Origin of the sequence: Shewanella sp. SR1 (assembly GCF_020447145.1) — a bacterium.
Lineage (GTDB): Bacteria > Pseudomonadota > Gammaproteobacteria > Enterobacterales > Shewanellaceae > Shewanella > Shewanella baltica.
Genome location: NZ_JAJAEF010000007.1, coordinates 115343 through 173013 on the forward strand (window position 1 = coordinate 115343; position 57671 = coordinate 173013).

The window sequence follows — 57671 nt, forward strand, 5'->3', positions numbered from 1 at the left end:
ATCGGCGAACCAGTCGGTTTCAGGTTGTGATGAGCTGCAAGCAACAGCTGGGCAACTTGATCAGTTGATGGTGGGATTAAAAATCTAGTCGAGCATTATTTGATGGAATTTAAATTCACTTAACACCCAAAATGCACCAGGGAGCGATAATCGCTCCCTTGTTGTTTTTTCATTCTGACGGTCACAGTCGAATCAACCACTGTTTTTTCAATCAAGCAGTTGTTTCAGTCAACCAGTAACATTTCAATCATTAACTCACTTTTCAATCGACAACGCGACGGTAAAAATTAATCCACGTCTGTTAATCCACATCTTTGAGTGGCCATAGCACGATATGATCTTCAATATCCTTCACGCGTCTTTCATCGACTACTTTACCTTGGATCGACATGCCCGCTAAATGCATCGCTTCTTTAGAGCCAGTCAGCAGCGGATGCCAGCTCGGTAGCTCACGTCCTGCCGCTAAGCGGCGATATGCGCAGCTGTCGGGAAGCCAAGTTAACTCATGGATATTATCAATCGTGATCACAGTACATTGCGGGACATGGGTGAAACGGTCACTGTAATGCTGACAGCCCGCCGTTTGATGATCGAGCAAAAGGCAGGCCGCATTGGTGTAATACAAGTCTTCAGTTTCATCATCTATCAACTTGTTTAAACAACATTTACCACAACCGTCACACAGGGATTCCCACTCGGTTGCGCTCATCTGCGCTAATGTTTTGCTCTGCCAAAATGCCATGATTAACTGTATCTTCTCAATAAAAAGCCCGCTTAATGCGAGCTATTTTACACTAGTTTATCGGCGGATACTTTATTCTCTCGGACAGATGCGCGACAGAAATCCCGAAATAATCGGTATTCTGCCAGTGCGTTAACGCGCGGTAATTGCCATAAACGAGGTATTTTCGACCGGTAACACCATCGGGCATGATTAGCGAGGCCTTGATGTCTTCGCGGGACGGCAAATCGGTATGATCAAACTTGCGAATACCGAGAGTTTGCCACTGGGCTAAGGACTGGGGTTTATCTAATCCAGCGACTGCCAAATCAAGCGTTGCAGGCACTTGTACTTGTCGCCCCCAAGTATCATCGCCGTTCCAACCGAGTTGCTGTAGCAAATACGCCGCGGAGGCAAACGCATCTTGTGTGTTGTGCCAAATGTCTTTCTTACCGTCACCATCACCGTCCTGCCCATAGGCAAGATAATCCGTTGGCATCAGCTGCGTTTGTCCCATGGCGCCATTCCAACGACTTTTAAGATCTTGAAAACCGATATGATCTTTATCCATTATGCTGAGCGCTGCCATAAACTCTTTTTTGAAGAAAGCTTCGCGCTCGCCGCCAAAGGCCAGTGACGCCGTCACAGATAGCACAGGATAATCGCCAGAAGCTTCACCAAAGTCGGAGACAAGCCCCCAGAGCGCGACTAAGAAGCGTGGCTGAACAGCGTATTGGCTGGCGATGGCGTTGAGTTGTTGTTCATGCTCTTTAAATAGTACACGTGCGGTGTCAACTTTCCACTCGGGCACAGTGTCGGCGAGATAAGTATCGAGGTTGTGAGTTTTTTCTGTCTGGAGGCTGTCTGTTACTCGGGCTTTTTTGAAGAGTTTGATCTGGGGAAAGGCTAAATCTAAGGCCGTTTGGCTGATGCCCTGAAGACGGGCTTCTTGCTTTAACTGAATTAAATAATCACTAAAGCTGATTTTCTCATCCGACTGCTGCGCCATGGCTGGCAAACTGCACGCACTCAGCCAAATGATGAAACAGACAAATACCCTGATGGGAGCGAAGATATATGCTGCGAGTCGATAAAGCTTATTCTGATAAACCCCAAATTGACAAACCTTAACTGGGAAAGCATTGGTTTGATAAGCTTGGGTTCGATAAGCACGGTATCGATGCATATACCTTCCTGTTATTTTTATGCTATTGGCTTAATCTTTGATCCCAAGACTGAGTTTATGCTCTGCCAATAAATTCACCTGAGGTGGTGGAATTTGTAAATAAAAGCCGTTTTCCTCCATCGCAGCTCTTACCTTTTGAATATCTGCCATGCCTAACGCATCACGTTTCGCAATAGGAAACACCATCACCAGCTTTGGCACGCCGAACATTTCCATCAAAGGCGCTGGAACATCATCAAAACAATCTCTTTTCTTCACAAATAAATAAGTATCAGCCTTTCGGCTACTTTTATAAACGGCACATAGCATAAGAGTACAAATATCCAATAGTTCAAACTTGCCAGTCAATGGGGCACACTATAACATGGTCGCCTAGTAATTTAATTGTAAAATCAGCGAACCGACTGATGATTTCTGGAGAATAGTGCCGGGATGTCAAAACCTAGCTTAGAGTTAAAAGGCGCTTCTTTTACTCTTTCAGTGCTTCATATTAATAGCAGCGATTTACAAGCTGTCATGACTGAATTAGACAGTAAGTTGGCACAAGCTCCTCAGTTTTTTCTGGGTGCTCCTTTAGTCGTCAATCTGAGTGCGATCCAACACGACAGCTTGAATTTAAGTGCGTTAAAGGATCTGCTGATCTCACGTCAATTAGTGATTGTTGGTATAACGGGCGCGACAACCGTACTCAGTAAACAGGCTAAAGACTTAGGCCTTGCCATAGTCAAAGCCGGAAAACAGAGCAGTACGCCACCGCCTGCACCGCGCCAAACTAAGATAGTGAAGCAAAATATTCGTTCAGGCCAACAAGTCTACGCAAAAAATGGTGATTTAATCATATTTGGTGCGGTAGGCAATGGCGCAGAAGTCATCGCAGATGGTAGCATTCATATCTATGGCGCATTACGAGGGAAAGCCATGGCAGGCGCGGCGGGCGATACCAGTGCCGTCATCATAGCCCACTCTCTGGAGGCCGAACTCGTTTCAATAGCAGGGCAATATTGGCTCGCTGAAAATCTACAACAACATAGCTCAGATAAAAGCGGCTGCATTCGCTTAGACGGTGAGTCGCTTATGGTTGAATCATTGCCCCTCTAAATGGCAGAACAAAGGATAGAGAGAAACATGGCACAAATTATTGTTGTCACTTCAGGTAAAGGCGGCGTAGGTAAAACCACATCGAGTGCTGCGATTGCGACCGGTCTTGCTATGCAAGGACACAAGACAGTCGTTATCGATTTCGATATTGGTTTACGGAATTTAGACTTGATCATGGGTTGCGAGCGTCGTGTGGTTTATGACTTCGTCAATGTGATCAATGGTGAAGCCAATTTAAATCAAGCGCTGATCAAAGATAAACGCTGTGACAAGTTATTCGTGTTACCCGCTTCACAGACTCGCGATAAAGATGCGCTGACTAAAGAAGGCGTCGGACGTGTGCTGGACGATTTAGCCAAAGACTTTGAGTTTATTCTGTGTGATTCACCTGCGGGTATTGAGCAAGGCGCTATGATGGCACTGTATTTTGCCGACATTGCCATTGTGACCACTAACCCAGAAGTCAGTTCAGTGCGCGATTCAGACCGTATTTTAGGGATGCTGCAGAGCAAATCCCGTCGTGCCGAGCTAAACCTTGAGCCTATCAAAGAATACTTACTGCTGACGCGTTATTCACCGAGCCGTGTAAAATCGGGCGAAATGTTGAGTGTCGACGACGTGAAAGAGATTCTGGCCATTGAATTACTCGGCGTGATCCCTGAATCACAATCGGTACTGAAAGCCTCTAACTCAGGCGTGCCTGTGATTATCGATCAAGAAAGTGATGCAGGTTTAGCCTACAGTGACACAGTTGCACGTTTACTGGGCGAAGATGTACCAGTACGCTTTATTACGGAAGAAAAGAAAGGTTTCTTACAACGGATATTTGGTAGCTAATTATGTCTTTACTCGACTATTTCAAAAGCAAGAAAAAGCCTAGCACTGCGGTAATGGCTAAAGAGCGCCTACAGATCATTGTGGCTCATCAACGTGGACAAAGGGACACTCCCGATTACTTCCCGCAGATGAAACAAGAGATCATCGCCGTTATTCGCAAATATGTGCAGATTTCTGATGATCAAGTTTCTGTGCAGTTAGATCAAAACGACGCGAACCTGTCGGTACTCGAACTTAACGTCACATTGCCTGACAGATAAGTCGATTACGCAAAAAGCGTCATCTTCTGTGGAAGATGACGCTTTTTGTTGGCTGTTTTTCGGTTATCGGTAAGTTTCAAATACTGCGCATAAAGTACAAGACTTCACGCGCTAGTTTTAAATGCTAGATTGAAAGCCTTAGACCTCAAGCTTAGCTAGGGACTCAGCGGCAATCTCGCCCCGCCATCCGCATAACACTGCAGGCAAATCCCCTTGTTGCTTATCCCAACGCCATTGCAAAAACTCATGGATATGACGTTTAGAACCGAGCATTTCCTGCGGCACATCATGCTGTTCGCACAACTCGACTAAGCAGCTTTTAATCGCCTTAAAGGCCGATTTGTAACCTGATTTTAACGCTAACACATCCACTAACTCGGGTAAATTGACCAAATCAGCGGTTTGCAGCACACGTAATAAGTCTTTGCCGTGAATACGTTTTTCTTGTTCAGTCAAATCATTGAGCTTAAACAAGTCGGCCGAGGATTTAGGTTGCTTCTTCGCTAATGCGATAAGACCATGATCTTTGACCACAAAACCTAGAGCTAAATCACGCACTAAAGCTTTTTCAAGACGCCACTTAGCAAGCACTTTAAGGTAAGCCAATTGGATTTCAGTCAGTTGGAAAGCATTTTTCACTTTCAAATAGGCAGTGTCGAGATCAGGATCGGCAAGCCTACCCTGAGTCATCCTCTCCCCTTCCTCGTATAACCAAGCTAAACGCCCTTGGCCGCTGAGTTTCGCTTCCAGTTGAGGATAGAGCTGATACAAGTACAAGACGTCATTAGCGGCGTAGCTTAACTGTGCTTCCGTTAAAGGACGGCGGATCCAATCGGTACGCGACTCGCCTTTATCGATCACTTCACCAAGGCAAGTTTCAACTAACTTGGCATAACCCACACCGTGGCCCATACCGCACAAAGAGGCGGCAATTTGGCTATCAAACAAAGGCGTAGGCTGACATTTACCGTAGTGGGCAAACACTTCTAAGTCTTCACTGCATGAATGCACTAACTTAATGATATTAGGGTCCGATAACAGCGCCCAAAACTGGGCTAAATCAGGTAAAGCCACCGGATCAATCAAAGCTAAGGTTTTACCATCATAGGCTTGGATCAAACCTAACTTGGCATAATAAGTACGAGTACGAACAAACTCGGTATCTAAAACGAGTATCTTACTCTGTTTATATTGAGCAACGAGGGCATTAAGGCTTGCTTCATCACTCACATATTGAAACGCTGACAAATTCTTCTCCAGATCCTGTGGGTCAATCACAGTCCATAAAAACAAAAGCCGGCAAATGCCGGCTTCAATCTTACGCGCGCTTAGCTTCGTCTCTAAGCTCTCGTCGCAAGATTTTACCCACGTTGGTTTTAGGTAACTCGTTCCTAAATTCTACCAGCTTCGGTACTTTATATCCCGTTAAATGAATACGGCAGTGCTTAATGATGTCTTCAGCGGTTAAAGATTTATCTTTTGCCACCACAAATACCTTCACTAACTCACCACTGGCGTCGTTTGGCACACCGACAGCGGCCACTTCAATCACTTTAGGATGCAGTGCGACCACTTCTTCGACTTCATTGGGGAATACGTTAAAGCCTGAAACTAAGATCATGTCTTTCTTACGATCGACAATATAGAAGAAACCTTTCTCATCCATGTAACCAATATCGCCCGTGGCTAACCAGCCGTCGGTATCAATCACTTTGGCAGTTTCTTCAGGACGTTGCCAATAGCCTTTCATCACTTGCGGGCCCTTACCAAACAGCTCACCGGTTTCGCCTTGAGCTAATACCTTGCCGTCATCGTCACGGATTTGAATGAGTGTAGAAGGTGCAGGGAAACCAATTGAACCGTTGTAACCATCTAAATTATATGGGCAACAGGTTAATAAAGGTGAGGCTTCAGTCAGACCATAACCTTCGAGTAAACGGGTCTTAGTGATAGCTTGCCATTTATCCGCCACGGCTTTTTGTACCGCCATGCCGCCACCGATAGAGAGTTTTAAGCGTGAAAAATCCAACTGGGAAAATTCATCACTGTTCACTAACGCGTTAAACAAGGTGTTTACCCCAGTCAATGCAGTGAAAGGATACTTTTTCAACTCGGCCACAAATCCTGGGATATCACGAGGATTAGTGATAAGTAAGTTCTGGCTGCCTTTGTGCAAAAACAGCAGGCAATTCACGGTCAAGGCGAAGATGTGATACAGCGGCAAGGCCGTTACCACAAACTCGCTGCCATCGTTTAAGGCGGGCGAATAAGCGCCATCGGCCTGCAATACGTTGGCGACAATATTACCATGGGTCAACATCGCGCCTTTAGACACCCCAGTTGTGCCGCCTGTATATTGCAAAAACGCTAAATCGTCGTTAGTCACTTCAGGCTTGATGTATTGCATGCGACGACCAGTTGATAAGGTATCGCGCATCGATAAGGCGTGGGGTAAATCGTATTTAGGGACGAGCTTCTTAATGTACTTCACCACAAAGTTCACTAAGGTGCGTTTTGGCGCACTTAATTGGTCACCTAAACTGGTGATAATGACGCTTTCAACAGGCGTTTGTTCGACAACTTCTTCCAAGGTGCGGGCGAAGTTTGACACTACAACTATGGCTTTGGCGCCCGAGTCAATCAACTGATGTTTAAGTTCGCGCGGGGTATATAGCGGGTTAACGTTAACGACCACCATACCGGCACGTAAAACACCAAACAGTGCAATCGGGTATTGCAACAGATTTGGCATCATTAAGGCGACACGATCGCCCTTTTCAAGCTTTAATTCATTTTGTAGATACGCGGCGAATGCACGGCTGCGTTCTTCCAATTTACGATAGGTTAGCGTGGCACCCATGTTAATAAATGCAGGTTGATCTTCATACTTAGCCACCGCTGTTTCGAACATATCAACAAGCGATGAGTACTGCTCCACATTAATTTCAGCAGGCACATCTTTTGGCAAATGATTAATCCAAGGCTGATCCACTACTCTCTCCTAAATCCCCACAACTGCGGAAACAATATCCATACAAGCGTCAAGACTCGATAAATACCGAGTTAAAATACCGGCTTACATTTTATAGTTATTGATTGACTCGTCATAAATCATACGAGCGTTTTAATTTTGATCATCATCACATAAAAAAAACAAAAAACCTAGCGTCTTTTTTAGGGCGGCAAAAGCAGCCTATTTAACGAATTCGCGGATCAAGCGTGCAACGCCTTCAGCATTGTCCATATGCACATGGTGATCGCCCTCGATTATATGTTCAGACAAATGTTTGAACCAAGTTCGCGCCTTAGGTATGGCGGTCTGCAACTGGCTAAATCCTTGTTTGCCACAGACTAATAAGGTTTCAATATTGATGTCCTGCATCAAGGCATCAACTTGGGCGAAGGTTAGCCGTTGGGGTGAATCTAATCTCAATCGAGGATCACTGCGCCAACCTATGCCCTCACCTTCGGGTTGCATATTACGCTCGAGCAACAGACGACACCAAGGTTCGGCAAGTCCTGTTAAATGTGCCCTCGCCCGTACAGCGGTATCTATGCTGTCGTAAATTTTTGCCTGCCCATGCTTCTGGGTTAAATACTTCTCGTGTTGATAGAAGCTTTTCCTTAGTCGTGCTTTCGCCTGCGTTGGCGACTCTGACAAAGGGCTTAACGCTTCAATCAATACCAGCTTGTTGACCTTTTCAGGGAAGGTTGCTGTATACGCCGAGGCAATAATGCCACCGAGCGAATGCCCCACCATAGCCACAGGCTTTTGCGGTAATGCCGTTAACAGTGCATCCAAATCATACAAGTAATCAATCCAATGCAGCGGATAATGCCCCGGCCTGTGCGCCGAAAAACCATGTCCAGGCCAATCAATCGCGAGCACTTGATAATCGAGTAAATGTGCCGCTAAGGGCTCAAAACTGTTGGCGTTATCTAACCAGCCATGTAAGGCCAGTAATAAAGGTTTATCCTTCGCCCCCCATAATCGGCCCGCGACCTTAATATGAGGTAATACAAATTCGATTTGATTTTGGGGGGCGAGAGATTGCCACATAATGCCTCTGATGTCAGGTAATTAAGATGATTTTTTGACAAATTTGAGTGTCATACGATCACTTTCACCGATCGCTTGGAATTTTTCTTTATCCGTGTCACCCAAAGCAAAGGATGGCGGTAGCGTCCAAACACCTTTGGCGTAATCCTTAGTATCTTTGGGGTTCGCATTGATTTCGGCGCTTTCAACTAAGGTGAAACCGGCTTTTTTGGCTAGAGCAACCATGGCCGCTTGATCCATATAGCCAGTGCTAAAATTCATCCCTTCGTTGGCTCTATGCTCCACCACACCAAAGACACCGCCGTCTTTCAATACTCTATATGACGCGGCAAACACATTCTCTAACTGATCACTTGATGCCCAGTTATGAAGATTACGGAAGGTTAATACCAGATCGGCACTGCCATCGGCGCCTAAATCCATCTTATTTGGGGGATCGAAAGTGACCATTTTTGCATTGCCCATGACGTCTTTATTAGCCGTCATCCACGCTTCGTACTTAGTGCCGGCATTGGCGCGATAGCGATTTCCAGGCGTGTCCGTCGCGGGAGCGGTTTCAAAACTGGCGGCGATATATTGGCCTTCTTTGGCTAAATAAGGCCCTAATATTTCGCTATACCAACCATTACCGGGCCAGAGTTCAATCACAGTTTGTGTTGGGGTTATGCCAAAAAAACTTAAGGTTTCAGCGGGATGACGATAAACGTCACGACTGGCATTTTTAGCCTGACGAAAATCGCTTTTTAAGACTTTATCTAAACTTTCATCGGCGTAGGTAACACTCGAACATAAACCAGCAAGCAATAGACTGGCAACTAAGGTGACTTTTTTCATTGTAATTCTCCATGGATACCGAAGGCTTAAGCTAGCAGCCAATGGCCAAAAATCCAAGGAATAGAAGTCGTAAAACCTAGGTTTGAGTGACATAAGTGGTTATGGCTCAAAGTGATGAGTCAATTCACCTTTAGCTAAACCAATAAAGCGCAAAGCGGAAAAAAGCCAGAGGAAACACAATACGCCTGAGGTATTAAATGACCTTAAGGATTAGCGACTCGCAGCGTTATCGACACGGCGCCACGCAAAATACAAGGCGCAGGCACTGGTTAATAACCAGAGTCCCACCCAGATCCACGCGGGGATCCAAGAACGTTCGGCCAACATCACCGCATCACCTTGGCCATCAAGCCCGAGCAACACAGTTGGACTTGCCAGCGCATTGAGCATAATCATCAAGCCAATAATACGTAAAAACTGGGTCAACATTTTGTTTTGACTGAGTTTAAGCGGTAACAACAAAATAATAGTGAGTACGGCTAAAATCGCCAGCGTGAGGATATCCCTTCCCCAAAGCAAGCCGCTTAGCACCACTAAAGCGCCCAGCAAGGCAAAGCTCACGCGGATCCCCTTTGGCCAAGTCGCGAGCAAGTAGATTAAATATCCCCAACAGGCCGCGCCAAAATACCCAGCAAAACCAATCAACATCGGCGAACCGCCTTGGCTAAAACAAAAGCCTGCGCCGTTAGGAAACAACTGAATATGGCTGACCACGCCCGAGCTTAATATCGTCGCAATGCCGTGGGATAATTCATGGAAATAGCTTTCAAGCCATTTAAACGGCACGCTTAAATAGGGAATGCGAGTGATGAGTAACGCCACCACCAGCTCGATGATAAACAAGCCACGGCTTGGTACACCGCTGGCGGCTAAACCCGTTAATTTAGAAGAGGAAAATCGCGAGGTAGAACGGGGAGGCTTTTGTTGATGTTCAAGCATACAAGTCCACGCCAACCATTTGCTGAATTTCATCGCGTTTGGCGGCATGTTGAGTTTGTAAATATTGGGCTATCGCCCCCTGATGGCCACGCGTATCTTGCTCATACTCTAGGTGGGCGCCGAGTCTTGACTGTAAATTTCCTGCTGCGCTTTTACTTTTAGGCTGGGTTTCTAAACTAAGGGCTTCGACGGCATCTTGCTCAATCACTGGGCGTGACGATTCAGGCGCGGTTAGCCCCTGAGCGATAGCGGGTCTATTACTCGCTACAGCATTCGTCAAACTCATTTGATTCACATTAACTTGCATCAAGAAGCCTTAAGTTTGCACTATCCATCGTTAAGCCATTCATCGTAAAGAATGCTTAGTATTAATTGCCTGAGATTCTATCGCAGATACTCAGGCAAAGAACAGCTTATTCACGACCGGGTAACTTTTTCCATGTGACTGTATCACGTAAATACACAGGTTCAAGCTCATCGACCGAGGTTGTTAGCCCTGCTTTGATACCTGTCTCAGCCAATATCAGCATAGCCCTTGCATCGGGATATTTCACGGCGTCGAGAGCTAAAATCCCCTTGCCGAGTGTCAGTAAATCCGGATACGCATCAAAACCTGTGCCGCAAGCCACAATGGGCGCTTCAGTATCAAGCTGAAGTTGTACGTTTGCAGGCGCACTGACCACTTCTTTACCGACTAATGTAGCAATACCATCGACGGCCACAAACTGCCCCCAATACACTTCACCCATGCGCGCATCAATGGCACACAGCACTTGCTCGGCTTGATGCTCGCTAATGGCCATTTGTGCCATTGCCGCTAAAGTTGAAATACCAATCACAGGCAAATCTAACCCCAGTGCCAGACCTTGGGTCATGCTAGTGCAAATACGGATCCCCGTAAAACTGCCAGGACCTCGACCATAGGCAATCGCCGCCACTTTATCTAAGCTAATGCCCGCTTGCTTGAGCACTGAATCGACCATAGGCAACAGACGCTGGCTGTGTTCACGCGGCGCATCGGCAAGTTCAGCATAAATCTGACCTTGATATTGCAGCGCAGCTGAGCAGGATTCGGTACAAGTGTCTAAGGCAAGAATACAAGCAGAGTGTTCGTGTGTTATTGTCATTTCAAAACCGGATTAGCGGGCAAGATTTCGCATCAAGTTGACCATTTCGGTATTGTGCGAATATGCCATGAGTAAACTGGCGCAAATAATAACATCAAATGCCCGAAAACAAAGGGCTAAGCAAGCAAGTCCGCTAAAATAGCGCCCGCATCATATCCAGTAGCAAATCAGGACTTGATGGATTTATGTGATCTAAGTCAATGATCGATAAACTCATTAAGGAATACCGCCAGCTTGGGGAAACTTTTTCAACTTTGCTTGTCAGAGCAGACAAGTCTGGATTGAATTCATTCCTTGCCATTCCTTTACTATTGTACGATTGCACTAACCCGCCTTCGATAAGGATATTTCATGTTAAACACGCCTCCATTGCGTCGCCTAAGACGCTTACGTAGTTCAGAAGCGATGCGCGATCTGTTGCGCGAAACCCATATTTCGTTAAGCGATCTCATCCATCCCCTGTTCATAGAAGAACACATCACCCACGCAGTGCCTATCTCCACGCTACCAGGTATCAGCCGTTTACCAGAGAGTGCACTGGCGGATGAAGTGCGCGAACTTTACGCCCTCGGGATCCGTTATGTTATGCCCTTTGGGATTTCGCACACTAAGGATGATAAAGGCAGCGACACGTGGGATGACAATGGCTTGCTCGCCCGCATGGTGCGCACCATTAAAGCCGCCGTGCCAGAAATGATGGTGATCCCCGACATTTGTTTTTGTGAATACACAGATCACGGCCATTGCGGCGTGGTACACAATAATGAAGTCTGCAACGATCTCACCGTCGAAAATTTAGTTAAGCAATCGGTGACTGCCGCCAAAGCGGGCGCCGACATGTTAGCGCCATCGGCCATGATGGACGGTCAAGTGAAAGCCATTCGCCAAGGGCTCGATGCCGCAGGTTTTGAGCATGTGGCGATTCTGGCCCACTCGGCAAAATTCGCCTCTTCCTTCTACGGTCCTTTTAGAGCGGCGGTCGATTGTGAACTCAGTGGTAACCGCAAGGGATATCAACTTGATTATGCCAACGGTCGCCAAGCCCTGTTAGAAGCCTCATTAGATGAAGCCGAAGGCGCCGATATCCTGATGGTTAAACCCGGTACGCCCTACTTAGATGTGTTAAGCCGTTTAAGACAAGAAACCCACTTACCACTCGCAGCCTATCAAGTCGGCGGCGAATATGCGGGCATCAAGTTTGCAGCACTTGCAGGTGCGTTGGATGAGCGTGCAGTGGTGACAGAAACGTTTGTCGGCTTAAAGCGAGCTGGAGCGGATTTGATTGTCAGCTATTACACCAAACAGTACGCCCAGTGGTTAGCCGAGAGTAGATAGTTACCTCGTTAACTACCGTTGCGGACATTAAAAAATCTATAAAAAACGCCACCTTTATCGGTGGCGTTTTTGTATTTAACATCCTGCACTTAATTAATTAGGCTTTTTGCAATCGTGCAAACAAGGCTTTCACTTTTTCGACTTTAGGGCGCACGACCATCTGACAGTAAGGTTGCTCACCGTGTAAAGCAAAGTAATCATTGTGATAATTTTCAGCGGGATAAAACGTCTCAAATGCTGACACTTGGGTCACAATAGGCGCATCAAAAACCTTAGCCGCCGCTAACTGAGTCAACATCGCGGTGGTTTGCTCAATCTGCTCGGCATTATGGGCAAACACCACAGAGCGATATTGTGGCCCCTTATCATTGCCTTGACGATTGAGCGTGGTCGGATCATGACTCTCAAAAAAGACCTGCAACAGCGTCGTAAAATCAATTTCCTCTGGGTTGAACTCGACATGCACAACCTCTGCATGGCCAGTTTGGCCCGAGCAAACCGATTTATAATCGGCATCATGGGCATCACCGCCAGCATAGCCAGAAGTGACGTTCACCACGCCTTTGATGCTTTGAAAGATAGCCTCGACGCACCAAAAACACCCAGCGCCAAAAGTCGCAAAGCTGTTCGATGCTGGTTCAACAGCATCATCCATCCCTTTAAAAACCATAGAAACGGAGTTAACACAGTGACGAATATTATTGGGGGTTAACATCTCACCTTCAAAAACATGGCCTAAATGGCCGCCACACTGGCTACAGACAATTTCGGTTCTGCGGCCATCGGCGTCGACATGGCGCGTTACGGCACCGGCAATTTCATCATCGAAGGCTGGCCAGCCACAATGGGCATTAAATTTATGCTCAGAGCGGTACAAGGGCGCATGGCATTTTTTGCATAAATACAAACCCTTGGCATCATGATCATAATACTCACCACTAAAGGGGCGTTCAGTGCCTTTCTCTTCGATAACATAGCGTTCAAAATCGGTCAGTTTGTTCATATTAATGCCCTTTCGACTCACGTCGTTGTCTATTTTGATACTCTTCATTCAGTTGATTAAGGAGCTGATCCATAAAAAGCCAACATAAGAACCAATCCAAGCAAGATTTCTTGCACTCGGCTTCAAAATGCGGCCGACATCAATCCATAACAACAAATCCAATAGCCCATACTAACGGGTTTGACGGCTAAAATCTTGCCACTTAAGTCAGTCCTAATCTATGCGTTTAAATCAGTGCTCATTAAGCGACAGCATAAGTGACGGAAAATACAGCAGTTGCTCTCACTCACCCTCGCTGAGTATTTGCACCCGCTACAGCGCACGGCTACACTTGCAGCGGGTCAAATTACAACTAAATATAACAAGTAGAAACCACAATGAAATTAGAAACCATTGATTACCGCGCTGAAAACAGTGCCCAGCAATTCGTTGAATCACTTAGGGAAACTGGCTTTGGTGTTTTATCTAATCATCCGATTGATAAGCGCTTAGCTGAAGACATCTACACCGAGTGGCAAGCCTTTTTTAACTCAGAAGCTAAAAACGACTACATGTTTAAAAAGGAAACCCACGACGGTTTCTTCCCAGCATCGATTTCTGAAACTGCCAAAGGCAACACAGTCAAAGACATTAAAGAGTATTACCACGTGTACCCCTGGGGCCGGATCCCCGATTCACTGCGTGCCAATATTCTCGCCTATTATGACAAAGCCAACGCGCTGGCCGCTGAGCTCTTAGAGTGGATTGAAACCTACTCACCCGAAGACGTAAAAGCCAAGTTTTCGATGCCATTGCCGGAAATGATCGCCAACAGCCAAAAAACCTTGCTGCGCATTCTGCATTACCCGCCGATGACGGGCAGTGAAGAAATGGGCGCCATTCGCGCTGCAGCCCACGAAGACATCAACCTTATCACTGTGTTACCTGCCGCCAATGAGCCTGGGTTACAAGTTAAAGCCAAAGATGGAACTTGGTTAGATGTCCCCAGTGATTTTGGCAGCATCATTATCAATATCGGTGACATGCTACAGGAAGCGTCTGGCGGCTATTTCCCGTCGACGTCACATCGCGTCATCAATCCTGAAGGTACGGATAAAACCAAGCCAAGGATCTCTTTGCCGTTATTTTTGCATCCAAACCCTGCTGTCGTGCTGTCTGAGCGTTATACCGCCGACAGTTATTTGATGGAAAGACTGCGCGAACTAGGGGTTATTTAACCCTTAATTCAGCCTATTAATCCGAGTGACAATTGCAAGATACAGTCAAGGATTAAGCGATTAAAGCGCCTTAGGGCGCTTTTTTTATGACATTCGCCACCTTCAAGGTAGAATAGCCGTTCTTTAAGTTATTTAGGACAAGGCGTTATCATGGCAATTCAGTGGTATCCAGGGCATATGCACAAGGCACGCAAAGAGATTGAAGAGGCAATGCCTCAGGTCGATCTTGTTATCGAAGTGCTGGACGCGCGTATTCCCTACAGTAGCGAAAACCCCATGGTGGCTCAGCTTCGAGGCGACAAACCTTGTATCAAACTGCTCAATAAATCTGATCTGGCCGATCCAGAGATCACTGCGCAATGGATTGAATACTTAGAACGCGAACAAGGCGTAAAAGCCACGGCGATCACCACACTGCAAGCGGCGATGGTGAAAAAGATCCCTGATATCTGCCGCAAGTTAGTACCGAGTCGCGATAAAACCGAAAAAGACATTCGCACTATGATCATGGGGATCCCCAACGTCGGAAAATCCACCATCATCAATACCTTAGCAGGCCGTGTTATCGCCAAAACCGGTAACGAACCTGCGGTGACCAAAACCCAGCAAAGGATCAATTTACGTAACGGTATCGTACTCTCGGACACCCCAGGGATTTTGTGGCCCAAAGTGGATAACGAAGCGAGCAGCTATCGCCTCGCCGTCACTGGTGCCATTAAAGATACCGCAATGGAATATGAAGATGTGGCCCTGTTCGCCGCTAAGTATTTCTTAACCGCTTATCCAAAAGAGATTTGTGAGCGCTACAACCTCAGTGAATTACCAAAGGATGATGTGGCTTTACTTGAAGCAATTGGCCGTAAACGTGGCGCACTGCGTCCCGGTGGTCGCATCGATATGCACAAGGCATCTGAGTTATTGCTGCATGAATACCGCTCAGGCAAAATCGGCCTCCTCTCGTTAGAAACGCCTGCGATGGCCGAGCTTGAGAAGATTGAAGTCGCCCGCATCATGGCCATAAAAGAAGCCGAGAAAGAAGCCAAACTGGCGAATGAAAAACTGAAACGTTCAGGCAAACGCCATAACGACTAAGCCATCACGACTAAATCAGCTTGCGACTCTGCGAGCGTTGAAAATAACGCGCGGAGTGTGTTGAAGATAAGGCGCTGATGACTTTGATATTCAAGCTTATTAGGCTAATTCATCAAATTTAAAATTTAAGCCAGCATATTGAATATGCTGGCTTTTTTATTCGCCTAAATAATAGCGTTAACAAACACTGTCACGCGCAACTACTTTTGCGCACCTGAGGCCAGCTTATCAAGCAAGGCATCCATACTCTGCTCTAATAAATCCAACACCAGTTCAAAGCCCTGCTCGCCACCATAGTAAGGATCCGGCACTTCTGTGACTTGCGTATCCGCATAGGAGAGCATTAACTGTAACTTGTACTGAAACTCGAGCGGACAACGGCTACGCAAATCCGCTAAATTGGCCTTATCCGCCGCCAAAATTAAATCAAAATGTTCAAAGTCGGCATCCACAACCTGCCGAGCCCGCATTCCATCGAAACTAAAACCCCGCTTTTTCCCCGCCGCCATAGCACGGCTATCAGGCCTATCCCCTTGGTGATAACCAATAGTACCCGCAGAGTCCACCTCAATATTAAGCCTGCGCTGCGCAACCTTAAAGCGGCACACAGCTTCTGCCGTCGGTGAGCGACAAATATTGCCCATACACACCATTAATATGCATTGCACTCTCGCCTCTTTCATTTCATTCAATCCTTCAACAGTCAAAGCTTATCCATCGTCATGATTAAGTGATTAAATGTGGTTTGTGCCTGAATTGTCAAATTAAGGCGACATAGGAGTGAAATCATTGCCAATTAATCAGTAAATATGGAAGGTTTGTTTTAATTTATACATTAACGTTCATCGTGATACGCCAGTATTCGCTAGGTTATCAACATCATGTTCGACTTGTCGCGCAGCCACTTATCACACTTTATGCTTTTACAATACACTCTATATGACATGATTTGTATATATGATAAAGGGCAACACATTGAACTCAAGTGGTATCACTCAGTATCTGCTTAACAATTCATGTGTGGTCTATTTAATAAATCTTCAGCCGTACTTGTAAATACTAGATAAATACCACAAAAACTAATAATTTCACTTGATATGGTTCTTTTATCGGCTAGGTTTATAACTGCATGTACGGTTTAAACGATTATGAACTTACAAACCGCTGCAAATTCACTGGAATAAAAAAATAAGCAACAGAGTACAACAAGAGGAAATGTGAAATGGATTTTATTGAAAGGATTGATGTTCTCTCTAAACGTATCCCACAAATTGCTAGTAGCCTTCAAACCGAAGAAGCGACAAAGAATGCCTTAATCATGCCCTTCCTGCATACAGTTTTGGGATATGACGTATTCAATCCCAATGAAGTTGTTCCGGAATTTACTGCCGATACTGCCTGTAAGAAAGGTGAAAAAGTAGATTATGCTTTAATGAAAGATGGCGAAGTACAAATACTGATAGAATGTAAAAAGTACAACGAAAAACTATCAATAAAACATGCTGCTCAGCTATTTCGTTATTTTTCAGTAACGAACGCCCGTCTTGCCATTTTGACAAATGGCACTGAGTATCAGTTCTATACCGACCTAGATGCTCCAAATAAAATGGATGAAAAACCATTTCTTACACTGGATCTGGAAAATATTGACGAGCATTTAATTCCTGAAGTAAAGAAACTCACTAAAAGTTCATTCGATGTAGATTCCATCGTAAGTGCAGCAGGTGAACTTAAGTACTTAAGCCAAATAAAACGTATCATAAGCGAGCAGTTTAAAGAACCTGAGGACGAATTCATCCGCTTTTTTGCCTCAAGAGCCTACGATGGTGTTCTCACACCCAAAGTGAAACACCAATTCGCTGAGATTACGCATAAAGCACTAAGACAATTTCTAAGCGACAGTATCAATGAACGATTAAAATCTGCTATTGGTGGAGATAAGCCAGTTATTGAAGATAAAAACTCAAGCGAGTCTTTAATAATTTCCGATGACGAAAAAATTAAAGTCATTACAACAGATGAAGAAATAGAAGGTTTCAATATTATTAAAGCCATCTTGAGACAAAAATTAGAAGTAAATAGAATTATTGCGAGAGATACACAAAGCTACTTTGGTGTGTTACTAGATGACAACAATCGTAAGCCTTTATGTCGATTGCACTTTAATGCTAAACAAAAATACCTTGGATTAATGGATGCTAATAAAAATGAAACTCGTCATCCCATTAGTTCAGTAGACGATATTTTTAGTTATAGTGAACAACTACTTACTACAGTCACTTTTTACGAGTAATAATTTAAATACTAGCGGAGCAGTATTGCGGGCAGAACTGCCCGCTAGTTTCCTTCTTGCGATGAAATGACTTTATTACTCTCATCTAAATCGGCGCGTACCCGCAGGAAACTGGCAAATCTGGGTAAGCCATTTACTGTAAGACCCAGATATTTATAGGTGATGATTGCGCCCACGGCGGGGGGATGTTGGCGCTCTGCGAGATTAAAACCTGTGCCTATGTTGAAAATCCGGCCGTCTGGGGTTTGCACTCTTATTGCACCCATTTGCCCTGCAAATTGACCTTTCCCTGGTATATGGCCGATCACTGTCGCTTCAGCATCATAATAGGGTTTTAATTTCATCAAATTAGGATTGCGGCCACTGACATACGTCGCTGAGCTGCGATGCAGCATTAATCCTTCAGCGCCTTTAGCAACTAAACTATCAAGTTTTTGATACAGAGCTTCAAGACTGTCCACTTGGAACTGCGCTATGACTTCAAGATAATGCGATTTACCACTTAATTCGGTTAACGCAAATTGATAGCGATGCTGAAAGTCGCCACCCGCCTTGGGCACATCGAACACCATAAACCGCACTTTGCGCCAATCATCATCCTTAGTTGAGGTTTGTCGAACTATGCTCGACATAGCCTCAAACTGGCCTCGCCCAAGCCATAATTCACCATCGAGGGGATAATTCGGAAAATTCGCGATAAACCAAGTTGGAGCAGCAATAAGATTACCTTGCCGAGTCAATAATGCCTCTCCATTCCAGTAACCTCGTACCCCGTCGAGTTTTTCGCTAATCAAAAAGTCCTGAATATGAATCTCTTGCTGGGCATCAAACTCAGTTGCCAACTGTATCGAAGGTAGTGAGGTTTGTGCATAGGTCACTGGGACTAAACAACCGAATATTAGCAGACTGAGTAAGAGCTGACGTTGTTTGAAAAACCGAAAGCGGATAAAACGATGAAATGTTAAATCTTGTAACGGGCTGATATGAGTCATTCCCTTGCTCACTCTGACAATATATCCTTCATCAAGCTTAGAACGCATAGCTCAAGTTGCACTAAAAAACCGTCGAAAGTCACTAAGCGCCTAAGTTAACAACGAATGTTGATGACGATTTTACTCAGTTAATTGTTTATGCGCTTTTCATCTCGGGCTATACTGCGGCCAAATTTATTGACTCAGTCAAATGTTAAAATCCACAACAGTTGGTTTTATCAAACCTGTTTGAATGAGCAACACCTCAGCGCGTTGTCGCTAATGTCTATTGGAAACACTATGAAACCAGCCAACAATCACGGTATTAAACGCATTTTCAGAGCGACGGGATTTTCGATGAAGGGCTTAAAGGCCGCTTGGGTCCACGAAGCCGCTTTTAGACAGGAATTAATGTTGGCCATCGTCATGTTACCCGTGGCTTTGTGGGTTGATATCAGCACGATTGAACGTTTGTTGCTGATTTTTACACTGTTTATTGTGTTGATTGTTGAGCTTTTAAACTCGGCGATTGAAGCTGTGGTCGATCGTGTCGGCAGTGAAATTCACCCACTAAGCGGCCAAGCCAAGGACATTGCCTCGGCTGCCGTGTTTATGAGTCTTGCGCTGTGTGGATTAACTTGGCTGGTCGTATTGGCGCCACTGGTGTTTTAACACCGACGTTTTAGATAGTCGCATGAGCAAACACTGAGCCATCGTCCCTTAAAAAATCGATGGCTTGTTTGATCTGGGCTAAACGATCATTTTCCGCCCAATAGGCAACATACACATTTCTTGAAATGGCGCTGGCGCCACTAACGTGATGCAATTCGCCGCTGCGCAAAGCATGCTGCACCAAATGCTCGGGTAAGAAAGCACAACCACCATTATTTAAGATGAAATCCAAGGCGATACGCGCAGAGCTCGTGTGCAGTGTAGGAACAGGCAGCGACGCATATTCCTGCGCATGCACAATATTAAACGCCGTCCCCCAATCCACTTTTACATATTGCCCCGGCACCACGGCATTCACCGTTTGACCTTTTAGGCTCGAAACTAACAGCAAATTAATTTGCCCCAGCTGCACTAATTCAAATTGATCAAGCTTTGGCGGATCGAATGAAATCGCGATATCGAGGGTGCGGTCCATTAATTGGCGCGTCATCGCATTGGCTGGCAACACTTCGGTGCGCAGCGCAACGCCGGGCAGCCCCACGTGCAATCCCTGTAAATAACCTTGCAAATAGGCATCCCATATATTCGGCCCTGCACCAATGGCAAGCTGAGTCGACTGTAACTGACTCAGGGAAACATCTTGTTTAGCCCGCTCCCACGCCGTTAATACTGCTTCGGCATGGCCAAGCATGCGCTCGCCTGCGGGTGTGGGCTGAATGTTATTACGCTGCCGCTCAAACAGCGCGACGCCTAAAATGCTCTCAAGCTGTTTGACTCGAAAACTCACGGCACTGCGCGTGAGATACAGATTCTCGGCCGCTTTACCGAAATGGCGAGTACGGGAGACTTCAAGAAAGGTTTTCAGTAAATCGGTATCCATAAAAATTCTTGACCAACATAGGCAAATTTTTTTGATTTATAAATCAATAATACTAGCCAATACTCCAGTTGCAAATCTTTGTATATCAAAAACTAGAGGGTATCTGCCATGTCTGAACAGTCTTTTTCAAACGCTAACAAGGGTTCTGAGACGTTTAACGGCTCAGCTGCTGCCAGTTTTGTCTCGCAAAAACGTTTCTACGACGACACGAATTTCCCCAAAGGCTTCAAACGAAGCGGCGATTTTACTAATAAGGAAGCTGAACTGCTTGAATTGCATGGTCATGCAATGAAGAATTTGGCCGAAGGTAAAACCTTGCCCTGCACCTCCGATGAAGCTCAATTTGTGGAAGTCGCCAAAGGAAATATCGCGCCCAGTAGCTTGTTAGAGCAGATCTGGGTAAAGTATCGCAGGCTCGCCATGGGGAAACCCTTTTATGCCGTGGTTGGTACAGTGCATTTGCCTGCAACCAAGCCCGAAATAGAAGTTGAGGCCGAGGCTGTATTTGATATTGAAGATGATGTTCAGGATGAACCTGAACCCGAGGATAAAGAATGAAGATTAAGGTTTGCTACTAAATGCGTGGTTGGATTTTATATAAAGAAACCGCGACTCAGCTAAAACCTGAATGGTATGAAATTGAGCGTCTACTGGCGGCAGCAAAAGCCGACAACATACAGTTGGAAGTTTACGCACCTGATGAATTTGATCTGACTGTCACCAGAGAAGATAACAAGAGTATTTTATTGAATGGGCAAGCCGTCGAACTGCCCGATTTTATTATTCCGCGAATGGGATCAGGCACAACTTACTTTGCCTTAGCCATTATTCGCCACTTAGAAAGATTAGGGGTGTATTGCCTCAATCCTTCTAAAGCCATTGAAATCGTTAAAGACAAATTATTCTCCCAGCAATTGTTGGCAGAGAAGAATTTGCCTACGCCTAAAACTATGTTGGTTAAATTCCCCGTTGATATCGCCCTTGTAGAGCGCCATCTCGGCTTTCCTGTGGTGATTAAAACGCTTTCTGGCTCACAGGGCAGCGGTGTGTTTTTATCCCATAAGGCACGTGAATTTGACGATCTAATGCAGTTAATTGAAGCGACCAACAAAAACGCTAACATTATTCTGCAAGAGTTTATCGCTAACAGCCATGGCCGCGATCTTCGGGTATTTACCATCGGTGGTCGTGTTGCAGGTTGCTACGAAAGGCGTGGTCAAGAAGACAGCTTTAAAGCCAATGTCAGTGCCGGCGGCTCAGCGCGTCCATTTCAGATCACTCCTGAAATTGAATGGCTTGCCACGCAAACAGCCAATATTCTCGATCTCGATGTTGCGGGTATCGATTTATTGTTTGATAACGGCCATTACAAAATTTGCGAAGCAAACTCATCCCCAGGATTTGAAGGCTTAGAATCCTGTTTGAATGTGGATATTGCCGCGCAAATTTTACACTTTATTCGCATCCGTTTAGGCATGTTTAATAAAGATGAGCCAAGTAGCCCCAAAGTGGTCATTACTGACAATGTAGAAACGTCTGTGACGTCCGTTATCGAGCCTAAATAGCGGACCAGCGATATAATATCAATATCTAGCGGTATCACGCCGCTAGATATTCTTAAATTGATTACTATCCCCATTTATCATGTTTCACATCCATTGGCATCTCGCGCCACAAGCAAAGCTGCAATACTGAAGTCATTTCTAGGTAGCACTAGTCCCTCCCTTACCGTTTGCGTTAGCCTTCAATCCACAATTGATGTGATGTTTCGCTCAAATTTCATTCAATGCCGCTAAAATAAGTCCTACTTTTGTTTTAAATCACAAATTTTCGCATTTTTTAAAACATTTTATTCACATCGCGAAATTTGCTGTTAAACTCCAAATGTCGATTTTTTTATGGCACTAAAGTCTGACCTTATCGCTAAACATAATAAGAATAATGCTGGAGTTACTCCTTAACATGTCGATTCGCCTGTTACCCCTCATCATAGCGTCACTCGTCAGCACTCAAGTGCAAGCCGATGACTTTACTATTCAATTAGGCGGCTTCTACTCGCAATCAGACACCAATATGGAAGTCACTAACCCAGTTTCGGGTAATAACTTCACCTTAGATTATGAATCTGATCTCAAACTCGCTGAAAACGAATTCCTGCCTTTTATCGAGTTAAATTATCACTTCAACGAGCGGCACAATATCTACCTCGACTGGAAACAACTCCACCGTAGCGCCGACACCCAAGCCCTAGCCAAACCCTTCCAGCTCGAAATCAACGACACCATTTACGATATCAAAGCCGGCGGTAAACTCAGTTCAACCTTAAACATCGATGTGCTGCGCTTAGGCTATGGTTATGATGTCTTTCAAGGCAGTAACTATGATGTGGGTCTGTCATTTGGTTTACACACTATGTTTATCAAGACAGGTTTTGAAGGTGTGATTGGTGTTTGCGCTTCGTCAGAATTACTCAATAACGTCTGTGGTAGCCAAGCGATTCCGCGCATTGTTGATGAAAATGTCACTGCGCCACTGCCGGACTTTGGCATTTATGGTCAGTATGAGTTTGTTCCCGGTTGGCAAGTCACCAGCCATGCACAGTATTTCTACATCACACTCAATGATGTAAAAGGCGAGCTTGTTGATATTAAAGTCGGTGTTGATGCACAAATCACCCCGAACTGGCGCATGAGCGTGGCCTATAACTACTACAAAGTTGATGTGGATATCGCCCAAAACTCGCCGAATAAAGACACTCAAATTGCCGATTACAACATTTATTACAGCTTTATCGGCCCTATGCTTTCCATCAGTTATTCTTTTTAATTCAAATATATTCCATTAAGACTCTTATTGTCTTAAATCGCTACGCCTCGCTAAAACTATCGCTCAATTCCCAGCTAAAATCAGTGCTAAAAATAAGGGCACCTACTGGCGCCCTCATGATTCAACTCATTAACACTATTTACGCCCATCTTGCTCGCGCTTGGCTTTAAAGTCGGATGACTCAAGCCAATGGGGCCAATCGGTACTATTGGCTAAGCTGGTAATCATACTGGCGATAAGGTCTAAATCTTGGCTGACACCACCTAAATTCCAGCTTGGATCATAATCGTCGGCAGGCTTGTGATATTTATGGGCGATATAATCAGGATCGGTATCCCCAAGGCTCATAAATAGCAATCCAGGTACACCTTGTTGTGCCAGCGCAAAGTGGTCCGATCTAAACATCAACCCATTCTGCGGTCTTGGATCACCTTTAACTAAACGGTCTTGGGCCTTCGCGGCTTTGTCTAAGTATTGCTCTAACTCAGACACGCCTTCGCCATAACGCAAAATGTAATCCACGCCCTTATTCACATTCATGCCATCAATATTTAAAAAAGCGACAATGTTTTTCGTGGGCACACTCGGATGCTGAGCAAAATGCTGTGCACCAATCAGACCCGTTTCTTCCGCCGTAAAGGCACTGAAGAGCACCGAGCGATCCAGTGGCGCCATCTTGGCTTGCTGTTTGAAGTAACGCGCCAAGGCTAAAACCCCCGCCACACCGCTGGCATTATCGACAGCTCCGTTCAAAATCTCTGACTTACCGTCTTCAATCACAGTGCCAAGATGATCCCAATGGGCATGCATCATCACCACTTCGTCGGGGCGCGTTTTACCTGGCAGTAAAGCCGCGACGTTATGGGACTCAGCGCGTTCAATTTTATTGTTTAACGTGAGCTGGGCGCTCAACTTAAGTGGGATCGCCTTAAAGTTTGGCTTGGCTGCTTGCTGCTTTAAGGTATCAAAATCCAATCCTGCTTTAGTAAAGATTTTTTGCGCGGTTTCGTGCTGTACCCAGCCCATGACGCCAACTTGGCCTTGGTTATTATTGGCATCGACCAGAGTGAACTTAGTGCCCGTGTTGGAGTTTTGCACCACACCCCAGCCATAGGCGGCAGGCGCGGTTTCATGGACAATAAACACAGCCTCAGCACCTTGACGCGCGGCTTCCTCATACTTATAAGTCCAGCGACCGTAATAGGTCATGGCATTGCCTTTAAATACCGCAGGGTCTTGAGTCGCAAAGCCAGGGTCATTTACGAGCACAATAACGGTTTTGCCTTTTACATCTAACCCTTGGTAATCATTCCAGCCATATTCGGGCGCATTGATCCCGTAGCCGACAAACACCACATCGCTTTTATTCAGGCTCACGGTTTCGGCGACTCTTTGGGTTCTCGCGGTAAATTCACTGCCATTGGCAAATTTAAGTCCGCCGATATCAAGCTGCATATTTTGATCTGCGCTAATTTGCGCCAAAGGCACGGCCTGCAGATAACTGTCGCCAAATCCAGGTTTGAGACCCATATCTTTAAATGCTTTCACTAAATAGTCTAAAGTTAAGGTTTCACCTTCAGACAAAGGCGCACGTCCACCGAAGGCGTCACTGGCTAAGGTTTTAACATCGGTTCGGTATTGCGCGAGATCGAGGCTTTGCACAAATGCGGTTTCAGCAAAGACGGGTAATGAGATAGTGGCCATCAGACTTGTGGCTAAGATGATATTTTTCACAACTTTCTCCCAAGTTATTATCATTATTTGATTTTAAGGATAGACTTTACCATATCATCTTTAGTTTATGATGGAAGTCTTAGCGCAAACGGAGTCGCTGCTGCCCAAGCACAAACGGTGTTCATGCCTTCATCGAACCGACGATGCTTGCGGTTAGTCTTGAACAGATAACAACAGAATAAAATAGCGAAAATCTTAAAATATCCGTTTATTTTCATTAAGTAAGGTAACAATATGTCGCTAGAGTTATTACAAGCCGCTGCACTGAATCTCAAAAAAGCAGTGCCTCTGATGCTCAAACATAAAATTCCGACCACCCCGGTTAACTATGCGCTTTGGTACACTTATGTTGGTGAACAGAATCCCGAATTAAATCAACGACTCGATACCGTTATCGCCCAGTACAACACCTGTCCTCCTGTGAGTAGCGAACTCTTATATCGCCAGTATGTTGCCGATCCCGTTGAACTCGATGTCCGCGAAATGCGCCAGAATCTGGATGCTATGGTGACTGAGCTGTCCCAATCGCTCAAAGATACCAATCTGGATGCCAATGAATTCCAGTCGCGCATCGAGAGTAATTTTGAAAAGCTCAACCGCATCGAAGATGAGGGTTTTAGTGTTGAGCAAGTGCTCGATCTGGTGCGCAGTTTAGTGAAAGAGTCGGACAATATTCGCTCGAGCACTGAGTTTTTTACCGGACAATTGCAAAAAGCGCAAACCGAAATCGATGCGCTAAAGAAAAAGCTCGAACAGACAGAAAAAGATGTGCTCTACGATGCGCTGACTGGCTGCTTTAATCGCCGCGCCTTCGACAGCGATTTTGCCGGCATGTTGGCCCAAGCGCCCTTAGGCACCTGCTTGATCTTGGCCGATATCGACCATTTTAAAGTGTTTAACGACACCTATGGCCACCAGCTCGGCGACCAAGTGTTACGCGCCGTGGCGAAACGGCTACAGGAATCCTGCCGCGATGGCGCGAAACTGTATCGTTTTGGCGGTGAAGAATTTGTGATTATTGTGCCTAAAAGTCAGTTACGCATCGCAAGGCAACTGGCCGAAGCCATGCGCCGTGGGCTCGAAAAGCTCAGTTTGAAAGACAGACGTAAAGATGAGCGCATCAATAATATCAGTGCCTCATTTGGGGTTGCCCAATGGCAAGAAAAACAAACGGGCATGCAGTTGATTGAAGCGGCAGATAAATTACTTTATGACGCTAAACGTTTAGGTCGAAATCGCGTGTTACCGATCAGCAACTAATTGTGATGACCTGAGAGTGATGACCTGAGAGTAATTACATGAGAGTCATGACCGAAACGCAATGAATTAGCCTGAAGCCGATGATTAGGCTTCAGGCTAGGATGATTAAAAGACAGTCATTTGGCGGTTACTGATAAGCACTATTTAGTTAACATTATTAGCTCAAAGCAGCCTTAACGCTTTGGTTGAAGATTGCGCTAAGGCTTAAATTAACGTGCGACCTAATGGGTGAAACTGCGCGATACAGAAGCGACCTTCCCTTGCATCCCATTCCCAGTTGAAGCTGAAACATCGGCACTAGCCGTATCCATTGATTCATCCTCAACTGGTATCGCCTGCACCACAAAGCGCAGTTCGGCGCCGCCTTGAAGTCCATCGAAGGGATAACAAGTGATTAAGGTTAAGCGATTATCATCGGATGGCGCCATAAACTGCGTTTCAGTTTCATGCACCACCTGAGTCGCAACCACTTCATAAATAATGTTATTTCCCTTAAGCGTCTGCAGCGATAGTCGGCGACCCACCGCCATGCCATTGAGGATCGCAAAATGCGTGTCCCTGTGACCGGCAATCACAGTATTGCCCTTTTGCCCCGCTGGCGCGCTGGACAATACTAGACTCGGACCAAAGGCCAAATTTCGCCCTGAAGCCCCCGCCAACACATATAAACTGTCATTAAGCTCGGCTTCAATATCGCTATTAGCCGCCGCTTGTTCACGATAAATGGACAGCTTTGCCACGGGATAAGTATCCGCCCATGACCAAGGCTTATGAGATTGTCCATCGGCTAAGGTTTTAGTCCACGCCTGTTCAATCAAATACTGGGCAAAGTGTGCTTTAGCTTGCATATAGAGTCCCTTTCCTAACAATGTTGCGCCAATTAAAAATAATCCCACCACTAAAAATCGCTGTGTTCTGCCTTTACTCATCGGGCTTTACTCGTCGTTCATGATTCATTGGTTCATCTATGACAGGCAAGCGCCACCATGGCTGCCTTCTCTTCGCGTTTTTGTCGCAGAATCGATCCCATAAGTACCAAGGCCAGCAGCAAGGTAAGCGCACCCAATAACATATCCAAACGGCTCGAGGTCGCAGTTTGTGGCAAGGCACCAAAAGGCTGCCAACCTAAGGGCAAGTGCTGACGCACCAAGGCATCGCGGCTCATTGCGGTTGAATCTATTGGAGTTAAGTCCACCGCCACTAAACTGGTATAAGCGCTGACTAAGTGATAATTCATCGACAAGGCCGTGACTTGCTGCTTTACCTTGTCATCATTCGCGCCATTTTTACTCAGCTCCAATGCACCAATCTGTTTACGCGCCCAGAGTAAATCTAAACCCGCACCTTGATTGGTGATAAGTCCCGCTGAGTTGTCCTGAAGCGATAACGACTGTTGCCAGTTTTTATGCCCTTGGCGACCTGAGATCACTAATTCCTGCGGCTCACGGGCGCTGCGTTTTAGACTCACAAGCACAGGCTCGCCGCGATACAAATCTGCAATCGGTGACGGCCAGTAATCGGGCACACTGCCATCGTCATAACGCACTTGAATATCGGTTAATACGGGATATTGAATTTTGCTCAGCAAGGCGCTGATCTTCTCGTCGACTTCATCCACTTTGCCAATATAAGTAAAAGTGCCACGACCCAGTTCAGCCGCCCTTTGCATAAAGTGAGAATTAGGCGCTGAGCCTATGCCGACAGTAAACAAGCGGCTCTCACCGATTTGGTAGCGGATCAAATCGAACAAGGCTTGTTCATTGCCCACAGAGCCGTCGGTCATAAAGATCACTTGGCGCAAAGGCTGCACTGCATCGGGCGAGGCACTGCCCAATGATTTTGGCAAGGCAGCATCCAGTGCCAGCGCCATTTCGGTGCCACCATCGGCTTGTAAACGGCTCACAAATTGACGGGCACGAGACAAATTCGACGAGGTCGCCGGTAATGGTGTCGCTGAAAACTGAGACAGACTGGAATTAAATTCGATAATGTTAAAACTATCCTCGGGCTTCAGTCCTTTTAATGCATAAAGCAGTGCATTTTTGGCTTGAACGATAGAATCCCCCGCCATAGAGCCCGAAGTATCAATCACCAAAATTAATTCACGGGGCAAGCTCGGCTGGTTACTCTTTTCGACCTTAGGAGGCAACACCATGACGAGACTGTAATTATCTTCATTTACGCCGTTAGCTTTGCTGGTTTCAAGCGTGTCCTGAGACAAATTATCGCCATCGGGTTTATGGGTCTTACCCTGTTGATTAAACACCCAAGCCATTGGACTCGTACCCTACTGTACGCGCCATTGTAGTACAAAGTCACGATTGGCAGGCACGCGTTGTGCCAGTGAAACATCGACGCCGCTATTGGTTTGCTTGAGTTTAATGTCATGGTAAGGACTCTCAATTGACGCCTTATCAACCCCCTTTGCCAGCAAGACTTGAATGTCCGTCTCGAGCACAGGATCGCGTCCATTGGCGCCGTCCCGCACAGGCGCCACAATCCGGTCAGCATCAAACACCTGCGAGCTGGTCACTCGGCTCGATTGGCGTGCCATAGGCTCATTTGAGTCGCTAGCACTGGCGTCAGAGGTTAAGCCCGGGATATACCGAGGCGCGACCACCAGCGGAAAACGTAGGCTAAACAAGCCATCTTCATATTTGATACTCTCCTGATAGCTGATTTCGACAATCAACTCTTCCTGCGGTGCTAGGTTGGCCACTTCGGTCGTGAACATATTTGGCCGCTCTTGGCTCACTAAGCTGGCACGTTTGCCCTCAGCTTTGGCTTGCTCAAAAATCTGCTTAGCCTCGGCCTTAGGATGAATTTGCCCTTCGATAACCCTTTGGCCGATATGTAATCGCAGCGAATCCACCGCGGCCTCATTGGGCAGCGGGAACAGATATTGCCCATTCAACACAAACTCAGTGTTATTGCGAAAAACCTGCTTCACGCTAACGCGATTACTTAAGCCAGAGACTTGCATCGACACTTGTGTATCGAGTGGCAAAGATGGCACCCAAGCGCCGCTCGGCTGACGATAAAGCAACAAACCCTGAGTAATGTCATCGTAATTAATGACCTGTGATTCTACCGTACTTTGAGCAGTATTTTGGCCGACCAGCGCCGAGGCAATATTCTGCGGCTCAGACAATGTGCCCGTGCTATTGGGTGAGGCTAATGCCACAAAAGGCAAGCCCCAACATACGGCGGCACTGATCATTAATATCGCTAAGCTTTCGCTGATTTCTTTTACCCTTTTCCCTGTGATCATCACAAAGGCTTCCTTCTTGCTATTAACTAATATGGACTGACGTTCGCAGTCGTTAAAATGAATGTTCTAAATTGACGGCTTAGAATGGACGACTAACATCGACTGCTATTGCGCCGTGCGCGTTGCCATCAAGGTTGAATGAGGCTGTAAGGTCAAGGTCACACGGCGATCGAACACATCCGATTCCCTGTCCTGCTCCGCTTGCAGTGGCGATAAAGCGCCAAAGGCTTGTGTTGTCATGCGTTCAGCGGCGACGCCTTGCTTAATCAGGTAGCCACGGACTTCCAGTAAACGTTGCTCAGAAAGGGCTTGGTTGTAGCTCACATCCCCGCGGCGATCGGCATAGCCTTTCAATTCCAAATTAAGCTCAGGCGACAGATTCATCACCTCGGCCACATCATCTAATTGGGGCAAAAAATGCGATTCGACCTCAGAGGAACCGGTGCGAAACTGCACGTTTAGCCCTAGGGCGAGTTCACTGAGCAATTGACGTTGCGCAGATAGCAACTCATCAAGCTCTTGCTGCGCCTTGGCATACTCGCTAGCGCGTTTTTCGGCAGTTTGTTGCTTGACACTCAACTCGGATAATTGCGACTCTTGCAGGTTGATCTGTCTTTGCTGAACGTGCAGCGTGTCTGTGTCGCTAACCGACTTACCAATCAAGGTGCCAGTGAATGCACCAATAATGGCCCCCACTGGGCCACCGACTAACGCGCCCACTAAAGCCCCACCACCGAGGCCAATTAAGGCTTCTGGCTGTTCGTCCTCATTTGCGTATTCGCCATCCATCGCCATTCCGCTGGCATCGACATCATTATCTAAGCTGCGCTCCTGTCCTTGAGCTTGGTTTTGCAGTGAAACCCGCGCCGACACACTGGCGACTGGCGCGCTTAATAAACTCAAAACCAACAAATTAATTAGTGTCTTTTTCATCATCTCATTCCTTTTTGATTATTAGCTGAGCTTGCACTCGAACCTGAACAACAAGTTCAAAACCCCATCAGGTCAAAACGGGTGCAAAACTGAATGCGGCTATTAAACACAAGTGGAATGGCATGAGCAGGGATGGAAAATGGCAATGCAACTATCAATTGTGGCAACAAAATGGCAATTGCATTTGTGGCCTTTTATCTCGGGTAAAATCCTGTATAGTCACGAAAACTTACTCCCCCAAGTCAATAGGAATATGGCTCTATGAAGCGTATCGCCATAGTGGAAGATGAAGCGGCCATTCGCGAGAATTACAAGGACGTGCTGCAACAACACGGTTACAGCGTACAAACCTATGCTGACAGACCGTCAGCCATGTTAGCCTTTAATACTCGTTTACCGGATTTAGCCATTATCGACATCGGCTTAGGCAATGAAATTGACGGTGGCTTTATGCTGTGTCAGTCACTGCGCGCCATGTCGAATACACTCCCTATCATCTTTTTAACCGCCCGAGACAGTGACTTTGATACTGTGTGTGGCCTGCGTTTAGGCGCCGATGATTACTTGAGTAAAGAAGTGAGTTTCCCCCATTTAACTGCGCGCTTAGCGGCCTTGTTTCGCCGCTCCGAGCTTGCGGCCAGCCAAACAGCGCAGGAAAACCTGCTTGAGCGTGGCCCACTGACGATTGATGCCAATCGCATGCAAGTCTATTGGAACCAATTGCCGATTGAGCTTACCGTCACCGAATTTTGGATGGTGCACGCGTTAGCCAAACACCCGGGCCATGTGCGCAGCCGCCATGAGTTAATGCAAGAGGCGAAGATTTTTGTCGATGACAGCACGATCACTTCCCATGTGAAACGCATTCGCAAGAAGTTCATCGCCACCGCACCTGAGTTTGACTGTATCGATACGGTTTATGGCATGGGTTATCGCTGGGACAGCTTAGCCTGAACTCTCGCGATACCTTGATGCACGTAACCTTGAGCCAATACACTTTTGATCCCATTGATGCTGATCCCTAACTTATGACACGTTTCCCCTTTGGTCTACGCACTAAAGTCATCGGCCTTAGCCTGTTTTTGCTCTGCCTACCTTGGCTGGGGTACCAATATGTGTGGGAGATGGAAAAGTATCTTCGCCACGGTCAAGAACGCACCTTAGAAGGCACGACTCAGGCACTGGCCACCGCGCTGCACGAACGGCCGAAATTGTTCGATGGACAAGCGAGCTTTTTAAAGCAAGTGGAAAAGAGTCGCGATCTGTACGCCTATCAACTCAATGGGGCGATTCTGCTCGACGGCAAACTTAACGAATGGGAAGAGTATCAGCACAGATTTATCCAGTACGGTGAGGCGCATCAGATCATGCGCGCCGAGCCTAACGCTCCGCTGACCTTAAGCTTTACCCACATGGTCGGCCAGTATGATGGTTATCTGTATGCCTTCTTTCAAGTGACCGACCCAACTGTGGTGCTGCGTGGCAAAAATGCCTTAAGTGTCGATAGAAACGATCATCTTTCAATTGCGACACTCGCGCCCGACAATAAATTCAAGCGCTATATCGTTGCCACCACGCAACCCGGCTGGATCAGTGCCTTCGAGTTACCTGCCAATCCTAAGCAAACCGTGCCCGTCAAACCTGAAGTGCGCATACAAGGACAATGGGCGACCACAGATGTGGGCTACAATGTCGAGCTGCGTATTCCCTTAGACATGGTCGGCAGCAAACTCGGTTTTGCCATTTCCGATGTTAACGACAGCAAAAACCGCGATGTGGCAGCCGTTGTCGGCACCTCGGCCTTAGATACGGTCGATAATCTCGGCACTGTGTTGGTGCCATCGCCAGAAATTGAAAACATTATCAAAGGCATGAGCCACTATAGCTCACGCATTTGGGTAGTCGATAAGCACGGCCGCGTACTGGCAAAATCGGGCGATATTCGTGCCAATGATAGCGTGTGGACCCGCACCTTAGAAGATGAAAAGAGCACCACGCTATGGGAAACCTTCAAGCGCGATTACTTGCATCCGCTGTACTATAAAATCCTCACTAAGCCGCCCAAAGACTTTATCGACTCCTTGCAAGACTCCACCGAGCTTGATGGCAGTCATATCCAAAAAGCCCTTGCGGGTCAGCAAAGTTCAACTTGGCGCTTAACCCCAGACAATAAAGCTGTGGTACTTGCCGCCGCCAGCCCTATTTGGATAGATAACAATGTGATGGGCGCCGTTGTCGCCGAAGAAACCACCCACGGGATCCGTACCCTGCGTAACCGCGCGCTGGAAAAACTCTTTAACGTGATTTTGACCATTATGAGCATGGGCACTTTGGCGCTGTTCTTTTTCGCTTCGAGCATTTCTAACCGTATCCGTAAACTGCGCGATGAGGCCGAAAATGCCATTGATAGCCAAGGCCGCGTTCGTAATCACCTCAAACCGTCTAAAGCTCGGGATGAAATTGGCGATCTGTCCCGCAGTTTCTCCAACATTGTCGGACGGCTTGGTCAATACACCCATTATCTGGAAAACATGTCGTCGCGCCTGTCCCATGAGCTGCGCACGCCCGTGGCGGTTGTGCGATCATCCCTTGAGCATTTAAACCTACAAACCTTAGATAAAGACACGCAAAAATATGTCGACCGCGCCCAAGAAGGTGTCAGCCGCTTAAGCATGATTTTAAATAACATGAGCGAAGCAACGCGCTTAGAGCAGAGTTTAACGCAGGCCGATATCACTAAGTTTCCACTCTCACAAGTGGTTAGCGGTTGTATGCAAGGTTATCAAATGACCTATCCAGAACAAGGCTTTAGCGTAAAAGTGCCCGAGCAACCTTTGATGATGCAAGGTGTGCCGGAATATATCGCCCAGTTGATGGACAAACTTATCGCTAACGCGATTGAATTTTGCGATAAAGGCAGCGCCATCGAAGTCACACTTACCCAAGTCGGTAAGCAAGCCACATTGCTTATCAGTAACTTAGGGCCAGAATTACCTGTTGATATGTCGGAGCAGATTTTCGATTCCATGGTGTCGGTGCGGATAAATCAAGCCCAAGACAAACCCCATCTCGGTTTAGGTCTGTATATCGCGCGATTGGTCGCCGAGTTCCACCAAGGGCAAATCCTCGCCCGCAATCGCAGCGAGCATAATGGCGTCGATATCCTAGTAACCTTGCCATTAAGCTAAGAATCACGATGCCTTTGAGCTAAAGTCACACTGCCGTTAAATTATGAGTCACGTTGCCTTTGAGGCTCGGCATCATAATCTAAAGACCGAAGGGACAGGCGCCAATAACATGAGTCAAACTCATCATCGCGCCTCCTGTCATTTCTGCGCACAGATGCTAAGATGGCCGCCATAACAATAGATTAGATATCTCCAATGGTTCTTCTCCAACATTGTTCAACCTATTCGTTCAACCTAAATGCCAAGGTAATGATCCAATGACAGATAAACATCATCAAGCCACCCAAATCGTCAGCTTAGGTCGAGACAAAAAATGGACCAAAGGCGTGATCAACCCGCCCGTTTTTCGTGCTTCGACTATCGTCTTCGAAACGATGGATGAAATGCGCCACGCCGCGAAAAATAAAACCAACGGCGAGATGTTTTATGGCCGCCGCGGTACCCCGACCCATTTTTCGTTTCAAGCGGCGATTGCTGAATTAGAAGGCGGCGTCGGTACAGCGCTGTATCCCTCTGGCGCGGCGGCGATCAGTGCAGCGTTATTGTCATTTTTAAAAGCCGGCGATCACCTGTTGATGGTCGATAGCGTGTATGAGCCAACGCGGGATCTGTGTACCCATATTCTCGGCGGTTTTGGTATCGAAACCACTTATTACAATCCGCTGATTGGCGCGGGCATTCGCGACCTTATTCGCCCCAATACTAAAGTGTTGTTTTTAGAGTCACCAGGCTCTATCACCATGGAAGTGCAAGATGTACCGACCTTGTGCCGCATCGCCCACGAACATGGGCTGATTACTATGCTGGACAACACTTGGGCATCCCCAATCAACAGCAAGCCCTTTGAAATGGGTGTAGATATCTCAATTCAAGCGGCGACCAAATACATTGTCGGTCACTCGGATGTGATGATAGGCACAGCTACCGCCAACGAAAAATACTGGCCACAATTGCGCGAACACAGCTATTTGATGGGACAAACCACCTCCCCTGATGATGTGTACCTTGCCGCCCGTGGCCTGCGCACCTTAGGCGTGCGTATGGCGCAGCATGAAAAAAATGCCCTGCAAGTTGCCAACTGGTTGAAAACCCGACCAGAAGTCGATCATCTGCGTCATCCGGCGTTTGATACCTGCCCTGGCCATGAGTTCTTTAAACGCGACTTCAGCGCCTCCAACGGCTTATTCTCCTTTGTATTGAAACAAGGCGATGCCGATGCGGTCACCGCACTGGTTGAGAATATGAGTCACTTTAAGATGGGCTTTTCTTGGGGCGGCTACGAGAGTTTAATCCTCGGTATTTTTGGCATTGATAAAATCCGCTCGGCGACTAAGTGGGATGCGAGCAAACCGTTAATTCGTTTGCATATTGGTTTAGAAGATTCCGCGGATTTAATTGCCGATCTCAGTGCAGGGTTTGAACGCTTTAACGCAGTACTGACGGCCAAAGCTAAGTAGCGATAGGGATCTTGATAGGGATTAAGCGAGGTCGTTAGAGGGCTAATATTTATTGCGTTATGTCATTAGCGACTAAATGCGCGCAGCCTATAAAAACAAAAAGGGGCGGAATAAACATTCCGCCCCTTTCTCTTATCAACACTGACTGCAAATTTACCTTACTGCATATTTAACTTATTTCAAATATCAATGCTTACAGCCAAGGTACAACCAAACCACAAACTCTTCGGCGATTAATTCGCTTTCGCTCCAGCACTCAACGCATGGTCAACCCAAGCGGCTGAGCCATAAAGCGGTACTGTCGAAAGGGCATGTTTATGGCTGCCGTTGGTCTCTTTAGTCGAATAGGACAAATACAGCAGAGTCTGGTTCTGTGCATCATAAATTCGGCGCACTTTTAATGACTTGAACAAAATACTCAGGGATTCGGTGAAAATCACTTCGCCGTGTTTACCCATGTCGATATTAGCCAAATCGGCCGCGTTAATTGGCCCAGTTTGACGGCAACTTATGCCCATATCCGATGGATCGGCAAAATCTAAATTGGCTTCGATACGACTAATATGGCAAGTCACCCCAGGAATTTTAGGATCGTGCTTAGCATCGATGATCACATCTTTAGTGGTAAAAAGCCCTAAGCTCACCTTACCTACATCGTCACCACAACCCGCGAGCAAAAAGCCCACAGTGGCGGCAAACGCACACTTCAACAGAGTTTTCATTCCTACATCCTTTTACATTAGTGCTTATATGAGTGCTTATATATTAGTGCTTAGCAAATAGCTTTTGTGCCCAGCGAGTTAGCCCTGCAGTCACAGAGCCAAAGTGATCGCCGACCACGACCGGAATATCGGGATAAATACCGGCAATTTTCGCGTAGATCGCAGGGCTTCGCGCCGTACCACCTGTCACATAAATCACATCGGGTTTGCATTCTGCAGCATTGTCGGCAGATACATTCTCGTTATTCACAGAGTCTTGAGCTAAGCCGTCAGCCGCTAAGGTTTTTGCCGCTTGCGTGAGCGCTTGGTGCATCAGGGCTTCCACTTTCGTCAGCGACGGCTCAATGGCATTTTCAAACAATACACGACTCACACCTGCGTGCAGCGCCGCTTCGATAAAATCGAGATTGATATCTGTATTCTCGGCATCCGACAGGGCTATTTTGGCGCGTTCGGCTTGGCGGACCAACTGATAGCTTAGCTGCTGTTGTTGCACTTTTAACAGTCGGTTGAGTAACTGTGGCTGCTCGGCTTCTTTCACCAATTCATCAATCAGTTTACGGCTGCTTAAGGTACTGAATTCTCGCTGGGCGCTAATATCATTTACCGCCACCGCATTCCAAAAGGCTTTACTGGGCATAGGTTTGCCATTGGTCATCAAAGAGCCTAAACCAAAGTGCGGCATAAAGGCATTCATTGCAAGGGCGATATCAAGATCATTACCACCGATTCGCTGACCACTATGGCCGAGGAAATCTTCACTGCGATCCGCTTTTTGTTTATGTGCTGGACCCATTTTGACCACAGAGCAGTCCGTTGTACCGCCGCCCACGTCGACAACCAACACGGTTTTGTTATCGGTCAAGCTCGCTTCATAATCCATCCCCGCCGCTAATGGCTCGAACAGAAAATCAACGTCGACGAAACCCGCACGTTTTGCCGCCAAGGTCAAAATGGATTCGGCCTGACGGTTACTCTCTTCACCGCCTATGCCTTGAAAGTTCACCGGACGACCAATAATCGCATGGGTAATCGTTGCCGCAGCGCCTTGTTTAGCAAGCTGCTTTTCAACTAATACAGATTCGGCGCGCACTTTAATGTGCTGCATCATCAGGGTAACTATGTCTTCAAACAGCGCCACTTGTTCGGGTCTCAGTCCCGTCGCACCTAAAAAGGATTTTGGCGAACGGACATAGAATCCCTCCTCCGGCATCTCTAAATATGCGCTCACCGCCTGCTCACCGACAAACACGGCCTGAACGTCAGCGTCGAGATCTAACTCATGCCGCACCATGCGGGCACGGCTCAATTGTGCGGCGCGCTTTTTGGCGTAATCGGCTTTTAATTCAATAGGAAGACCACGATAAACCGCCTCAGCGATAAGTTCCCTGTCCATCGCATATAAGGTTGAAGGTAAATAAGCTGATTGCTCTGATAACGCCAATAACTGCACATCATCGCCCTGCATGATCCCTACGGCGCAGTTAGCACTACCATAATCAAATCCAACAAACATACCTTTTACTCCCGCGATAAAAAAGCCGAGCAAGATAACATAGTTTGCGATAATGCCCAAGGAGTTAACACTGCCGGATTGACTCGCAAACTGGCAGCGAGTATAGCGAGCTCATTGCGTAAAGCGCAGTTGCACGGGCAGTGTTTGAGCTCAATCCAAGACGATCATCTTAAGGTCATATTTCTGTCACACTCGTCATCAAGCTGACATATTTCCCTCGTATCTTTATCCCAGATAAATCCCAGACTGATTTTGGCGTGTACGCAGTATTTATCATTGAAATTCCTTCACTTGTCGGCAGTAAATCTGATTGCACAAAGGCGGATGAATGCTATTGTATATTGCGCCATGACGCTTGCTTAAAGGAGCTGTGCAGTGTCCCCGAATACCGATAAACTTTCGATTGATAAAGAACTCTCTTGGTTGTCTTTTAATGAGCGGGTATTGCAAGAAGCCTGCGATCCCAATGTTCCTTTAGTGGAGCGAGTGCGCTTTTTAGGGATATTTTCCAATAACATGGATGAGTTTTTTAGAGTACGTGTGGCTGCGGTCAGGCGCTCGATTCTGCTGTCATCCCTGCAGGAAGGTCGCAGCAACAGTCGCCATTTAATGGCAAAAATCCAATCGAAAGTGATGGCATTGCAAGAAAGGTTCGACGGCATATACACGGATTTAATGCGCGAGCTGGTACGTCGTAATATTTTGTTAATCAATGAGAAACAATTAAGCGAGTTCCACAGCGACTGGCTGAAAAAACATTTTCGTGATCAATTTAAACGCCATATCGCCCCGCTTATCGTCAATAACAATCGCGATTTGATCAAACAAATCAACGACGACGCCACCTATTTATGCGTGTGTTTGTTCACTAAGGCTCGCCGCCAATACGCCTTAGTCGAAGTGCCAACCAAAAACGTGCCGCGGTTTATCGAACTCCCTGCAGAAAAGAGTAAAGCGAAAAAGTATCTGATTTTATTAGATAACATTATTCGCCACTGCGTGGATGAACTCTTTGGCCCTTTCTTCGAGTACGATGCCATCGAAGTGTATTCGATGAAGTTAACCCGCGATGCCGATTTTGATATCACCGACGAGCTAGAGCAAACCCAGCTCGAGAAAATGACCAAAGGTCTTAAAAAACGTCTGACCGCCGAGCCAGTTCGCTTAGTGTATGACAAAGAAATGCCTGAACACATGTTGGTGATGCTGAAAGAAAACCTGAACATCAGCTCGACCGAATGTTTGATCCCAGGCGGGCGCTACCACAGCTTTAAAGACTTTATCGCCTTCCCCAACCCGAGCCGCGACTACCTCGAAAACGAAAAACTGCCGGCGCTCAATAGCGCAGGTTTTGGCCATAGTGCCAACAGTTTCGATGCGATTCGAATGGGCGATATCATGCTCAACTATCCGTACCATAAGTTTTCCCACTTTACCGAAATGGTGCGCCAAGCGGCCTACGATCCGGCGGTGCGCTTTATTCGAATAAACTTATATCGAGTGGCAAAAAAATCCCATGTGATGCAATCGCTTATCGATGCAGTGAAAAATGGCAAACAAGTCACCGCGGTAATTGAACTGCGGGCAAGATTCGATGAGCAATCCAACATCGAATGGACCCGCATCTTAGCCGAAGCGGGCGTCAAAGTTCACCACGGTATCACCAGTTTAAAAGTGCATTCCAAGTTGTGCTTGATTGGCCGTGAGGAACAAGGGGAAATCAAACTCTATTGTCACGTCGGCTCAGGCAACTTTAACGAAGGCACGGCGCGGGTCTACACCGACTTGTCGCTGTTCACCGCCAATCAAGAGATTGCCCGTGAAGTGGAGCAAGTATTTGACTTAATTGAGCATCCGTATCGCCGCGATAACTTCCAGCATTTAATCGTGTCGCCCTACGATGCCAGACAAAAACTGAGTCACTTGATTGATAATGAAATCGTCAATGCCCAAAGCCATATGAAGGCGGCGATTACCTTAAAACTAAATAACTTACTCGATGAATCCTTGGTCCAAAAGCTCTATGAAGCCTCAGCGGCTGGGGTCAAAATTAAGTTACTCATTCGCGGTATGTGCTCACTTATTCCGCAAATACCCGGGGTCAGCGACAACATCGAAGTCTACAGTATCGTTGACCGGTTCCTCGAACACTCACGGGTCATGCTGTTCCACGCTGGCGGCGAGAACAAACTCTTTATCTGCTCCGCCGATTGGATGAGCCGCAACATAGATAACCGCGTTGAAGTGAGTGTGCCGATTTATGATCTGCGCCTAAAACAAATGATAATGGATATTTTATCCTTACAATTCAATGACAATACTAAAGCGCGTGTCATCAACAAAGAACAAAGTAACCCCTATCGAAATCGCGGAAACAAACGAAAAGTGCGTTCTCAAATTGCCATTTATCAATATCTGATTAATTATGAAAAGCGCCAACTGCAAGAATTTAATGCCTTACGTATGTCCACCCAAGGGGGTGATGCTGAGCGAGAAAGCAACGCTGAGCCAGACATAACGCCCGAGTTACAGGCCAAAGCCAGCTAACGCTGGCTTTATATCGCTTTGATTGCCTAAGGATAATCCGATTGGTAGCCACACATTCGCACACACAGCAACACACATTACTAAAGTCGCAGGCGCCACAAACCAATGCGCCTGCAAATGCTAAATCGCGCCATTTTGTCGCCATCGATATGGGATCGAACAGTTTTCATCTGGTCATCGCCCGCGAGCAAGATGGCAGCTTGCAGATTTTACATAAAGAAAAACAACAGGTTCAGCTCGCCACTGGCCTAAATGCGCAGAATATTCTCGACAATGACGCCATAGAACGTGGCCTCAATTGTCTGCGGGATTTTAATCAAAGATTTTCCAATCTCGACCAAGCGCAGGTGCGATTAGTGGCCACCCACACCCTCAGAATCGCCAAAAACCGCGATCAATTTATTGAGGCAGCACTGGCCATCATGCCCTATCCGGTGGAAGTGATTTCGGGCCATGAAGAAGCGCGTTTGATTTATAACGGTATTGCCCAAAGCCAAGTGCTTGGAAAAAGTAATTTAGTCATCGACATTGGTGGTGGCTCGACCGAAGTCGTGATCGGTAAAAAGAATACCCCGACCCAGTTATCTAGTCTGCGCTGCGGTTGCGTGAGTTTTAATGAGCGTTTCTTTATTGATGGGCTCATCACCCCAGCCTCATTTCGCGATGCCCAAAGTGCGGCCGATAAGCAGTTCGCGTCGCTCTCAAAGGAATATTTCGCGGGCGGCTGGGAACTCACCTTGGGTAGTTCAGGCACAGTGAAAGCCATCTGCGAAGCAATTCAAGAAGAACACGGCGATGAAACTATCACGCTGCCACGACTCAAACAGCTCAAAATCAAGTTGATCAAATGTGGCCATATTAGCCAAATCCAATTTGCCAACGTCGATGATAAACGCATTCCCTTAGTGCCCGCCGGACTTGCCATTTTGATCAGCTTTTTTAGGCGCTTACCGATTCAAAAACTTGAGTTTAGCCCAGGAGCACTGCGTGAAGGCGTACTCTATGAACTGGCAAAGATTGGTCAATATCAGGATATTCGCCACCGCACCGTCGACAGTATTGCCCAGCTTTATCATATCGATATGGCCCACGCGGCTAAGGTACGCGACACTGCTATGGCCTTGTTTGAACAGGTCGCCGATGAATGGCAATTAAGGCCCCATGCGCGCTTGCTTGCCTATAGCGCGACTTTACATGAAATCGGATTACACATTAATTCAAAATCCCTGCACAAACACGGCGGTTACATTATCAGTAACAGTGACTTACCTGGGTTTAGCGAAGCATTACAGCTGGATTTAGCGCGACTTATCACCAACCACAGAAAAAAGCCTAACGAATTAATGCTCGCTGAACTCGATCCCAACCATAAGCTCACGCTCAATCGCCTACTCAGCCTGCTTAGGCTCGCTGTCTTGCTCAATCTTGGCCGTATCGCTAAGACGCTGACCTTAGATCATATTAAAGTGATCCCCGATGGACTCATGCTAGTACTACCAAGCCATAAGCGGAAAATCAGCTTGTTTATGAAAGATTTACAGCGAGAACAAAAACAAATGCTCACCCTTGGAATGAACCTGCGTTTAGTGTCTAGTCTGACTTAGCTGTTACGGCGTTAGCTCAGCCTAACGTGGCCGAGGCGAGTGTGGGTTAACTCTGTGTGAATACGTTTAGCGAAGAATTCAGCACTGAAATATGCCCTTAATCGAGGGCTATTATCTCGCCTAAAAACAAGGTTAAGTTAGCTGTCAATCTGGCTAGGTAACGGGATTTCAACAGCATAGCGGTTGACTTAATCCATGCGCCACAACAGATTAAAGTTTAAAGGATTTTTAACCCTTCACTAAAGCACAAATTCCTGCTCGCGCGTTTGCCGCTGGGTGGGGATTTCTGCTATCATCCACGGCTGACTAATCATAATTCCACGAATTTAAAGATAATCAGAGTCAAACCCTTTTTATCTCGCGATATCAGCCCCATCGCCTGCAGGTACAAGTATGATTAACCACTTTAGTGTGCTTGGTATAAAACCCAGTGCCAAAGAAGACGACATTAAAAAAGCCTATCGACGGCTGTCAAACAAATATCATCCCGACAAGTTGTTAGGCGCCTCGGAAGAGGAAAAGCAGCAAGCCGCCGTACAACTTGAACGCGTTAAAAATGCTTATGATGTGTTGTCCGATCCTAAGCGACGAAATGCGTTTATCAAAGATTTCAATAACGTCATAGTGACCGATCCCGCGAGCGCTATGCGCGAGCTGTGGGATCAATTTTATCCTTGAGCGTTTTCTAGAGTAAGTGCCAAATGGTCAAAAAACTGAATATCTCACGTATTAATGAGCTAAAAAATAATGCCTACGACAATATCGAGTCCTACGACGATCCCGATACACCTAAAGCGCTAGAGCAATTTACTAGCCAAATCAAAAAGGTGTTAGAAGCCGATCCTAAGATGCTCGATACTGTGCCTGAGTACCTGCCTGTCGCGCTTTACGGTCGAATTAAGTTTCCCGCCGAAGCCAAACTCAAGTGGGCACATTGGATAAACACGGCAACTCAACCCGAGTGGGATGAGTTTAAAGTCACGATTGGCTTTAACAATGCTGATTTACCCTTAGTGTTAGCCGTGCGTGGTTACTCGGAAACCTTACTGATTGAAAGCTGCGCCGTACTGTATTTACTTGAAAATCAAGGTAAAGCAACGCCAGCAGCGAAGCATCACGACGATGAAGATGATGACAACGATTATGTTGGCACCTCAGATAACGACGACGATGATGAAGGCGAAGAGGAAGATGGCTACTACGATCACTACGATGATGAGGACCGCTAATGAACACTAGTCTCATTGAGATTACCGTCGCCGAAATTAAAGAGTTGGCGGACGTAGAGCCAAAACAAGCGAGCAAACGCTTTGAAATCATTGCAAATACTATGAGCGACGAGCAATTAGTCGAAGTTATCGAACACATGGATATCGTCACGCTGACCCAAATCAACAGTCACCATGATATCTCTTGTCCTTCGATCATGTCTGAACTCATGACCCCGGAACAAATTCGCGACATCGTCTGTCAGCAACCTTTGTACTGGGAAGAAAAAATCAAAAACAATGCCGAAGAACTTATTCAGCATACCTTTGATTTTTTGACCTATTTAATTCGCATCCAAGATAGCGAAGAAAAGCAAACTGCGATTCTAGAATGTATCGCCGAAGATCCAGCGGGCCTCTTCTATCTGTCGATCCCTTTCATCGAAATGATGTTAGGCGAAAAACATGAAGATGAAGACGGCTACACAGATCTCTATGATGACGAAGAAGACACTGAAACCATCGGCTACGACAGCCGCGTCGCCAGTGAAGATGCACACAGCCTCAGCATAGACGACCCACGCAGCCTAATGGCCTTGATCCACGAGCTCGCGCCCGATGTGGAAAAAGCCATTAAGAGTTTGCTGCGAAACGAAAGCTCAGGTTGGGAAATGATCATCAGCAAGTTTGTCAACGAGCTGGTTATTCAAGCCAAAGAGAAAAACCAAGTGACGGATGAATACGCTGAAGTCGATGATATGTTTAGCTTTTTGGATTAAGGAATTATTTGATGCAACTGGTACTGCGTGATGTAGATCAAGGACCCTACCTGAGCAAGGTATTGATCCAAGGCCAAGCAGACGAAACGCTGAGCGGTGAACAGCTGTCACAAATCAAATCCAAAGCCATTTTGATGAGCCTCAAACTGGCCGATAAGTTTTACAACAAGTACAAAATGCACCTGCTCGAACAAGCGGCACACGATGTCATTGGTGTGGTGAGCCTTGGTTTGATGGAATTGTCAAACCAAAACCCGCAGCAGGCGATACGCCTGTTGATCACCGCCGATGGCGTAGTGAAATGCTTTCAAAAAGGCTGGAGCATGCTCAGCACTGTCAGCAAGCATAAACTCGTCAACGGTAAGTCACTGTACGGCGATGTCGACAAGTTCTTGCTTGAACAAGTGTCTAGCCCGCCAGATGCGGAAGAATGGTTAGGCTATGAAGCCTATCAAGATGCCCTGCTTGAACATCAACGCCAACAGTCGATTGCGGCCCTATTGGCACAGTTTTACGCCCAATCGAGCTATGATCCACTAGATTTTCTCAATCTAGAGAGTGTATTAGCCGAAGCGGTACTGTATCGATTGTTGTTTGATGGCGCCAAAGTCAGACAAGATTTGAAAAAGCGTATCGGCAAAATCACCATAAAAGAGGAGTGGTTTACCCGTGAGCATATTGAATTGGAAACTCAGAAAGCGTTAGCAGAATTACCCGCAGAACTCGCTGAAACCATCAGTAAAGATCTCGGTAAAAACTTTGTCCCCGCCTTACTGCGTACCCTGCACTTTGCGAAAAGCTATCGCGAACTCTTACTCAGCGACGCTTCACCCGAGCGCTTAGAAAGATTCGAACATAAAGAAGGTCTCGTCGGCCTCCTCGGCTGGCCACTCTACATAGTACTTTGATCGGTACTTTAATCAGTAGTGTGTTCAGTAGGTTAACGAGTGCTTGAGCCGATTAAAATGAGTGCTTTATTGAAAAATAAAGCACTTTTTTATTGTCTTGTTTCTCTATGTCCAATCCCAACAATCAGTATTTCGGTCTCAGTTTTGAGTGATTTTAGCGTAGAGCTTGATAACGCTTTGGGAACAGATAGGTGTTGGAAAAATCTTCTGAATGGCCTATCACTTTGATGTTAGCAGTTTAGCGTTTACGGATATCCACTCGCACAGTCTTGCCATGTCATTCACTCATCGACATGGTGAATAGAAACCTAGGGTTTCTGAGCTTATAAACGAGAGCCATGGACGGCGAACTGGCAGTTAAACAAGGATGTTGTTCAAGTCCTTCCTTTGGATGCTCGACCGAGGGTGGACGGTCGTCTCGCAAATCACGATGGCTCACCTTTCGTGCATTCGCGTAATCTTTAGATTTAAAAGACATACGCAACATACTTTGGGACAGAAATGTGTTGAAAAGTAGTGTTTTGGGATCAGTAATTTCAGTTGTTAGCACTTTAGCATTTACGAATATCCACTCACACAGGCTTGCCATAGTATTTGCTCGTCGACTCGCAGCCAGTCCATCCTTGGATGCTCGACCGCCCCGTCCATGGGGCGGACGGTCGTCTCGCAAATCACCATGGCTCACCTTTCGTGCATTCGCGTAATCTGTAGATTTAAAAGCGTTACGCAGCACACTTTTGGACATAAACGTGTTAGGTTGTCGGCTGTATCTGATGAATTTCGGATAAAATTTCTATGGCGTAACGCCGAAAATCACCAGCAGTAAAAAGCAGAGCAAGGAACGAGCGGCGCTTTTGCTATCCGAGTGCATGTAATTGTTATGCCCTTTTAGCAGTTGCTCATAATTACATTAATGATCTTATCTTTTCGCTTTTGAATTATTTCTCTGCTCCAAATTCCGTTATCAGGAACAAGTCCCTTTACTTCACGCTGCTGTTCATTGTGAGTATATGTTTCCAGTTTTTTGGTAAGGGGAATATTACCAACAGCGCAATTATGCGACTTTGACAACAACAAATAATTTCCCAGACAGTTCAAAAATTGATTCCTGAATTCTTCATCATAATGGTCATAGCCATGAGGCTTGCTTTCGGGCTCAGTTGTAGGTGCAATATGTTCTAGTTCTGGACTGATGATTCTATCGAACCGAGTCTGTGAATAACCGGCTTTACCTTGTTGCTCCAAATGAGTTTCATATTTCCAGAGCAGGTATTTTCCAACTGAATGGTTGATACCTCCCTGTAGGGACTCGTTCAATCTTTCATTATTCCAATAGGCCCACCACCAGTCCGTTGTGCCTTTCATCCATTTAATGCGTTCAATTATTGGCGAAATATCTTTGTTGTTCTCGGTGAATTTCTCAAACACATCATTAATTCTTGAAGTAATATCAGCCCGCGTCCCTATCAAACGATGCCTAAGTACCAAAGACTCTAAAGACGAGCAAAGTTTTCCAATTTCATCAAGAGGCAAGCCATATCTGTACGCCTTGATTACAAATGGAAGCGCAACAGCAATTCCGCCTAGTGATATGAGAGAATGAATCCCAAAACATTCCCTCTCATGTTTTCCAAAAAACTGTGATAGATGCTCAAAGCTTGTCGAGAGCGACCTTGAGAACGACTTGATGAAATCAAGTGGGTTTTCAATGGCCAACATCTTGTTGATTTTGTCTAAAGAGTTTGTTTCCCAGAGCGAGTTAAAGTAAACCCGCAAGGTATAGAGCAAGACATCATCTTCATTAATTCTGTATTCGATCGAGGAGATTGATTTGTAGATTTTTTCAAAACGCCCTTTGATTTCCTCAATTAACGACTCCACTTCGTCTTTATCGCTCCCATGCAGATGCACTTGATGCATGAACTGAGCTTTAACTATTTCAAGATTTGACGGTCGTTTTCCGCGACTGTTTTGAAAGATAAACATCTGTATCGCCTCCGATTCATTTTGAACCGGGTGCGTGGTACAGGTTGCACCACCGACAATAGACAACATTTTTGTCAAATACCATTCTGACTTGTTAGAAAGATGCTTTTTGAAAAAGTCGAATGCTCTGACGATTCGGCGTGATGATTCTGTTTCAAGGCCATTATGGGCAGACTTGTTTTGATCTATTACATAGTCAATGAATACTTGATTATCGTAGTCAACAGTAGAAAAGCGTATTGCGCTTCGCCTCTTCACCATGTCTTCATAGCAAACTTCTTCTTCCTCAGATAAAGCCCTTATGGATTTCAGATTCACAAACAGAGCAGATAAGAAAATGACAATGGTTGTTAAGCGTTGCTGGCCGTCTATTACATTGAAATATTGTGTTTTTTCCTCAAAAAGGAAGTGACCAAAGTAATAAGGACTAATTGCATTACTTCGGCTGTATTCTTCTAAATCCGACACGAATACGTCTGTTTGCGTGTTTCTGTCTGATTTCTCCATCGGAGTATCCCACGAATATGCACGCTGATATGCAGGGACGACTATTTTGTTGCCAGCCATCATCTTTCTAATAGTTGTTGAAGCTTCCATTTTTTCTCCTATGCATAATGTTCGAATCACGGGCGTTTACTAACCCAAACTGATTGAAACGCCAGAATCGCTGCGCTTCTATGAAAAAATGCGCCACGAGTAAACGTCCCTCGTTCATTCGCTTGTTATGTTTAATTTACTCGTCAGAAAAAGGAGTTGAAACTCCACTAAAAGAAAATTCGACCTTGTCAGCCTTGCTTAACGAACACGACTGAAAATGAGCACTATCCAAGTCAAACAGAGCTAAGTTATGCCCATTGCCAAGTGAGCTTTTGAAAGCGATGCCATCGTAACCAAGTGACTTAATCAACTCTGCAATTATCTGCGTTGGCGTATAGTCAGACTTGGAATCGCTATTTGTCACTGGTTCAGAAAATGCATTGTCAATATGCCACCAAACCGCCTGTTGCTTTTTATCATCATCTGGCTCTTCAACAAAAATCTAAAAATCTGGCCATCCATTTTAGATCAACAACATAATGCACTTTTGGTTTGTCTACAACTTGTACGAGCTAAAATTGCTTAAATGAGAGTCATCAAAAATTGAAGGACTAAAGCTGAGGCATAAAAATGAGCTAATTCATTAAAAAATGGTGTATTTAAGACATGCTAACCCACCCAATAAAACACATGGACAGAGATTGGTTTAGTTAAGCAGGATTACAGTTAGTTGCTGTGAAAGTGCTGACAGCTTACGGCAAAGTGCCGTCGTCGCTTTTCTAGATGTTCACAGTAATCAGTGAGTGCTTGCAGCGTACCCACCGGACCATGAAATAGCTTGCCAAACTCAGTAGTGAGCTTGAGCCAATTGTCATGTGGGATATTTAATCTTGCCAGTAACTTAGCGCTATTTACACTGATTGCCCCACGTTTATCACTTCGAATAATTCGGCCTGTATCATCGACCAATTCAAGGTAATCCGATAATAAAAACGCAATGGCATTGGGCTGGTTGTCGCGCTCATTACCGATAAAAGGCAGTAGATTTTTAGGTTGCTCACCTTTTAATGCAGCCCGAATACGCAACTGGATACTGGTATGGTCGGATTGTTCTGGTGTATCAGCCAGTTGCGCTCTAATAGGATTCAAATCAACATAGGCCATACAAGTTAAAACGGCGGCTTCATCGAGTAGGGCTTGCGATTTAAAGCGTCCTTCCCAGAAACGACCTGTACAGTTATCTTCTTGATTCGCTTGTCTTGCGATGGGTTCGTTGAGGCAGCGCATAAACCAACTGATATCACATAAACGGCTGCGATAAATGGCAATTGAATGCTTTAATCTGTGAACCTCATGCGCTTCAACTAACTCACCTTTGGCGAATTTTTGCGTTAATTCATCGCCTTTAAATAGCTTATGCCACTGTTCAAGTACTTCGCGGTCAGTCCAACGATTCGCGCTGTCGATATCGACACGCAGCACCACATGCAGATGATTGGACATCACAGCAAAGGCCTCCACATCAATAGCAAAAACCGCTTCGAGTTCAAACAGTAGCGATTCTACCCAAGCGCGGCGATGGTCATAATTTTTTCCCGAATAGGCATCGTCACCACACAAAAACGCACGCCGCACAACGCGACTACAGCAATGGTAATAGGGTGTGTCTTCAACACTTATCTGAGTTCTGCGAGGGCGAGGCATACAAACCTCCTTGTTCAATGCTTAACCAAAGCATAGTCGGAGGTTAACAACTGCGCTATTTAGGCTGGGTGTCCACTTTTAGGATCTCCAAGGAGGATAGGACGAGCAGTCCTCCTTGGTCGGGTGTGGGGTGAAGCCCCACGACTTTGATTTTGATTAAAGCATTCAAACTACGAAACACACTTTGGTGCAATAGCTTTTTAGCTAAACGAACAGCGAAAAGGTTAGTGAGGATTGGCATTGTTGCAACTGTGACCGTTGGCGGCATGGATGCCGTCGTCGAGCCCTCAGGGACGAGTTTATGGCGAGTCACAGGGGAAACAATGACAATTCATGCTGCACAACTGACGACAAAGTTATCTTGCTTTGGGGCAATAGCTTTTTGGCTAAACAAACAGCAGAATTGTTAGTTAAGATTGGCATTGTTGCACCTGTAACCTTCTAAAACAGGGATATTTTATGAGGGCCCTCAGGAATGCTTCTTGTTAAGTAAAAAGGCGGCGAATCACAGGGGAAACAATGACAATTGATGTGTCACAACTGACGACAAAGTTATCTTGCTTTTGGACAAAAAGAAAAGCCCGCGGCTGCGGGCTTGGCGTCACTTAAAATCAACGGAATACAAAGACTGACTTAACGATACGTCAGCGTCGTAGTATCCGTTAACTTATCGTTATCTTTAACGGTCAGTTCAACTGTGTGTTGTCCACGGCGGGCAAGGCGTAATACCACTTGACCGTTAGCGCGGGTGCCATTGTCGAACGTCCATTTATGTTGCTTGATTACGCCATCGGTATCGTAGCTAGTCGAGATAAACATATCGACGAACAATAAATTGATACGCTGAATTTGCGCAACAGGCGGTTGTTTTACCTCTCCAACCACCACAGTCACCGTTTGCGACGTGCTATGGGTTAGGCCGTCATTATCCGTCACTGTTAATGTGACCAGATACTCGCCGCTTTGGCTGTAACTGTGAGTCACTACCTCACCCACTGCGACTGTATTATCACCAAAGCTCCACTCGGCAGACACGATTTGTCCATCGCTGTCGGTTGAAGTGGATGTCAGTTGCACCGCAGCGCCATTCACCACTTGGGTGAAACTGGCCACTGGCGCGACTTTTTCCGCTTCGAGCAAGAGTGAAATCACCACAGGATCGTGATCCGATGAGCGATACGCATCAGTAGCGAATAAGTCTTGGATTTGAGCAGGCGTCTTAAACTCTTCGTTATAATCCAATACGCGCGGTTCGTCGGTATTGATATGCCACTCAGTTACATCCACCACTTTATCCAGCAGGGCAGCGTTTGCTAAAGCATGATCCAACTGACCCGATTCTGCCGAGAATACATAGGAATAAGGGTTCGGCTTTTCAAGTTTGGCAAACAGCTCACTAAAGCCCGCGTTACCTAACGCCGTTAATGGATCTTCCTGCGCATAGGCGTTCAAATCACCAATCAGCAGTACGCCTTGATCTGGATATTGCTCGCTGATCCATTGACCTGCAGCATTCGCCGCACGGGTACGAGTGATATTACAGTTGCCTTGACCATCATTGAGATCAGGATCGCCCGCACATTCACTGCCCTTAGATTTAAGGTGATTAACCGCAACAACCACGCCCTCTTCACTGCCGTTCACGCTAAAGGCTTGGGTCAGCATTGGACGGTTTTTACTGTCGTCAAACAAGGGCTTTTGATCGCTATCTAATGGCGAATTGGCACTGGATAGAATGCGTGCAGCGCCCTGCGGCGTGACTTTATCGCTACGATAAATCAAGCCAACTGTAATGGCATCGGTGCCAATCGCATTGATGCCTGTTGGCGCGATATAAGCGTAACGCGCTTCACCCACAGCAGCATTCAAGCCTGCGACTAAATCAGCAATGGCTGAATTGGCGCCAAAGCCATCGTTCTCGATTTCCATCAAACCAAATACGTCGGCACTAATGCCCACCATGGCGCTGACAATCTTCGCCTTTTGACGCTCAAATTCGCTCAACGTATTGGCACCACGCGCAGTTGGGAAACCTGCACCTTGACCATCACCATTGAAGTAGTTAAGTACGTTAAAGCTAGCGACTTTTAGATTACCGCCCTCAACCAATGTGGGTGCGATTGGACGTGGATTTTCCGCCACAAAGTTCACCGTCTCGATTGGCATAATGCGATACAAATTAAAGCCATAGTGCATTACACCCGTAAGCGATGTGGCTTTATCGCCTACACGCACAGTGTTTGATGCGCTCAGACCTGGAGCGGGGAATTGCACAGGATCTGGATTCTGCACCGTTAAACCGTCATCCAATAAAATACTGTCACGTTGGTTGGCTGCGCTCACTGCCAGCGCATCCGCGCCCGGTGCTGCCACCTGCGTACCAATAAAGTGACGCTGACTGCCTAATGAAATCTCGCCGTAACGACCGAGGTTGTAGACTTCGTTCACCACTAAATCTTGGCTGAAACGAACACGCATGCCCTCAAATGGCTCAAAATCATCACTGCTGTTAACCGGTAAGGTCACCACAGCCGCTGTTGGTAATGCTTGTGCAGTGGCACACAACTTATGATCTGATACAGTCGTTAGTTCAGTTAAGCCTTGATATTCAGTGACTTTGGCTTTTAAACGAATACGATCGCCCGCCACATAAGCTGTGGGCGCAGTGCCGGTATAGACAAACACCCCTTCCGAGGTTTGTGGATCGCTATCGGCTTCGTTATCGGCCATTTGTACAAAAATGCCCTTAAGACCGGCTTCTTGATTACTGACGACAACCGCTTCAACCACTAAGGTTTGACCATTAAGAGGACTGGCAGCACCCGCGCCTTGAAGCGCATGAATTGCTGTGGCTTCTTCGCCGCACACTAAAGAACTCGGTGGAGGGTCGACGGGATCGGTTGGTGTGCCAGCGCTGAATTTACCGAGATCAGAAATATCATCCTTCGCAAAACCTAACCAAGTGCTAAAGCTGACCGCATCGTCACTGATGGGATCGGCAATTAGCTGTTCAGGATTACGGCGCAGGGTGTTGTCTTGAGTGGATAAATCACCACTGCCCCACTCGGCACCGGGATCGACACCGACTTGACCCAAACTATCAATCACTTGATTTTGATAAGTCAGTTCAATCGCATCGTCGCCGTTAAAGAAGCTGGCGGTACTTTGTTGATTGGTCACCGCAAGAATATCGGCCGACGCGTCGTTATCGGCAACCACATAAGTTGCCCCCGCGGGTAATGAGCCAGTGAGCGCAATGGTCGTACCGACGTTAGTGCTGCCATTAAAATAGAAACGCAATTGGTATTGGCTTAAGTCAATAACGCCCGCAGTTGGGTTATACAATTCGATGGCTTTATTGTTGCTGCTGCCTTCGACGTATTCTGAAATGATCAAATTATCCGCGCCATGGGCAAGCCCACAAACGCTGCTGATAGCTAACGCCAGCACAGTTTTAGTGTTAAACATTGAGACCCCTAAATGTATTGTTTTAATATTTTGTATTGAATTGCGATTTAATTGATGTGCTTAGATGCTTCAAGATGATGTCACCTCGAACACTGACGATACTATATGCGACCAAGGTTACAAATTGGTTGCGCCAAAGTTGCAACTTAAGATTGATATTATCGGTGCGATTTAGCGATCAGAACTAGGAAGAAAGCAGTACGGAGAATGCTGGCCGCCCATTAACAATGCGGCCAGAAATAATCAATGTAATGGGGATAAATCGCTCTTAACAACATAAGCAGAGCCAATGGATGAAAGCCCCGACGCAGGGCTATAAGGGCTCAAGTTTTTCATCGAGTAAATTGACCAGCAGTAACTCACCTTGGGCGTTCACCCTAAACTCGCCGTATTTAGCCGCACTGAAATGATCGGCTTGCCCTTCTTCAAAGAAAAAGCTGTTCGATGCGAGCTTGATTTGATTACCACGAACACGAAATTGCACCCGCAGCTGATCTTTACCCAGCGCTTGGTCAGTATAAAAATCCACAAAACGTGCCACTTTTTGCCCATCTAGTGCCAGCAACAACTGACCCTGCATTTGTTGCGGCGCTAAGGCGCTGCGCACATCGCGGGCAATGGCATATTCCAGCGCCATGTAATCCCCCTGCATTAACGAGCGCGGATCGACTGGCGCTAATGCAAAGCGCACGACTTGGCCGTGATTAAGCAGTTGTTCGAATTTGAAAATGCGCCAATTCACGCCTGCAAGAATCGCAACGGTCGTAAAAAGTACTATGCCCAGCGCCCATTTATGTGAAGCCGCCAGTTTTCCCATCACATTGCCCATCACATAGTCTCCTTGGCATTTTCATTGGCAGGAAATAAGCGCCACATCAGCATCCTTGCCACCAGCAACAGCGCGCCTAAACCCATCAAATAAGCAGATTTCAGCAGTAGTGTTGTTTCTAATGAATAATAATATCCACTGACAAACAGCAGCGCCGACACAATTCCCATGCCTTTTAGCCAAGGCTCATTGCAATAATGGCCAAACAGAATCAATAGGATAGCCGTCGATAATCCCTGCATGGGTAAAGATAAACCGCTAATAACCAGTAAACCGAGAAAACAACCTATCGCCGCCATTGAGCTAAGTGATTGTTGGCGTTCGCGAAATACGCTGACCAACAATAATCCGCAAATAACGAAAATAATCGACAGATGGCTAAGCGTGAACCACAGACTTTGTTGCCAAGGACTGAATAAGGCTTCAAAAATACTGTCCATGCTAAAGGCATGCATCAGTTGCAATGTAATTAATGCCAGTGCAAAGCCGTAGATAAGCATGCGCGCGCGGCGGTAATGACGTCCGAACCGATTGATATTGAACAACACTAAGCTAATGATTAAGGCAAACAGACTTGGGCTGACATTGAGCCATTCGAACTTAGCCATGAGGCCAATCACGCACCAACTTAAGCCAAACGCGAACACAAACTTGGCTAATCCATGGGCAATTAAGCCCCACAACAGCAAGAGAATACCCGCCATACACAGATACCAGTTGAGGCTAAAATCATTGTCGATTAAATCATAGAATCCCCAAGCCACACTGATTAAACCACTCAAACAGGCGGCAAAAGCAAATTGCTCAATGAAGATCTGTTGCCGCGGTAAAAAGTACAGCCCAATGCCCACGGCTAAATAGGTTAAGCCGATAAATAAGGCGACGCCCTCACCTACCCGCTCAAAAATAGCACCAAATGCCGCCATCATAAAACCCAATAGAAACAAAGCGGCTACCCAAGCAGCGAAGGCCTGCATAGCGGCAATATACCAAGGAATATCCTGGTTTTCTGGCATTTGGGGCGTATTGACTTTGCCCTCGGCATACAAGGATTGCCAAAGGGTTATCAGACTGGATTCACCCGATGCATCAATTAAAGCGGCATCCTCTTTTGAAGGAGACTTTAAGGGAGTCGCTACTGAACTCGTTAAAGAATTGGTCACCATGTCGCCATCCGGTAAGCCATTATTGTTGCTCATGAATGTCTCCCACTTTCCCTTGGGTCGCTCTCGCTGCGGGCTCAAGCTCTGATTCTGACAGTGGTTTAAGCTTGCGACTCAGTTCCTTTAACCAAATACTCAAGCCTGTGCTTGCTAAAATGATATAAAGCCCAATAAACAGAAACCCGCCTATGGGATCATTGTCCTCAAACATCAGCCGTATCAGTAACGCAGCGCCCACGGCAATCAAGCTAAAACCGCCCAAGGCCAAGGGATAAATACGCGGTAATCGATAGCGAAAAATAACGAATCCCAACACTAGATGGGCAAGATAACCACTAATGACACCAGTGCTAAAGCCATCACCTTTAAAGAAATCATCGAAAATCAGCCAAGTGATTAACCAAGTAAAACAGCCCATCGCAAACAGTGAACACGCATATTCGAGAATTGGCGCATGCCAGCGCCCCACGACGTTGCGGTCTAGAAAAACAAAAGCGTAATAGATAGCTAAATTCAAACAGATAAAGATCAGCAGTTGGCCTTGTTCATCCAAGAAGGCTCCCCATAAATGGGAAAAGGAATCTAAAAATATCCCTATGCTTAGGTTAATAAGTCCCACCAGCAGCAGCCATAAACCATCGAATCCCGCCACCCAAGCGAAAGGCAAAATCACTAACGCCCACAGGGCGAATAACTGCCAAGGATCGGCGCCCGTTTGATAGGTTTGCCCAACCAGTGCTAATAAGCCGCCCACCAATACGCTCGCGGCCAATAACACACCATTGGCTGTCGTCGCACCAAATCTGCTGTCGTTGCTTTGGTTACTATGACTATGGGAATGGGAAGCAGCTGAAAGGGAATTAGCACGATAATAGAGCCAAGCAAATGCGCCGATGGCGAGCACTATCGCCACTTCAATAAGGCCAAATTTGGCAAAACGCCCGAGGGATTGCCAATTGTAGGCAAAGAAAAAAATCACTCCAGAGGCAAAGCTCAAGGCGCCAAACCAGAGTAATAAGTTAGCGATTAAGCCACGCCAGCTCGACGCATCTGGCAACACTGTGACCTGCCGATAAAGCGTATTCGCTTGCTCTTGCGTAATATGTCCCTGTTCAACCCAGCCACACACTTGAGATTTTATCTGGCTCAATGTGAGTTCTCCCTCATCCTGTTTGCGCTAGCTTACTATGACCTATTCAAAATTCGCACAACATCGACAGCGTTGAGTAAATTAAATTGTGTATACTTGTAAAAAATCATTAACCTTTGGCATGATTAGGGGTGACCATGGTAATAAGACAGTTGTATCGTCTACTCTTTAGTTTCATCTTAGGGATCAGCGTATTTTCGGCCGCAATCGCCCAAGATAACAATCAGTCGCCCACAGCAACTAATACAATAGTACCCAATACAACAGCGCCCAACACAATACCGACCATTCATGTCGGTGGTTATCAATTTTCTCCCTATGTAAATCTACAACAGGACGGCCGCTACACAGGCCTCACCCTCGATATCATTAATGCATTGAATCAAATACAACAAGAAGTGTTTTTTGAATTTACCGTCACCAGTGTTGAGCACAGATATAAAGCCTATGCCTTAGGTCGCTTCGACATGATGATATTTGAGAACCCCGCTTGGGGATGGCAGAAAATAGCGGATCAGTTTATTCCGCTACACATGATAGATGGGGAAGTGTTTATTGCGCTTAAGGCCAAAGCCCATAATCAAAATTATTTCAAAAACTTAACCAATAAGTCAGTCGCATTCGTTAAGGGCTATCACTATCAGTTTGCCCTCTTTGAAACCGATGCTGACAAGTTGGCAAAGCAATTTCGCCCCTTGTTCGTCAGTAACAACAGGGCCTCTATCGAAAGCATTCTGCGCGAACGGGCAGACATAGCGCCCGTCACTCATTCCTATTTGCAGTATTATTTAAAGGTGAATCCACAAGACAGGCATTTACTTTTAATATCAGACAAATGGGACCAAGAGTACGATAACGGCATCTTACTTAGCCTCAGATCATCACTCGATGCTAAAAAGCTTTCACACTGGGTTCAGCTACTCATCGACAATGGCAAACTGGCCGAACTCGCCGCCCAATACGGGATTAAGTCGAGCCAATAATTCGCTTTTTGTTTCTTCAAGCCGTTAACGCTTTAAGCGCGACGATTATCCAAAAGCGATCAGCGATTTAGGCGACGGACAAGAGTGGTCCCAGCATAGCCAAAGTGCCGATCAGCAAGAAAATTAAGGCTTGCACTATGATCATCTGGCCACTATTTGGCGGGCTCAAAGTGGCAATGTAAAACTGCCAAATCGCGAAGATCCCGTAATTCATCCCAAGAAATAACAATAAGCTAAAGGCATACATGCCTGGGATCACCTTAAGTGCGCAGGCTAAAAGTACTGCAGTTGAGGCCACAAAAAACACTGACTGGCAGTGAAATAAACAGCGCAACATTTGCTTGCTCTGCTGGGACACATTTGCCTTTAACAACGGCGCCAATAGAACACGTTTACCATAGATTAAATGGTATCCACAGACTCCAGCACTCAAGACAGTCGCTGCCATTAATGTTAAAACCATACTGCTCCTAGTTAGTGCTCATATTTGATGGTGTTTGAAGATCAATTCGTAAACAAAACGAGAATAGCAACCCTCGGCAATAAGACCCTGAAAACCCCAGTTGAGTTTCAGCTTAACAAAAATAACCTAGCTGGCTAAGAATCATTGAGTCAACCGGACCGCAACCAACACACATGGGCCTGATAAAATGAACTCGCGCAACCCAGTGCTAAGTTCTTAGCGCAAAAAGGAGCCCTTAGGCTCCCTTACTTCACATGTTTAAAATCACAATGCTTAAAATCACATGCTTAAAAACCTGTGCGGACTAAAACCTGCGACTACATAGTTGCCATAGTCCAATAATCTAAACGCTTTTGTGGATCGGCTAATAGGTTTTTACATTCTTCTTTATATTTACCCATTAACGCACCTAAGTTACTTGAGCCACCTAAGCTTTCGATTTGACGCGCTTTAGCAGCGGCAACTGCTTGAGTCACTTCAGCTTCAGAGCTGTATTTCTTGGCTAGATTCTCAGACTCAATTTTAGAGCTTTTTAAACGCTCACCCACGGCCTGCATTTGTGGTGCATTCATCGCCCCAATGGCTTCTGAGCTAATTTGATAGTAAGCGGCACATTCAATAGCTTCTTTACTAAACGCTTTTTCTGCTTCATCAGCCCAAACTGCAGTACTGGCACTCAATACTAAACCACCTAATACTAACGTTTTTACCTGAGTTAACATGTTACTTTTCCTTTTAATCGCCATAAATTAACCTACTCAAGCCCTCGGTGGATCTCAAGCTCGTAGATATAAAAATCTTGGTTACGCACAAAGCCTAAGCCTTCATACAAGCCCTGTGCGCGCTGGTTTTTTTGCTGTGTTTCTAACATCAAATAACTCATATTATGCGCTTTGGCATAACTGGCGGC

Annotated in this window: 52 protein-coding genes and 1 pseudogene (2 of these 53 running past the window's edge); 23 read left to right on the forward strand and 30 right to left on the reverse strand. The window is 46.2% G+C overall.

Going from position 1 to position 57671, the window contains the following annotated elements:
• Positions 1-88: the 3' portion of a methyl-accepting chemotaxis protein gene (locus KV201_RS08660; RefSeq protein WP_226059080.1), read on the forward strand. 1433 nt of this gene lie to the left of the window's left edge; the window shows 88 of its 1521 coding nt (coding positions 1434-1521); the start codon falls outside the window, past its left edge; the stop codon is at positions 86-88.
• Between the two features lie 213 nt (positions 89-301).
• Here the strand turns inward: KV201_RS08660 and KV201_RS08665 are convergent, their stop codons facing one another.
• The 3 genes from KV201_RS08665 to KV201_RS08675 are packed head-to-tail and all read right to left on the reverse strand — an operon-like array spanning position 302 to position 2216.
• Complete coding sequence (locus KV201_RS08665; RefSeq protein ID WP_006081366.1) at positions 302-742, reverse strand: YcgN family cysteine cluster protein; 441 nt, start codon at positions 740-742, stop codon at positions 302-304.
• Positions 743-794: 52 nt separating this feature from the next.
• The gene (locus tag KV201_RS08670) at positions 795-1907 is read right to left on the reverse strand and encodes a lytic transglycosylase domain-containing protein (protein WP_226059081.1); all 1113 of its coding nucleotides are present in this window, start codon (positions 1905-1907) and stop codon (positions 795-797) included.
• Between the two features lie 30 nt (positions 1908-1937).
• Complete coding sequence (locus tag KV201_RS08675; protein ID WP_006081364.1) at positions 1938-2216, reverse strand: YcgL domain-containing protein; 279 nt, start codon at positions 2214-2216, stop codon at positions 1938-1940.
• A 123-nt stretch (positions 2217-2339) separates the two neighbouring features.
• Between KV201_RS08675 and minC the strand changes: the two genes are divergently transcribed.
• From minC to minE, 3 genes are read left to right on the forward strand one after another with little or no spacing between them, the layout of a single operon-like run.
• Positions 2340-3005, forward strand: coding sequence for a septum site-determining protein MinC (gene minC / locus KV201_RS08680; RefSeq protein ID WP_006081363.1), 666 nt, complete (start codon positions 2340-2342; stop codon positions 3003-3005).
• Between the two features lie 27 nt (positions 3006-3032).
• A complete protein-coding gene (gene minD, locus KV201_RS08685) occupies positions 3033-3842 on the forward strand; it encodes a septum site-determining protein MinD (RefSeq protein ID WP_006081362.1) in 810 nt (269 codons plus the stop codon).
• Between the two features lie 2 nt (positions 3843-3844).
• Positions 3845-4102, forward strand: a complete 258-nt coding sequence (gene minE / locus KV201_RS08690) for a cell division topological specificity factor MinE (protein ID WP_006081361.1) — start codon at positions 3845-3847, stop codon at positions 4100-4102.
• A 138-nt stretch (positions 4103-4240) separates the two neighbouring features.
• Here minE and rnd read toward each other — a convergent pair whose 3' ends face one another.
• From rnd to tsaB, 7 genes are all read right to left on the reverse strand, one after another.
• Positions 4241-5350: a ribonuclease D gene (gene rnd / locus KV201_RS08695; RefSeq protein ID WP_226059082.1), complete on the reverse strand. Its 1110-nt coding sequence runs from the start codon at positions 5348-5350 to the stop codon at positions 4241-4243.
• A gap of 70 nt (positions 5351-5420) precedes the next feature.
• Positions 5421-7094 carry a long-chain-fatty-acid--CoA ligase FadD gene (gene fadD / locus KV201_RS08700; RefSeq protein ID WP_071938805.1) on the reverse strand — a complete coding sequence of 558 codons (1674 nt, stop codon included), beginning with the start codon at positions 7092-7094 and terminating at the stop codon, positions 5421-5423.
• A 201-nt stretch (positions 7095-7295) separates the two neighbouring features.
• Positions 7296-8162, reverse strand: a complete 867-nt coding sequence (locus tag KV201_RS08705) for an alpha/beta fold hydrolase (protein ID WP_226059083.1) — start codon at positions 8160-8162, stop codon at positions 7296-7298.
• A 21-nt stretch (positions 8163-8183) separates the two neighbouring features.
• Positions 8184-8996 carry a class I SAM-dependent methyltransferase gene (locus tag KV201_RS08710; protein WP_115334813.1) on the reverse strand — a complete coding sequence of 271 codons (813 nt, stop codon included), beginning with the start codon at positions 8994-8996 and terminating at the stop codon, positions 8184-8186.
• Between the two features lie 210 nt (positions 8997-9206).
• Positions 9207-9935 carry a M50 family metallopeptidase gene (locus KV201_RS08715; RefSeq protein WP_006086386.1) on the reverse strand — a complete coding sequence of 243 codons (729 nt, stop codon included), beginning with the start codon at positions 9933-9935 and terminating at the stop codon, positions 9207-9209.
• Positions 9928-10242, reverse strand: a complete 315-nt coding sequence (locus tag KV201_RS08720; RefSeq protein ID WP_006081355.1) for a hypothetical protein — start codon at positions 10240-10242, stop codon at positions 9928-9930. The genes KV201_RS08715 and KV201_RS08720 overlap by 8 nt, the downstream gene beginning before the upstream one ends.
• A 106-nt stretch (positions 10243-10348) precedes the next feature.
• Entirely contained in the window at positions 10349-11062 is a 714-nt protein-coding gene (tsaB, locus tag KV201_RS08725) for a tRNA (adenosine(37)-N6)-threonylcarbamoyltransferase complex dimerization subunit type 1 TsaB (protein WP_226059084.1), read from the reverse strand.
• 351 nt (positions 11063-11413) lie between these two features.
• Here tsaB and hemB point away from each other — a divergent pair, with 351 nt between their 5' ends.
• Complete coding sequence (hemB, locus tag KV201_RS08730; protein WP_012088999.1) at positions 11414-12397, forward strand: porphobilinogen synthase; 984 nt, start codon at positions 11414-11416, stop codon at positions 12395-12397.
• A 97-nt stretch (positions 12398-12494) separates the two neighbouring features.
• Here the strand turns inward: hemB and KV201_RS08735 are convergent, their stop codons facing one another.
• Positions 12495-13400, reverse strand: coding sequence for a bifunctional methionine sulfoxide reductase B/A protein (locus KV201_RS08735; protein ID WP_226059085.1), 906 nt, complete (start codon positions 13398-13400; stop codon positions 12495-12497).
• Positions 13401-13777: 377 nt separating this feature from the next.
• Between KV201_RS08735 and KV201_RS08740 the strand changes: the two genes are divergently transcribed.
• Complete coding sequence (locus KV201_RS08740) at positions 13778-14617, forward strand: isopenicillin N synthase family oxygenase (protein WP_226059086.1); 840 nt, start codon at positions 13778-13780, stop codon at positions 14615-14617.
• A 150-nt stretch (positions 14618-14767) separates the two neighbouring features.
• Entirely contained in the window at positions 14768-15709 is a 942-nt protein-coding gene (gene ylqF / locus KV201_RS08745; RefSeq protein ID WP_012587827.1) for a ribosome biogenesis GTPase YlqF, read from the forward strand.
• Between the two features lie 200 nt (positions 15710-15909).
• Here ylqF and KV201_RS08750 read toward each other — a convergent pair whose 3' ends face one another.
• Positions 15910-16392, reverse strand: coding sequence for a low molecular weight protein-tyrosine-phosphatase (locus KV201_RS08750; RefSeq protein WP_226059087.1), 483 nt, complete (start codon positions 16390-16392; stop codon positions 15910-15912).
• 539 nt (positions 16393-16931) lie between these two features.
• Here KV201_RS08750 and KV201_RS08755 point away from each other — a divergent pair.
• Complete coding sequence (locus KV201_RS08755) at positions 16932-18002, forward strand: type I restriction endonuclease (RefSeq protein WP_006086382.1); 1071 nt, start codon at positions 16932-16934, stop codon at positions 18000-18002.
• A 44-nt stretch (positions 18003-18046) separates the two neighbouring features.
• Here the strand turns inward: KV201_RS08755 and KV201_RS08760 are convergent, their stop codons facing one another.
• Positions 18047-18994: a DNA ligase gene (locus KV201_RS08760; protein ID WP_226059088.1), complete on the reverse strand. Its 948-nt coding sequence runs from the start codon at positions 18992-18994 to the stop codon at positions 18047-18049.
• A 279-nt stretch (positions 18995-19273) separates the two neighbouring features.
• Between KV201_RS08760 and KV201_RS08765 the strand changes: the two genes are divergently transcribed.
• Positions 19274-19645 (forward strand): diacylglycerol kinase, encoded by a 372-nt coding sequence (locus tag KV201_RS08765; protein ID WP_006086380.1) that lies wholly within the window; start codon positions 19274-19276, stop codon positions 19643-19645.
• A 10-nt stretch (positions 19646-19655) separates the two neighbouring features.
• On the opposite strand, the gene hdfR is transcribed toward KV201_RS08765, so the two are convergent.
• Positions 19656-20525, reverse strand: coding sequence for an HTH-type transcriptional regulator HdfR (gene hdfR, locus KV201_RS08770; RefSeq protein ID WP_006086379.1), 870 nt, complete (start codon positions 20523-20525; stop codon positions 19656-19658).
• A 108-nt stretch (positions 20526-20633) separates the two neighbouring features.
• Here hdfR and KV201_RS08775 point away from each other — a divergent pair, with 108 nt between their 5' ends.
• The 3 genes from KV201_RS08775 to KV201_RS08785 all read left to right on the forward strand — a co-directional run bounded on the left by KV201_RS08775 (position 20634) and on the right by KV201_RS08785 (position 23351).
• On the forward strand, positions 20634-21083 hold the full coding sequence (locus tag KV201_RS08775) for a DUF413 domain-containing protein (RefSeq protein WP_006081345.1): 450 nt from the start codon (positions 20634-20636) through the stop codon (positions 21081-21083).
• 20 nt (positions 21084-21103) lie between these two features.
• Positions 21104-22090: a RimK family alpha-L-glutamate ligase gene (locus KV201_RS08780; protein ID WP_006081344.1), complete on the forward strand. Its 987-nt coding sequence runs from the start codon at positions 21104-21106 to the stop codon at positions 22088-22090.
• Positions 22091-22487: 397 nt separating this feature from the next.
• Entirely contained in the window at positions 22488-23351 is an 864-nt protein-coding gene (locus KV201_RS08785; RefSeq protein WP_006086376.1) for a DUF481 domain-containing protein, read from the forward strand.
• A gap of 135 nt (positions 23352-23486) precedes the next feature.
• Here KV201_RS08785 and KV201_RS08790 read toward each other — a convergent pair whose 3' ends face one another.
• The gene (locus tag KV201_RS08790; protein ID WP_226059089.1) at positions 23487-25109 is read right to left on the reverse strand and encodes a M28 family metallopeptidase; all 1623 of its coding nucleotides are present in this window, start codon (positions 25107-25109) and stop codon (positions 23487-23489) included.
• A 210-nt stretch (positions 25110-25319) separates the two neighbouring features.
• On the opposite strand from KV201_RS08790, the gene KV201_RS08795 reads away from it, so the two are divergent.
• Positions 25320-26345: a GGDEF domain-containing protein gene (locus tag KV201_RS08795; RefSeq protein ID WP_012587834.1), complete on the forward strand. Its 1026-nt coding sequence runs from the start codon at positions 25320-25322 to the stop codon at positions 26343-26345.
• A gap of 221 nt (positions 26346-26566) precedes the next feature.
• Here KV201_RS08795 and KV201_RS08800 read toward each other — a convergent pair whose 3' ends face one another.
• From KV201_RS08800 to pdsO, 3 genes and pseudogenes are all read right to left on the reverse strand, one after another.
• Entirely contained in the window at positions 26567-27274 is a 708-nt protein-coding gene (locus tag KV201_RS08800) for a class GN sortase (protein WP_226059090.1), read from the reverse strand.
• 32 nt (positions 27275-27306) lie between these two features.
• Positions 27307-29616, reverse strand: a pseudogene (locus KV201_RS08805) (marine proteobacterial sortase target protein).
• Between the two features lie 105 nt (positions 29617-29721).
• Complete coding sequence (gene pdsO / locus KV201_RS08810) at positions 29722-30552, reverse strand: sortase-associated OmpA-like protein PdsO (RefSeq protein WP_319000212.1); 831 nt, start codon at positions 30550-30552, stop codon at positions 29722-29724.
• Positions 30553-30810: 258 nt separating this feature from the next.
• On the opposite strand from pdsO, the gene pdsR reads away from it, so the two are divergent.
• The 3 genes from pdsR (at position 30811) to KV201_RS08825 (ending at position 35194) form a co-directional block, all read left to right on the forward strand.
• The gene (pdsR, locus tag KV201_RS08815; RefSeq protein WP_226059092.1) at positions 30811-31503 is read left to right on the forward strand and encodes a proteobacterial dedicated sortase system response regulator; all 693 of its coding nucleotides are present in this window, start codon (positions 30811-30813) and stop codon (positions 31501-31503) included.
• A 74-nt stretch (positions 31504-31577) separates the two neighbouring features.
• On the forward strand, positions 31578-33737 hold the full coding sequence (gene pdsS, locus KV201_RS08820) for a proteobacterial dedicated sortase system histidine kinase (RefSeq protein ID WP_226059093.1): 2160 nt from the start codon (positions 31578-31580) through the stop codon (positions 33735-33737).
• A 257-nt stretch (positions 33738-33994) separates the two neighbouring features.
• Complete coding sequence (locus tag KV201_RS08825; protein WP_226059094.1) at positions 33995-35194, forward strand: cystathionine beta-lyase; 1200 nt, start codon at positions 33995-33997, stop codon at positions 35192-35194.
• A 233-nt stretch (positions 35195-35427) separates the two neighbouring features.
• On the opposite strand, the gene KV201_RS08830 is transcribed toward KV201_RS08825, so the two are convergent.
• Together KV201_RS08830 and yegD are read right to left on the reverse strand one after the other, a co-directional pair.
• Entirely contained in the window at positions 35428-35916 is a 489-nt protein-coding gene (locus KV201_RS08830) for a CreA family protein (RefSeq protein WP_226059095.1), read from the reverse strand.
• 43 nt (positions 35917-35959) lie between these two features.
• Complete coding sequence (gene yegD / locus KV201_RS08835) at positions 35960-37432, reverse strand: molecular chaperone (protein ID WP_226059096.1); 1473 nt, start codon at positions 37430-37432, stop codon at positions 35960-35962.
• Between the two features lie 375 nt (positions 37433-37807).
• On the opposite strand from yegD, the gene ppk1 reads away from it, so the two are divergent.
• The 6 genes from ppk1 (at position 37808) to KV201_RS08865 (ending at position 44478) form a co-directional block, all read left to right on the forward strand.
• Positions 37808-39979: a polyphosphate kinase 1 gene (gene ppk1 / locus KV201_RS08840; RefSeq protein WP_226059097.1), complete on the forward strand. Its 2172-nt coding sequence runs from the start codon at positions 37808-37810 to the stop codon at positions 39977-39979.
• Between the two features lie 41 nt (positions 39980-40020).
• A complete protein-coding gene (gene ppx, locus KV201_RS08845) occupies positions 40021-41583 on the forward strand; it encodes an exopolyphosphatase (RefSeq protein WP_226059098.1) in 1563 nt (520 codons plus the stop codon).
• Positions 41584-41976: 393 nt separating this feature from the next.
• Positions 41977-42261 (forward strand): J domain-containing protein, encoded by a 285-nt coding sequence (locus KV201_RS08850; protein WP_006081330.1) that lies wholly within the window; start codon positions 41977-41979, stop codon positions 42259-42261.
• Positions 42262-42284: 23 nt separating this feature from the next.
• Positions 42285-42812, forward strand: coding sequence for a hypothetical protein (locus KV201_RS08855; protein WP_006081329.1), 528 nt, complete (start codon positions 42285-42287; stop codon positions 42810-42812).
• On the forward strand, positions 42812-43570 hold the full coding sequence (locus tag KV201_RS08860) for a hypothetical protein (RefSeq protein ID WP_006086363.1): 759 nt from the start codon (positions 42812-42814) through the stop codon (positions 43568-43570). Before KV201_RS08855 ends, KV201_RS08860 begins: the two co-directional genes overlap by 1 nt.
• Before the next feature lie 11 nt (positions 43571-43581).
• On the forward strand, positions 43582-44478 hold the full coding sequence (locus KV201_RS08865) for a hypothetical protein (protein ID WP_226059099.1): 897 nt from the start codon (positions 43582-43584) through the stop codon (positions 44476-44478).
• An 888-nt stretch (positions 44479-45366) separates the two neighbouring features.
• Here KV201_RS08865 and KV201_RS08870 read toward each other — a convergent pair.
• From KV201_RS08870 to KV201_RS08900, 7 genes are all read right to left on the reverse strand, one after another.
• The gene (locus KV201_RS08870; protein ID WP_226059100.1) at positions 45367-47061 is read right to left on the reverse strand and encodes a DUF262 domain-containing protein; all 1695 of its coding nucleotides are present in this window, start codon (positions 47059-47061) and stop codon (positions 45367-45369) included.
• Positions 47062-47197: 136 nt separating this feature from the next.
• The gene (locus tag KV201_RS22635; RefSeq protein WP_226059101.1) at positions 47198-47425 is read right to left on the reverse strand and encodes an RES family NAD+ phosphorylase; all 228 of its coding nucleotides are present in this window, start codon (positions 47423-47425) and stop codon (positions 47198-47200) included.
• 302 nt (positions 47426-47727) lie between these two features.
• Positions 47728-48705, reverse strand: coding sequence for a transposase (locus KV201_RS08880; RefSeq protein ID WP_226059102.1), 978 nt, complete (start codon positions 48703-48705; stop codon positions 47728-47730).
• A 633-nt stretch (positions 48706-49338) separates the two neighbouring features.
• A complete protein-coding gene (locus KV201_RS08885; RefSeq protein ID WP_226059103.1) occupies positions 49339-52173 on the reverse strand; it encodes an ExeM/NucH family extracellular endonuclease in 2835 nt (944 codons plus the stop codon).
• A 313-nt stretch (positions 52174-52486) separates the two neighbouring features.
• Entirely contained in the window at positions 52487-53002 is a 516-nt protein-coding gene (locus KV201_RS08890; RefSeq protein WP_226059104.1) for a GDYXXLXY domain-containing protein, read from the reverse strand.
• Positions 53002-54201 (reverse strand): DUF4401 domain-containing protein, encoded by a 1200-nt coding sequence (locus KV201_RS08895; protein ID WP_226059105.1) that lies wholly within the window; start codon positions 54199-54201, stop codon positions 53002-53004. Before KV201_RS08895 ends, KV201_RS08890 begins: the two co-directional genes overlap by 1 nt.
• Positions 54188-55315, reverse strand: a complete 1128-nt coding sequence (locus KV201_RS08900; protein WP_226059106.1) for a DUF2157 domain-containing protein — start codon at positions 55313-55315, stop codon at positions 54188-54190. Before KV201_RS08900 ends, KV201_RS08895 begins: the two co-directional genes overlap by 14 nt.
• A gap of 137 nt (positions 55316-55452) precedes the next feature.
• Between KV201_RS08900 and KV201_RS08905 the strand changes: the two genes are divergently transcribed.
• The gene (locus tag KV201_RS08905; RefSeq protein ID WP_226059107.1) at positions 55453-56298 is read left to right on the forward strand and encodes an ABC transporter substrate-binding protein; all 846 of its coding nucleotides are present in this window, start codon (positions 55453-55455) and stop codon (positions 56296-56298) included.
• A gap of 67 nt (positions 56299-56365) precedes the next feature.
• On the opposite strand, the gene KV201_RS08910 is transcribed toward KV201_RS08905, so the two are convergent.
• From KV201_RS08910 to KV201_RS08920, 3 genes are all read right to left on the reverse strand, one after another.
• Complete coding sequence (locus KV201_RS08910) at positions 56366-56761, reverse strand: hypothetical protein (RefSeq protein WP_006081319.1); 396 nt, start codon at positions 56759-56761, stop codon at positions 56366-56368.
• 317 nt (positions 56762-57078) lie between these two features.
• Positions 57079-57483, reverse strand: coding sequence for a hypothetical protein (locus KV201_RS08915; protein ID WP_012088930.1), 405 nt, complete (start codon positions 57481-57483; stop codon positions 57079-57081).
• A 32-nt stretch (positions 57484-57515) separates the two neighbouring features.
• Positions 57516-57671, reverse strand: partial view of an N-acetyltransferase gene (locus KV201_RS08920; protein WP_006086352.1) — the end only. 309 nt of this gene lie beyond the right edge of the window; the window shows 156 of its 465 coding nt (coding positions 310-465); the start codon falls outside the window, past its right edge; it ends in the stop codon at positions 57516-57518.

Coding starts and splice junctions, on each gene's coding strand:
- KV201_RS08665 (WP_006081366.1), bottom strand. CDS start 742: ATGGCATTTTGGCAGAGCAAAACATTAGCGCAGATGAGCGCAACCGAG.
- KV201_RS08670 (WP_226059081.1), bottom strand. CDS start 1,907: ATGCATCGATACCGTGCTTATCGAACCCAAGCTTATCAAACCAATGCT.
- KV201_RS08675 (WP_006081364.1), bottom strand. CDS start 2,216: ATGCTATGTGCCGTTTATAAAAGTAGCCGAAAGGCTGATACTTATTTA.
- minC (WP_006081363.1), top strand. CDS start 2,340: ATGTCAAAACCTAGCTTAGAGTTAAAAGGCGCTTCTTTTACTCTTTCA.
- minD (WP_006081362.1), top strand. CDS start 3,033: ATGGCACAAATTATTGTTGTCACTTCAGGTAAAGGCGGCGTAGGTAAA.
- minE (WP_006081361.1), top strand. CDS start 3,845: ATGTCTTTACTCGACTATTTCAAAAGCAAGAAAAAGCCTAGCACTGCG.
- KV201_RS08705 (WP_226059083.1), bottom strand. CDS start 8,162: ATGTGGCAATCTCTCGCCCCCCAAAATCAAATCGAATTTGTATTACCT.
- KV201_RS08710 (WP_115334813.1), bottom strand. CDS start 8,996: ATGAAAAAAGTCACCTTAGTTGCCAGTCTATTGCTTGCTGGTTTATGT.
- KV201_RS08715 (WP_006086386.1), bottom strand. CDS start 9,935: ATGCTTGAACATCAACAAAAGCCTCCCCGTTCTACCTCGCGATTTTCC.
- KV201_RS08720 (WP_006081355.1), bottom strand. CDS start 10,242: ATGCAAGTTAATGTGAATCAAATGAGTTTGACGAATGCTGTAGCGAGT.
- tsaB (WP_226059084.1), bottom strand. CDS start 11,062: ATGACAATAACACACGAACACTCTGCTTGTATTCTTGCCTTAGACACT.
- hemB (WP_012088999.1), top strand. CDS start 11,414: ATGTTAAACACGCCTCCATTGCGTCGCCTAAGACGCTTACGTAGTTCA.
- KV201_RS08735 (WP_226059085.1), bottom strand. CDS start 13,400: ATGAACAAACTGACCGATTTTGAACGCTATGTTATCGAAGAGAAAGGC.
- KV201_RS08740 (WP_226059086.1), top strand. CDS start 13,778: ATGAAATTAGAAACCATTGATTACCGCGCTGAAAACAGTGCCCAGCAA.
- ylqF (WP_012587827.1), top strand. CDS start 14,768: ATGGCAATTCAGTGGTATCCAGGGCATATGCACAAGGCACGCAAAGAG.
- KV201_RS08750 (WP_226059087.1), bottom strand. CDS start 16,392: ATGAAAGAGGCGAGAGTGCAATGCATATTAATGGTGTGTATGGGCAAT.
- KV201_RS08755 (WP_006086382.1), top strand. CDS start 16,932: ATGGATTTTATTGAAAGGATTGATGTTCTCTCTAAACGTATCCCACAA.
- KV201_RS08760 (WP_226059088.1), bottom strand. CDS start 18,994: ATGACTCATATCAGCCCGTTACAAGATTTAACATTTCATCGTTTTATC.
- KV201_RS08765 (WP_006086380.1), top strand. CDS start 19,274: ATGAAACCAGCCAACAATCACGGTATTAAACGCATTTTCAGAGCGACG.
- hdfR (WP_006086379.1), bottom strand. CDS start 20,525: ATGGATACCGATTTACTGAAAACCTTTCTTGAAGTCTCCCGTACTCGC.
- KV201_RS08775 (WP_006081345.1), top strand. CDS start 20,634: ATGTCTGAACAGTCTTTTTCAAACGCTAACAAGGGTTCTGAGACGTTT.
- KV201_RS08780 (WP_006081344.1), top strand. CDS start 21,104: ATGCGTGGTTGGATTTTATATAAAGAAACCGCGACTCAGCTAAAACCT.
- KV201_RS08785 (WP_006086376.1), top strand. CDS start 22,488: ATGTCGATTCGCCTGTTACCCCTCATCATAGCGTCACTCGTCAGCACT.
- KV201_RS08790 (WP_226059089.1), bottom strand. CDS start 25,109: ATGATAATAACTTGGGAGAAAGTTGTGAAAAATATCATCTTAGCCACA.
- KV201_RS08795 (WP_012587834.1), top strand. CDS start 25,320: ATGTCGCTAGAGTTATTACAAGCCGCTGCACTGAATCTCAAAAAAGCA.
- KV201_RS08800 (WP_226059090.1), bottom strand. CDS start 27,274: ATGAGTAAAGGCAGAACACAGCGATTTTTAGTGGTGGGATTATTTTTA.
- pdsO (WP_319000212.1), bottom strand. CDS start 30,552: ATGATGAAAAAGACACTAATTAATTTGTTGGTTTTGAGTTTATTAAGC.
- pdsR (WP_226059092.1), top strand. CDS start 30,811: ATGAAGCGTATCGCCATAGTGGAAGATGAAGCGGCCATTCGCGAGAAT.
- pdsS (WP_226059093.1), top strand. CDS start 31,578: ATGACACGTTTCCCCTTTGGTCTACGCACTAAAGTCATCGGCCTTAGC.
- KV201_RS08825 (WP_226059094.1), top strand. CDS start 33,995: ATGACAGATAAACATCATCAAGCCACCCAAATCGTCAGCTTAGGTCGA.
- KV201_RS08830 (WP_226059095.1), bottom strand. CDS start 35,916: ATGAAAACTCTGTTGAAGTGTGCGTTTGCCGCCACTGTGGGCTTTTTG.
- yegD (WP_226059096.1), bottom strand. CDS start 37,432: ATGTTTGTTGGATTTGATTATGGTAGTGCTAACTGCGCCGTAGGGATC.
- KV201_RS08850 (WP_006081330.1), top strand. CDS start 41,977: ATGATTAACCACTTTAGTGTGCTTGGTATAAAACCCAGTGCCAAAGAA.
- KV201_RS08855 (WP_006081329.1), top strand. CDS start 42,285: ATGGTCAAAAAACTGAATATCTCACGTATTAATGAGCTAAAAAATAAT.
- KV201_RS08860 (WP_006086363.1), top strand. CDS start 42,812: ATGAACACTAGTCTCATTGAGATTACCGTCGCCGAAATTAAAGAGTTG.
- KV201_RS08865 (WP_226059099.1), top strand. CDS start 43,582: ATGCAACTGGTACTGCGTGATGTAGATCAAGGACCCTACCTGAGCAAG.
- KV201_RS08870 (WP_226059100.1), bottom strand. CDS start 47,061: ATGGAAGCTTCAACAACTATTAGAAAGATGATGGCTGGCAACAAAATA.
- KV201_RS08880 (WP_226059102.1), bottom strand. CDS start 48,705: ATGCCTCGCCCTCGCAGAACTCAGATAAGTGTTGAAGACACACCCTAT.
- KV201_RS08885 (WP_226059103.1), bottom strand. CDS start 52,173: ATGTTTAACACTAAAACTGTGCTGGCGTTAGCTATCAGCAGCGTTTGT.
- KV201_RS08890 (WP_226059104.1), bottom strand. CDS start 53,002: ATGGGCAATGTGATGGGAAAACTGGCGGCTTCACATAAATGGGCGCTG.
- KV201_RS08895 (WP_226059105.1), bottom strand. CDS start 54,201: ATGAGCAACAATAATGGCTTACCGGATGGCGACATGGTGACCAATTCT.
- KV201_RS08905 (WP_226059107.1), top strand. CDS start 55,453: ATGGTAATAAGACAGTTGTATCGTCTACTCTTTAGTTTCATCTTAGGG.
- KV201_RS08910 (WP_006081319.1), bottom strand. CDS start 56,761: ATGGTTTTAACATTAATGGCAGCGACTGTCTTGAGTGCTGGAGTCTGT.
- KV201_RS08915 (WP_012088930.1), bottom strand. CDS start 57,483: ATGTTAACTCAGGTAAAAACGTTAGTATTAGGTGGTTTAGTATTGAGT.